Here is a 57,671-nt window from a genome sequence, read left to right as displayed (position 1 = left end):
TAAGGCGAGATGGAATCTCGCCCTACGGTTTTTAACAAACACCCTCTTTTACTTTTTCTCTTAAAAGCGTAGTCGCTTTCATCATATTTTTCAAAGCCAATTCTGTTTCTGCCCAACGGCGAGTTTTCAAGCCACAATCTGGATTTACCCATAAATTTCTGGCTGGAATATTTACCAAAGCTTTCTCTAATAAAGCCAACATTTCTTCGGTTTCGGGTACTCTTGGCGAGTGAATATCATATACGCCCGGCCCGATTTCATTTGGATATTTGAAATCAATGAAAGCATCCAATAATTCCATTTGCGAACGAGAAGTTTCAATCGTAATCACGTCGGCATCCATGTCGGCAATGTGTTTGATGATGTCATTAAATTCAGAATAACACATGTGCGTATGAATTTGCGTTTCGTCTTTCACGCCCGAAGCACTCAAGCGAAAGGCTTCAACGGCCCATTGCAAGTAATTTTCCCAATCAGCACGACGCAACGGCAAGCCTTCACGAATGGCAGGTTCATCAATTTGAATCACTTTAATGCCCGCTTTTTCTAAATCTACTACTTCATCACGAATAGCTATCGCAATTTGGAAAGCGGTGGTTTTGCGAGCTTGGTCGTCTCTTACAAATGACCATTGCAAAATCGTAATCGGGCCAGTAAGCATTCCTTTCATCAGTTTTTGCGTTTTCGATTGTGCAAATTCCGACCAACGAACCGTCATCGCCTTGGGGCGTTCAACATCGCCATAAATAATGGGAGGTTTCACACAGCGACTTCCATAACTCTGTACCCAACCATTCTGAGAAAATACATAACCTGATAATTGTTCACCAAAATACTCTACCATATCGTTGCGTTCAAATTCGCCATGTACCAACACATCCAAGCCAATTTCTTCTTGCCAATGGATAGATTTTTCAATTTCTATCGCAATTTGGGCATCGTACTCTTCCTGAGAAATTACTCCTTTTTTAAGGTTCGCTCTCAATACACGTACATCATCCGTTTGCGGAAACGAACCAATGGTTGTAGTTGGGAAAAGTGGTAGTTTTAAGGTTTCCAATTGTAAAGCCTGACGAACACTAAACGGACTTGGACGATGTGAATCCTTTTCCGTCAAAGCCGCTACTCTTGCTTTTACTTGTGGTTTATGAATCAGGTTTGAATCTTTTCTACTCTGAATCGCCTTCTGATTTTCAACAAATTGTTGAGCAAATAATGGAGCAGATGCTGATTCAGAAAGCTTTCTTAGCACATTTACTTCATTCAATTTTTGTTTGGCAAAAGCCATCCAATTTTTGATTTCTGGTGTAAGTACTTGCTCGTTTTGTTCTAAATCCAAATCGCAAGGAGAGTGTAATAATGAACACGAAGGCGCAATCATTACTCTTTCTTGTCCCAAAGTATCAATTGCTTTCTGAATGATTTTCAGGGATTTAGCATAATCGTTCTTCCAAATATTTCTACCATCGACAAGCCCAAGCGATAAGATTTTTTTGGTTTTGGCAAAATCTGTTTGCTCAAAAATATCATCTAATTGTGATGGGCAACGCACCAAATCAAGGTGTAGAGCATCAATGTCTAAAGTAGTGGCTACATAAATATTTTCGCCAGTACACTCAAAATAAGTAGCGACCAAAATATTGAGATTCGGCACTGCCTTTTTGATTTTTTGATAAGCTTGTTGGAACGCAATTTGCTCGTTTTCAGTCAAATCCAAGGTCAAGCAAGGTTCATCTAATTGAATCCATTCTGCACCACGAGCCGCTAATTCTTGTAAAATGTCAATATAAATCGGCAATAGTTTCTCCAATAAATCAATGCGATGAAAACCTGCTTCTTTTTCTTTTCCTAATAAAAGAAATGAAACTGGGCCAATCAAAACAGGTTTTGTAACAATTCCCATTTGTTTGGCATCTTCAAAATCAATGATAATTTTATCAGAATATCTTTTAAAGTATTGATTTTTAGTGAATTCAGGAACTATATAATGGTAATTTGTATCAAACCATTTGGTCATTTCCATCGCTTTAATGTCGAGTCCGTTACCTTGTACGCCTCTTGCCATGGCAAAGTAAATGTCTAATTCACGGTTAGTTTTTCCGTCCACCAAAGCATGATAACGCTCTGGAATTGCTCCGACCAATAGGGCAGTATCCAAAATATGGTCATAAAGTGAAAAATCATTCGAAGGAATCAAATCAATACCAGCCTCTTGTTGAAGTTGCCAGTTTTGTCTTTTGATTTGGCGACCAATCCAGAGTAATTCATCTTTGCTACTTTTTCCAGCCCAAAATTGCTCGCAAGCACGTTTTAATTCTCTTTTGCTACCGATACGTGGATAGCCCAAATTGTGTGTAAACATCATCATTGTTGTTTTAAGGTTCGTATTTTGCCGATTTTCGACAAAGTATTTTGGTACGTTTTATCAGCACCGATGAAACTTGAAAACACCACAACCGCCATGCGTAAAGCATAAGTACACGCTATTTCAGTGAAAGAAATAGACAATATTCGACAAGTATTTGTAAAAAATCAATGCGTGAACTAAGCCCTAATCGTGAGGGAATAGTCATTGAGAAGGTAGGCAAGTCTCCTGACTTATAACATTTTCTTCGCCCTTCTCATTCTTGAAAAAGAACAATGGGCAAAACTGAAGAAAAATCGTTTCTGAACGAAACCGTTACTTACAGTAGCACGTCTGTTCGTGATTTTCACACGATTCCTTTTTAATTTTTAGCAATAGAGAGACTCTATTTGCCTTTAAAACCAACCTTCTGATTGACGGGTGTTTGCTGTTACATAACAAAGGTATTAACGAATATTTTATGATAGATGTATTAACTTTAAAAATTGTAAAATATAGATATTTTATCTGTTATAAGTATTTTATATAGAATTATTATGATTAATAAGTATGTTTATTAAATAAAATATCTTTTTAAAAAAATAGAAATTTTATATTTAAAACCTTCTTTTCAAAGGATAATCTAATGCTTAATTAAGCCTATATTATGAAAAAATCATGTTTTGATAACACAGGCTTTACTTTCTCACAATTTTGCATAGATAACTTGCAGCCTCAATTAAAAACCTAATCCTTGCTTTCCTTATTTATGAGTCTCTCTTGGCAATAAATAAGAAAATTACTATTTCACAACACATAATAATGAACACAAAACCTTTTTTTAAGGCCCACTCGAAGCTTATCCTTGGGGTCTTAGTTGGGGCAACAGTTGGTGTTAATTCGCCAATTTTAGCCAGTAATGTTACTCTTCTCTCAACAACAAAATCTTATGCTTATGGACAAACAGTACTCAACAAAACTGTAAAAGATGTTACTGTAAAAGGAAGAGTGATTGATGCGAAGACCAAAGAGCCTTTGGCTGGTTGTAACATCCTTGTAAAAGACAGCAAACGTGGCGTAAATGCTGATGCCAACGGGAATTTTAGTATTACAGCAGATGAAAAAGCAACCTTAGTTTTTTCGTTTGTAGGTTATGAAAAGCAAGAAATTGCGATTGCAGGAAAAAGTACGATAGAAGTTGCTCTTGTTTCAAGTGCTTCAGATTTAGAGCAAGTAGTAGTAGTTGGTTACGGAAGTTCAACGAAAAAAGATATTACAGGTTCGGTAAAATCACTGAAATCTGCTGAATTTAACCAAGGGATTATCAACTCGCCAGAACAACTTTTACAAGGTAAAGTATCAGGGGTAAATGTTACTTCGGCAAGTGGTGAACCGGGTGGTGTTCAGAATATTAGCGTTCGTGGACCGGGCGGTGTAAGAACAGGCAGTACGCCACTCTTTGTGGTTGACGGTTTGGCTTTGGATAATTCAAGTAGCGGTGGAGCAACGAATCCACTCACCTTTTTGAACCCACAAGATATAGAGTCAATCGACGTTTTGAAAGACGCTTCTGCAACGGCCATTTATGGTTCAAGAGGTGCAAACGGGGTTATTTTAATCACGACTAAAAAAGGAAAAACTGGTTTTTCTACTTTCAATTACTCTACAAGCTACGGTTTTTCAAAAATGGCAAGAGCGTTGGACGTGTTCACGGCTGACGAGTATCGCCAACAAGTACCAGCAGTAGGAGGGGTTTTGGAAGATTTGAAAGCTTCAACCGATTGGCAGAAAGAAATTTCAAGAACAGCTCTTACTAAAAACCATAATATTTCATTGGGCGGTGGTGCTGAAAAATTGACTTATTATGCTTCTTTCGGTATTCAGAATCAAGAAGGTATTTTGAAAAATAACCAATTAGACCGTTATTCTGGACGTATCAATGTTACTCAAAAATTATTGGAAGACCGTTTGACAATTGATGCAAATATCAATGTTTCAAATACTTACAACTTACGTCCGCCGATTAGCTCAATTTTAGGAACGGCTATTTCTACCAATCCTACTTATCCTGCTTATGATGCCAACGGAAATCCGTACTCGTATGTAAATGGTGTGAATCCATTGACGACTTTGAAATTGGAAAAAGATGCTACTTCAATTACTCGTATTCTCGGAAACATTTCTCCTTCTTTCAAAATCATGGAAGGCCTGGTGTATAAATTGAATTTCGGGATTGATAATTCAAGCTCAAGTCGTGATTTACAATCTTTGGCAAGTGCAGTACCTTTGCAAGATGGTCGTTTAGAAACAATCAATATTACGAATACTAACCGATTGATTGAAAACTATTTAACTTATACAAAAACGATTCAAGACCATAGTTTCTCAGCATTGTTAGGGCATTCGTATCAGAAATTTATATTCCGTGGACGTTCGTACAGTATCAATAAATTCCCGATTTCTGATATTGAACCAATTTACAATCCCGGCTTAGGTCAAGACCTTACTTTGGCGAATAACAAACCAACAGGTTATGCTACCAACGATGAATTACAATCGTTTTTCTCAAGAGTAAATTATCAGTACAAAGACAAGTATTTATTGACAGTTACTTTAAGAGTTGACGGTTCGTCGAAATTTGGTACAAATAATAAGTATGGTGTTTTCCCTTCATTCTCAGCAGGTTGGAGAATCTCAGAAGAGGAATTTTTGAAAGGTTCAGCGTTGAGTAACTTGAAAGTAAGAGCAGGTTGGGGACGTACTGGTAACCAAGAAATTCCTTCAAAAATTACGCAAGCAAGATTTACTTCAGTAGTTTCTTCAACGACTTCTTATCCATTAAACGAAACCACTGACTATCCAGCAGGTACTTCTTATACAAGATTGGCAAACCCAAATATTCAATGGGAACAATCAACACAAACAGATTTAGGGATTGATTTTGGCTTATTGAATGGGGCTTTGTCAGGTACAATTGATGTGTTCAATAAAGTATCAGGCGATATTTTATTAGAAGTAATTCCAGCCGACCCAGTACAACCAGCAGGAACGTATTGGACAAACGTAAAAGACATGACGATTACGAACAAAGGTTTAGAAGTAGAACTAAACTACCGTCGTACATCCACCAGCGGTATCACTTATGAAGTAGGCGGAAACATTACTTTTATTGATAATGTGGTGAAAAATTCTCCTTATTCAGTGATTCCTTCAGGTTCTGCTTCGGGTTCTGGTTTGACATCGGCAACAATCAACGGTTATGTGAATGGTCAGCCAATAGGTACTTTCTTCTTGAAAGAATTTACAGGATTTGACGACAAAGGTATCAGTACTTATCGTGATGTTGACGGCGATGGTATCGTAACAGACAAAGACCGTATTGCAGCAGGAAGTGCTTTACCAACAAAGCAGTTTAACTTCTTTGGTCGTGCCAACTACAAAGGATTTGATTTATCTATCAACTTCAATGGCGTTTTGGGTAACAAAATTTATGACAACACAGCCAATGCCAATTTCTATAAGTTAAGATTATCAAAAGGTATCAACACTACGGCAGAAGCGATTGCTTCAAGTAGCGAATCGACGAATAATTCTGCTCCAGTTTCGACAAGATATTTGAAAGACGGTGCATTCTTACGTTTGAATAACTTGACTTTAGGCTATAATGTCAATACCAAAGCTTTAGGAATCAGCAAATGGGTTTCAGCTTTGAGACTTTCAGTAACAGGACAAAACTTAGCGGTATTCACAAAATACGACGGTTATGACCCAGAAGTAAATACCGACAGAACTATCAATGGTATTACTTCTTACGGAATCGACTACCTAAGTTATCCAAAAGCCAAGTCTGTCATTTTTGGTTTAAATATTTCATTTTAATTGACAGTACTGTTATCTGAAAGCAGTTAACCGTTATCTGTTCAATCTTTGGTTGATACGATGATTGAGAAAAAATCATTTTCAAATCTTCAAATCACCAAATTTTCAAATTACATAATTACAGAAATCATGAATAAGAAAATATATGCTTTTTTCGCCCTGCTGGGCATTTTAACGATTGAAAGTTGTACCAATCTCGACGAAGTAGTATTGGATGAATCTTTCACTTCAAACCTTTCAGCCAAACAAGCTGCCGACGGTATCATCTCGCCAGTGTATGCTGTTTTGCCAAGTATTTTTACACATACAAATTACTTCGCCATTCAAGAAATCTCTACGGATGAAGCCATTTTGCCTTACCGTGGTGGAACAGACTGGGGCGATAATGGTATTTATTTGGCTTTGCACGCTCATAATCAGACAAGTACAGACCCTAACTTGAAAAATACTTGGAATTTGATTTTGCAAGGAATGTCACGTTCCATTACAGCCATCAATACTTTGCCAAGTTCAAGTGAACCAGCCGCTAAAACCTATTTGGCAGAAGCAAAAGGAATGAGAGCCTATTATTCAATGCTTACTTTAGACCTTTTTGGTTTAGTTTTCGTGAAAAATGACATTGGCGAAACTTCTTCAATCTTGAGAGGCGATAAAGCGGTTGAGTATATCAAAAGTGAATTATTGGCGGTTGAACCAAATTTAGAAACAAATGTTGGTCCGGGCAGACTTTCAAAAGGAGCAGTTTGGGGATTATTGGCAAGATTATATTTGAACGCTGCCGTGTATCGTGACCCTTACGCCGCTTCGCCAACTTTTAAAAATGAAGATTTAGACAAAGTAATTGAGTACACAGATAAAATTATTGCTTCTGGACAGTATCAATTATCAAGAGATTATTTTGCGATTTTTAATTCTGATAATCATACCAACAAAGAATTGATTTTTGCGGTTGACCAGCGTGCTGAATTGAACGGACACAACCGTTTGGCGTACTTCTCGCTTTCGGGAGACCAGTTTCCCTTGCCAGCGTATCCAAATGCAAACGGAACAGATGGCCCAGCCATTACTTCTGATTTCTACCGTACTTGGGTAAGTGCTTATGGTTCACAAGACCCGAAAGTTGACCCAAGATTTTACAGAGAAAACCTTTCTATTTACTCAAATCCTGCGGATTCTTGTGTGGCTGCTGAAAACTTCAATATCAACCGTGGTATTTTAAGAGGACAACAATACGGTTTGATTCGTAAAAATGGTGTTTTCTTGAAATGTGCAGACGGAAAAATGAAAGTAGGTAAATTATTCAACGACACCAGAAATAAATCAACTTTACCAGTTGACTTTACTGAAAAAGTTGACTTTACCACAGAAGGAAGTAATTACAGTACTGGTTATAGAGTAGAAAAATATGAGTTCAGTAAAAAATCAGTAAGCGGTAGAAACTTTGGTGAAGCCGACATCGTAATTGTGCGTTTGGCTGATATTTACTTGATGAGAGCTGAGGCAAAATTGCGTAAAAGTAACGATGTTACCAGTGCTTTGGCAGACGTAAATACGGTAAGAGCCGCCAGAACGTACAGCACGCCAGCACCTGCTTTGACTTCTATTTCTTTAGATTTATTGTATCGTGAAAGAGGTTTTGAATTTTATTGGGAAATGCTTCGCCGTACAGATATGATTCGTTTTGGAAAATACGAAGATAAATGGACGGAAAAAACAAACACTGATAAAAACAAAAGAATCTTCCCAATTCCACAAACTGCGATTGATGGAGCTTCTAATATTCCGGGATATTTGACTCAGAATCAGGGATATTAGTACTATTTATGAATTATTAATTTTGAATTATTTTATTAGGACTTCACCCCAAAGAGGCTGTCCCAAAAGAAAGTAACAGCCAAATATTTTTTGGTGTTTAACCTCACCCCCAACCCCCTCTCCTGCAAAGAGGGGGCTTTTTTGCTCTCAAAGCTCCCCTCTCAACAGGAGAGGGGTCGGGGGTGAGGTTTTCTTCTTTTTCCATCAAAAACTAATCCCAACCGTAGCTTTTAAAAAGAATGGAAAGCCTGGGGTGAAATGAATTTCTGTTACAGAATTTGCTTCATTTTGTAATCTGGATTCGGTGGCGAATTGTGTTTCGTTCCATTCCACATTGAAAAGGTTTTCGGCAACTAAGCCAAAATTCACTTTCTTGAATTTATAATTTACGTTGGCATCGGTAACGGTATAACCTTTGGCAACGATAGAGTAATCTTCATTCGCTGCACGATTTCCTAAATGTCTCACACGTAAACCGCCCGAAAAACCTGATGGATGCGTTACGCTCAAACCGCCTGTTAAAGTAAAATCTGGAGCGAGCGGAATATAATTTGCTCCTTCGGGTTCGTCGATGCTTCTTGCCAAAGTATTGGTCATGTCGGCATTAAAAAATAACCAATTATTGATTTGATAACGAATGCCTAAATCCAAACCTTTTCTTACTGATTTTCCACTGGCTTCAATCACGGCTTCGTCGCCAACATAGACAAATTCTTGGTCGAGATGCAAGTACCACAATGCCATATTCAGAATCAAACGTGATTGTGGCTTCCAAATCATACCTAAATCTGCACCATAAGCGGCTGGCAATACTTCTTTGCTATTGCTGGCTAAACTACTGACACGAGTATCGTTTGAATGAAACCCTTTGCCTGCTTTAAAGAATAATTGAATGTCGTGGTCGGGATTATAAATGATATTCAATTTCGGACTGGCAATTACTTTCGCTACCGATTGTACCTGATTATTATTGAGTTTATCAAGATAATTAAAGTTGAAATAATCTAATCTCAAAGCTGGATTAAACAACCAATTGCCACGGTGGTACTCTATGCCCGTAAAGCCAAAAGCATTGGTTTCTTTCACGTTTCCAAATTTGAGTCTTTCCAAAATACTTGTACGGTTGAGTGTATGCGAAAGCTCAAGGTCATTTACGGCATCGTATCTAAAACCTACGCCCGACTGCCAAGAGAGATTTCCAGAAGGAAGGGTATAGTACTTATGAATTTCAGACTGCATTCCCAAAATGTCTCTGGATTCTTTTTGTTTGATTTGGTCGCCATTGATAGAATCTTTCAAGAAAAAAGTAAAGTTGGAGTACAGTTCAAAATTATAATGACTGTAATAAGCTGTGTTTTTTATCAAAAGCGATTCACCAACTTTTTTAGTATGCTGAAAATTCACATTCGTTCTACTGGTATTTCCGCCTTCTTTGTCGTCGATTGCCCCGAAACGAGTAATCAAACCTTCGTCAATAGCACGCTGCGGTACTTGTCCAGAAGCATTCCATTTACTACTAAAATGCGAAACAGAAAAGTTGATTTTGTGTTGATTGGGCAATTCCAAAGCGTATTTACCCATCACATTGACACGATTGAATTTTTGTGGAGAAATAAATGGCCCATCGGAATACAAGTATTCACTGGCGATATAGGCAGATTGTTTTTCTTGTTGTCCTAATAAATTCACCAAAGCCATAGTCCTAAAAGTATTAAACATCCCTGCATTGACCGAAACCTGACTTTCTTTGATTCGCTCTTTGGTCTGAAATTCAACATAACCAGCCGTGGTTAAATTGCCTTTATTGGCAAAGTACGGCCCTTTTCCGTAATCAATTTTTTCAATCGTTTCAGGAATCAAAAAATGTAAATCGGCATAGCCTTGTCCGTGTGCGTGCGAAACCATATTCACGGGCATTCCATCAACAGAAATGTTAATGTCCGTACCGTGGTCTAAATCGAATCCACGCAAAAATAACTGCTCTGCTTTACCACCGCCAGCGTGTTGACCAATGAATAAACCCGGTACTTTTCGTAAAATTTCTTGGGAAGAATTGACAGGAAAAGTCTTTAAATCAATTTTTGAAATGATACTTTGGGCATTTACTTCGGGGCTAATCGTTACTTCGTTCAACTGAAATACACTTTCTTCTAAAACGATTTTTAAGAATTTTTGCTCTGGTCGATAAACAATCTTTTGGGTTTTGAAACCCATGCAAGAGATTTCTAAAGTATCGCCTTTACTAACTTTTTCTACAATAAAATGCCCTAATTTGTTGGAATGTGAATGTTTATCAAGGCGTTTGTTCAAGACAAAACCGCCTTCGATTGGGTTTTTGTTACTGTCTGTAATTGTTCCTTCTATTTTCTGAGCAAAAGAATAAAATGATAAAAATAAAAGAAATGGAGTAATGAGGCTTTTCATAAAATTGTGATGAATGTATGAGGAAAGTTTAGATTAGTTTGTGTGATGTAATATTTATCAAATTTGAAATTTGACAAAACTATCACAAAGCTAACTGAAAAAGAATACATCAAACCTTTTAGATTTATTGTAAAAGTATTTAGGTTTTGACGTGAAAAGGCTAAAAGTTGTGGTGAACCGACCAAAAAGGGAGATTTAAGTCTTTGTTTTTCATTATATTCAAAGAAAAATCACAAACTATGATAGCCAATAAATTTTTCTCACTTCTCGCTCTTGTTTTGCTGTTTTCCTGCAAAAGTGAATCCGATTATGATGTTATTATCAAAAATGCCATGATTTACGATGGTAATGGAGGAAATCCCTTTCGTGCCGACCTTGCCATCAAAGCAGACACCATTGCCTTTATTGGCGATTTGTCCCAAAAAACTGCTCTCGAAATCATAGATGCTAAGGGCATGGCGGTTACGCCCGGTTTTGTGAATATGCTCAGTCAGTCGGATGAAAGCCTGATTGCCGACGGTCGTTCTGTCTCCGACATCAAACAAGGTGTTACTTTGGAAGTCATGGGCGAAGGAAGTTCAATGGGGCCACTCAGTGACTCCTTGAAAAGTTTAGCACAGAAAAGTCAAGGCGAAATTAAGTATGAAATTTCATGGAATACACTTGGAGGCTATCTGGATTTTCTGGAGAAAAAAGGCGTTTCTACCAATGTTGCTTCTTTTGTAGGGGCGGCTACGCTAAGGATAAATGAACTGGGTTTTGCCAATGTTCAGCCCAGTCCTAAGCAATTGCAAAACATGAAAAAACAAATGAAAGAAGCTATGGAAGAAGGAGCAATGGGCGTGAGTACAGGTTTGATTTACGCTCCGGGAGCTTATGCTAAAACAGCCGAAATTGTGGAATTGGCGAAAGTGGCATCAACCTATGGCGGTACTTATATTTCACATATTCGTAGTGAGGGAAATCGTTTTGAAGAAGCCGTTGATGAGTTTTTGGCGATTACCAAAGCTGCCAATATTCATGGGGAAATCTTTCATTTGAAAGCTGGAGGAAAGCAAAATTGGAAGAAATTAGATAAAATAATTGCCAAAATTGACAGTGCCAGAAAAGCAGGCATGAACGTAACAACCAATATGTATAATTATGTAGCAGGGGCTACGGGCTTGGATGCCGCCATGCCAACGTGGGTACAAGAAGGCGGACTAAGTGCTTGGCGAAACAGATTACAGAATGATACCATTCGTAAAAAAGTAATCAAAGAAATGAGTGTACAACAAAATGAATGGGAAAATCTGTGCCTTTCGGCAGGAGCAGAAGGAACGCTTTTCGTTGGTTTCAAACAAGATTCTCTTAGAAAATACTTAGGAAAAACTTTAGCAGAAGTAGCCAAAATCAGAAGAAAATCTTGGCAAGAAACTGCTTTGGATTTGGTAGTACAAGATGGCTCTCGTGTGGAAGTTGTCTATTTTTTAATGTCGGAAGAAAACGTAAAAAAACAAATGGCTTTGCCTTATATGAGCTTTGGTTCGGATGCTGCTTCGCAAGTACCCGAAGGTGTTTTCTTGAATTGGTCGGCACATCCAAGAACCTATGGCAATTTTGCTCGATTGTTAGGAAAGTACGTTCGTGATGAAAAAGTCATTTCTTTGCCCGAGGCAATTCGCAAACTTACGTCTTTGCCTTGTGATAATCTTAAAATTCAAAAGAGAGGACGCTTGAAAGTGGGAAATTTCGCTGACATTGCCATTTTTGACCCTACCAAAATTCAAGATAAAGCTACTTTTGAAAAACCACATCAGCTTTCAGAAGGCATGAGTTATGTATTTGTGAATGGCAAACAAGTACTTAAAAATGGCGAGCCAACGGGCGTATTCTCAGGAAGATTCGTTCACGGGCCGGGTTGGATATGGAAGGGTGAGGGAGAATAGAAACCTCACCCGCAACGGCGGCCGCCCCACCCCCTCTCCGTGAGAGAGGGGGCTTTTTTGCTCCAAAATCTCCCATCTCAACAGGAGAGGTTAACTCAAAGAACTAATAATCTGATAAATCTCTTCAAAACTTGGGCGGGCCAAAACTACTTCGTCCATACATTTTATTACTAAATCTTGCAGTATCTGTACTTTGTTTTGGTCGGTTTCGTCTGCTTGAAGGTATCTTAATAAATCATCCAACAAACAAGCAAAAGCCCTTACTTCCAAACGCTGAATAGCGGCGGCTTTACTTGAATGTACGTGATAAGTACTTCCTGCCCCGAAATCACTAAATAAAGTATTGGCTTCTTCGTCCACCAAAGTATTATGAGCATAGAGGTCGCCATGCGAAACACCCAAAGCGTGCAAATGTTTCCCCACACTGGCGATTGAGGCTGAAATTTTTATCACTTCTGCCAAAGTAAAAACCGTTTCGGGCGGATAAGTATCTCTGGTACAAGTTTCAAAACTTGGCGGACCACCCAAATTTCTGAAATTCGCAGGAATCAATTCCATCAATAAACCATGTTTATCGGCTGGATGCTCTTTGATTTTTCCCAGTACTGTTACCAAATTCGGATGATTTCCTGCCGAAATACAAGCATTCATTTCATCACTTGGTAGTCCGTCGCTGGTTACTTCTCCTTTATATATTTTTACGGCTATGGTTTTATGTTGCGTAGTCCATTCGGCTTTAGCAATATTTCCAGAAGCACCTTCGCCCAATTGTTCTTTTATCTCCAATTCATGCCAAGCAATTTCTGCTAAAGCGATTTGTTCTTCTGTACTTTCTGAAAATAGATTTCCTGCAAAAGCCAACCAAGAAAGTTGAGGGAAAGCAAGCAATTCTTCTGGAAATACTTCAATCTGATTGGCTGAAATACGAAGTAATTGTAAATTTTTGCAAGCTGATAATTCTTTGGGTAAAGCTTTTAGTCGATTACCTGCCAACATTAATTTTTGCATTCGGCTACATTTACCGATTGAAGCAGGAATACTTTCGATGGCATTGTTAGTCAGAATCAGCCAACGAGTAGTATGTGGAATAGCATTTTCGGGAATACTTTGAATTTGATTGGCTTTAAAACCAATCATTTCAAGGTTTTGACATTCGCCCAAAACTGCTGGAAATTCAGTGAATAGATTATCAGAAAAGAAGGCAATTTTTAGTTTTTTTAGTTGGGCAAAATCATCGGGTAAGGCTGAAAGTTCATTACCTGATAAATCTAAAATTTCTAAAGTATCTGCCAGTTGATAGATTTCTTTGGGAAAGCTTTTTAAGCCACAAGATAATTTTAAACGTGTTGTTCCTAATAGTTCTCCTGAGTACAATTGTTGGAGTGTCTGCATGAATGGCAAAGGTTTATTTTTTCAAAGATAGCTTGTGAGCTTTTAGCTTTGAGTCATGAGCTTTGTTTTTTCTTTTAAAATCAAAAGGGTTGAAATAAATCCTAACCCTTTTGATAGGAATATTTAGGTATATCAAGTTTTCCTATTATAATTGTGCTTATGAGCTATAAGTCATCGGATGAAAAAATATAATATTAAATGCTACGCTAAACAATTCAAATTACAATGATTAATAAAGAGATTAAAAGAGAATTATATTCACTGGGGAAAATAATTGGAGGTTTTATCATTGTAGTCATGTTGTTGATTTTATTCTCTGTACTATTTAAGTCTCCAGAAAAACCATTTGCTGAATTTTATATCACGGATTTTTCTAAGCCAATTACTTTCATTGATTCAAGTTCTGCCGAACATCGTGATGTGCATGCAGCTATACTTATTAAAATTACAGGCGTATTAGATTCAAATGCCAGTATTACTTACGGTTCTAATAGAAAAAAATACCTGAAGGTGAAGCCAACAGAAATGATGGATGATGGTGGAGCTTATGAATTAACCAAAGGGAAAATTAATATTGATGTTAGAAATGATTATTATCAAGGAGATACTATTCGGATATTATTCACTCCAAAAGGTTGTAAAAAAGGATGGTTGAGAATTAAAACGAAAATTTATTGATGATATGAAAAAATATAATATTAAATGCTACGCTAAACAATTCAAATTGCAATGATTAATAAAGAGATTAAAAGAGAATTATATTCATTGGGGAAAATAATTGGAGGTTTTATCATTGTAGTCATGTTGTTGATTCTATTCTCTGTACTATTTAAGTCTCCAGAAAAACCATTTGCTGAATTTTATATCACGGATTTTTCTAAGCCAATTACTTTCATTGATTCAAGTTCTGCGTCACATAGTGACGTTCATGATGTTATACTTATTAAAATTACAGGCGTATTAGATTCAAATGCCAGTATTACTTACGGTTCTAATAGAAAAAAATACCTGAAGGTGAAGCCAACAGAAATGATGGATGATGGTGGTGGTTATGAATTAACCAAAGGAAAAATTAATATTGATGATAGACATGATTATTATCAAGGAGATACTATTCGGATATTATTCACTCCAAAAGGTTGTAAAAAAGGATGGTTGAGAATTAAAACAAAAATTTATTGATGATTACATGAATGGCAAAGGTTTATTTTTTAAAGATAGCTTGTGAGCTTTTAGCTTTGAGTAATGAGCTTTGTTTTTTCTTTTAAAATTACTGATGAGACTGTCCAAAAAGGATGTAACAACCAATCTTTGGGAAAAGACCTCACCCCCAACCCCTCTCCTGCTGAGCTACGGTTTATACACATCTTTTAAGTGTGTTTGTTAAGAGTATAATATCGTTAATAATTGAGTGTCAATTGGGTAATTTCCCCCTTTTCAACCTCATCCCCCAGCCCCTTCTCCTGTTGAGAAGGGGAGCCGTTGGAGAGAACATATCATTAATTATCAAACACTTACAAACTTATGTATAAACCGTAGCTCAGCAGGAGAGGGGTCGGGGGTGAGGTCTTTCGCAGAATGATATTTGGTCTCAAAATTTTTTTGGACAGGCTCAGCAATATGATTTTTTCTAAAAGAATATCCTGAGACTCTTTTAGGTTCTCCTGACATTCTAAAAGGGTCTCGGGAGAACCTAAAAGTATATCCGAAGACCCTTTTAGGTTCTCTCGACATTCTAAAAGGGTCTCGGGAGAACCTAAAAGAATGTCCGAAGACCCTTTTAGGTTCTCCTGACATTCTAAAAGGGTCTCGGAAGAACCTAAAAGGATATCCGAAGACCCTTTTAGGTTCTTTTGATAGGTAAAAGAGTATCACAAACAGCAAAAAGCCTCATTGGATATACTAAAAGAATGGATTGATATTCTTTTAGTATATCCAATGAGGCTTAAAAGTATTTTTAATCATTAATAGTTTGTAGTGTATGAAGGTTTTAATACTATTTCGGATTTAGACGATTGGATGAATTACCTAAAAATCAAACATTTAATAAAGCCGAAATCCATCATTTTACCATCCTTCGTACACTAATATTTATTGTACTCAGTAGTTTTAGTTTACTTACATTCTTGCTTTTTCTAATAAAGCCTTTGTGGCTCTGATGCCAGCGTCTTCATCCAAATAGTTTTCTTTTGCTCCCATCATTTTCATAATGCCTCCTTCGTATTCAATGCCTACAAAACCTTTGAAATTTTTAGTCATTCCTTTGTTGACAATCGGCATCATTTTAGCAAAATCTGTATCTGTACAAGCTCCACTTTCATCAAAGAAATGGGTTTTAGCACTGACACCTTTGGCAAAAGGCATCAATTTTTTTACGCCATCATATTTATCATACTCATGAATAATTTTAGACTCTTTAAAAGCCTCTAAAGTCATGGCTTTAGGTTTTTCTCTTTCGGTAAAATTCCCAAAATCAGGCAAACAACCAGCGTAAGGATTATTCACTTGTTTTAATAAAGCCACCAACCAATCTGGATTCGTAGAAATGGTAATATGATTTTCGATGATTACGCCAATACCTGCTTTTTGTCCGTACTCTACCAATTTTCCGTAGCCCTCTACGCCTGCTTTCATGATTTCTTCGGGCGTGCCGTCGCCATCCATATTCACACGGATAGAATGACAACCCAAAAATTTAGCGGCATCTACCCATTTATAGTGATTTTCAACTGCTTTTTGGCGAGCCGCACCATCGCTTGCTCCTAAATCACCTTCGGCATCCACCATAATCAGAACATTCTGAACGCCTAAATCGGCGGTTCTTTGTTTGAGTTCATTCAGATAGGCTTGGTCTTTGGCTTTGTCGGCCCAAAACATCGAAACATATTCCACCGCATTAATGCCAAAATCATTTTTAGCTTTGGCAGGAAAATCCATGTTTTTCAGTTTCCCACTGAACAATGAACCCGCCAAAGAGAATTCAGCCAAAGAGATTTCAAAATGAGGTTTGGCTGTTCCTAAAATGGTTTCAGGAAGAAAACTCGCCGCTGTTAATAAGCCCAATTGCCCCATAAACTCACGACGACTTGAATGATTTTGTGCTACGTTTTCCATCAGATTTTTACTGTTTTATTTTTTAAATCATGAAGCATTTTTTACTAATTGTTATTTGATAAAAGCTAAAATCAGGTTTGTCAAGGCTTTAGTTTTCTTCAATAATTTTGAATCCCCAAGCCTCAATGCTTATCGACTCATCGGCTGTGACAGTTTTATTACTTAATAATTCTGTTCCGTTTTTATAATTGTACTTGAAAGTCTTTGGACTGCCTGAGTAATTAAAGAAGTATCGCAAGGTTTTACCTTGGTTGTTGATTCCTGATTTGGTGATTAATGGAAAAGCCAATTCTTGTTCTTTTCCCCATAAGTTTGACTTCACAAGTGCTTGTTTTAAAATTTGTTCCGTCAGTACAGGCGTTGTCACACAGCCGATATAAGTAGCGTAACCTTTTCCGAAATGATTTTGGGTAATTGCCGCATATTTTCCCCACTGAGGGTGGTCGTAATAAGCCAATACTTCTGCGGTTGTAGGCGTAATTAACTCCATCCAAGTATGTACTTTGTTTTCAGCAGAGCCTACTTTGTAAGGGTCGTTTTTAAGACTTACACCATTAGGGATAGTAAACTGACTGTACGAAATGCCACAAACTTCATTCGCCAAACCGGGCTGAATACTACTTCTTACTTTTACGTTTTCATCTGAAAAACCGCTTTTAAAAGTATAAACAACGTGTCCACCATCTTTTACAAACTGATTTAATTTATTCATCAAAGCATCAGAAGCGGCATAAAGAGCAGGTACAACAATCATTTTATATTTGCCAAATTCATTTTCGCCATAGCTAAAATTGGTACTTGGGTCAATCATGTCAACGCTAACATTCATTTTATAAAGAGCATCGTAGATTGGGCGTAAAATATCATTGTATCTTTCTCTTGCTCCCCAACCAAAACTAAAGGAATTAAAAGCCGTTTGGGCTTCGTTGCTAAATAAAATGGCTACTTCATTTTTCTTCTTTAAATCAATGAGTTTATCACTTAATCTTTTAAAATCTTTTCCAATAGTTTGGGCTTCTAAATAAGTAGGATTTGGCTCAAAGTCGTGACTTAAAAGTCCTTTCCAATAAGTTTCAATCGCATTATGGGTAGAATGCCAATGCCAATAACCAATCATATTTGCTCCAGAAGCTAAATGACTAAATGCCTGTAAACGCAATTGATTAGGGAAGGGAGTCCATTGTGGAAAGCCCTGAGCTTCTGTTTCAATAACAAAGTAATTTTTTCCAGCTTTCATCGAACGAGCAATATCCCCCCCCAATGAAATTTCGATACCTGTTAAACTCTCTTGTGTAGGGTGATAAATGTCTATACCTGCCACATCCAAAGATTTTGCTGCCGCAAAATGGTCAACATCCGTTTGAATACCATAAGAGTATCCTCTCCAATCTAAATCAAAGTTTTGCGTTACAAACTGCGTAGGTTTGGCATACTCCTTTACTATTTTACTTTGCCAAGCCAAATAGTCGGTTACTAAATCACGTTGGAATTTTTCAAATTCAGCTTTTAAACTTGCATTGATTGAACCATTTACCGAAGGGAAATCTTCCCAGTTATTGATACGATTACTCCAATAATCTAAACCAAAAGCTTTATTGATATGAGCCAAAGTTTTAAACTTCGTTTTCATGTATTGGACAAAAGCTTTTTGTACATTTTCGCCAGAAGTTTGGTAAGCCTTTGTTTCGTTATCTATTTGATAACCAATAATTGCAGGATGATTTTTTACGTGTTCCATCATTTTACGAATGACACGTTCGGCATGAAAACGGAAATGTACATTGGTAATATCCATGTTCTGTCGAGCCCCATATTGGCGTTGCCCTTGTGGCGTTGTTACCAAAATATCGGGGTATTTTCTTACCAACCAAGTAGGTACAGCATAAGTAGGCGTACCAATAATTACCTTGATACCTCCTTTGTGCATGGCATCAAGTACTCTGTCGATATGATGAAAATCAAAAACATTGTCTTGAGGCTCAACGGTACTCCAAGTAGATTCTGCAATTCTTACGTAATTAATGCCCGATTCTTTCATCATGGCTACGTCTTTTTCAAGGCGTTCGTAAGGCATATATTCATCATAATAAGCCACTCCAAAAAGTAACTTATCTTGCTTGTATTGAGCAAAAAGTATGGGCTGACATACAAATAATAGTAGAAGCGTAATTGTCGATTTCATCATTGATAGATTTTATAAAAAAAGCCTACCAAACCATCAGATGACGGCTTGGTAGGCTTTGGATTATTAATTGAATTTCATCTTTTCTGCACTATCCCAGTGTTCAGCAATCTTTCCATTTTCAATTCTGAACATATCAAACCAAGTAGTTGTATATGTTTTTGAAGGGTCGTTGGGGTCTGGCATTTCTCTTACGAAACTCAGTACCACAAGGTCGCCTTCTGCAACAATTGAAACGACTTTCGCTTTAATCGTATCGGCAATGGCTAAAGGTTTGGTGAATTTTGAAAAGAATTCTACAACCGCTTTTCTACCAGTAGCGGCATTTGGATTGTGCTGCATATAACTTTCTGCAAAGTATTTTTCTGCAACTTCCATGTGTCCACCTTCCAAAAACTCACGCCACATATCATACACCAGCTTTTTATTTTGAGCCAGCTTTTTATTACTACTTTTCAATAACTCAGCTTGTGAAGCAAGGGGTTTTACTGGGAGTTGCCCAAAAGCTTCGGATGTTGAAAAATATATAATACTTACAACAAGGGTTAAGACCAATGATTTCATAAATATATCTCCGTGTTTGTTTATTTTACCCTTACGGCTTTTGTTTTAAACATACCCATCATCGAACCTTTCAGCGTGTCGTTATCTTCAATTTCATAAGTAACATTGATATTGAATCCACTCATTTTGAAATGAATCACCAGTTTATCGGAAGTTTCTTCAACTTTATCAAGCGTAACAGGTTTGTTATCTTGTTTGGCTGAAATTGTACCTTCAAGTTTTCCATTCACTCGGTTAAGTTCCAATACCAATCCAATGTCTCCTTGTGGAGTACCCATGAATATTGTATCCCATTTACCTGCAAACATATCTGTTGCAGAGCTTGCCGCAGGAGCTACCGCTGCGGCTTCTCCTTCGTTGGTAAGTTTAAATTCAAGTCCCATTACCACCATTAAAGATTGTCCCTCAGCTTTTGGATTTACAAAAACAGCATACACATCTTGTAATTTATCCGTAGCAATACCATTTAAGTTAATCGGCACACTAACAATACTTGGATTGAAATCCATTTTATCAGAAGGTTCTAAGAATTGAGATTTACCAATCACTCTTCCAGAAGGACTTCCTAAACGTAATTCTACAATACCACCTACGGCATTCAATTGTGGTTTTGGAGCAGAAGCAAATACTTGTAGTTCTTTCAAACCTGATAAATCAATTTGTTTGATGCCCATGTATGCACCAGATTTTGCAGGAATCGCTAAGTTTCTACCACCAAATGCCATTTTGTTTACATCTTGATAATCATCAAAAGCATGTGGGTCAACTTTAGCGTTTCTCAATACAAAACTTTGCTCTGATTTCAATGAAGGCATTCCGTTTGCTCCTTGGTCTTCATAAGCTGCACGTACAATATATACACCTTTTCCTTTGTCAGCCGCAGGAACTTTTGCCGTGAATGTACCTTTTGTTGGTAAACCTTTTTCTTTTGGTTTTTCGTTAGCAATATTCAAAATGTATTTTACCATTTCCGAAGCATCAGCAGCCGAAAGTTGTGGGTGACCTGCCATTGCTGTTTCGCCCCAAACGCCACTTCCACCAGCAATTACTTTTTTCGTCAATGTTTCTAATGCTTTGCTATCGCCTTTATACTTGTTGGCAACATCACGGTAGCTTGGCCCGATTGATTTCTTTTCTTTTGCATGACAAGCCATACAGTCGCTACCTTCAATCAATTTTTTACCTGTTGCATAAGCCGCATTGGCATCAGCCGAACGGTGACCCATCGCAATCATATTTTTGTCGAATCCTTCTGCTAAGTAATCAATATTTACCGCTACGTTTTCGCCTGCAATCCCTTTTTCAAGTTCGCCGTCTTCTTTATCTTTTACTTTGATTTCGTAAGGGAAAGATTTGTTTGCTACATAGAAAGTTTTGTTGCTCTGAGGCATTTCTAAACTTAATACTGGCGGTTCGTTTCCTGCTGAAACTTCCATTGACTGCGAGTTGATACCACCTTTACCGTCATTTACCGTAAGCGTAACTTTATAAACACCTTGTTTTGAAAGTGTTACGTTGGCATCTGGGGTAGTAATTACTTTGTTAAAACCATTCTTTGAAGTGATTTTCCAAGAGTAGGTCAATACATCGCCATCAGCATCTACCGTTCCTTTTGAGCTTAATTTCAAATTGAAAGGAACAGATCCGCCCATTTGGTTTGCCGCCACTTGAATTTGTGGTTTACGGTTTCCGCCATTGTACTCAATACGAATCAAACGAGCGTCGTCGTTGGCAGTAAACCAGCCACTGCCGTACTCCAACATATACAAATCGCCATTGTCTGCAAATTCCATATCCATCGGATTACTGAATTTATAGCTTGGCATAAAACGCTCCATTGAAACATAATTGCCTTCTTTATCCATGGTTACGGCCATTATCCAACCACGCATCCATTCGTACTCCAAGAATTTTCCATCATAATATTTAGGGAAAGCTCTTTTCGCTGTTTTGAAATCTTCTGAATAAAATACTGGACCAGCCATTGCATTTCTACCGCCGCTTCCTACTAATGGGAATTCTTTAGAGTCGCCATAAGGATACCAAACAAAAGCTTTTTGGGCAGGAGGTAATACTTTCAATCCTGTATTGTTTGGCGAAGTATTGGTTGGTGCGTTGGCATCCCACAAGTCTAATGATTTATTATTGGCAAAATCAAATTTATGATACGCTTTGTTGTCGCCTACAAAATGTGGCCAACCAAAATTGCCTGCTTTGCGTGCTTGCCCTACTTCGTCGTGTCCTGCTGGGCCACGAGTAGAATCTGGTTTAGAAGCATCCGGACCAACTTCACCCCAATAAAGGAAGCCAGTCTTTTTATCAACCGAAATACGGAATGGGTTACGGTGTCCCATTGTATAAATTTCTGGACGAGTATTTGGCGTACCTTTAGGGAAAAGGTTTCCTTCTGGAATGGTATAAGTACCGTCTGCTTGTGGTTTTATTCTGATGATTTTACCACGTAAGTCATTGGTATTGGCAGATGATTTTTGTGCATCCCAAGCTGATCTTCCTGGTCTTTCGTCACTCGGACTATATCCATTTGAGCCATGTGGGTTGGTATTATCACCTGTTGAAAGGAATAAGTTTCCTACTTTATCCCAAGCGATTGAACCGCCCGTATGACAACACTCTTCACGCTGTGTTGGGATTGTTAAGAATTGCTTTTCCGAACTCAAATCAATTTCATCGCCTTTCATCGTAAATCTTGAAAGTACGTTATAAGAGCCTTTCGTAGATGAATAATATAAATAAATCCAGTGATTTTGTGCAAAGTTCGGGTCTTTGTTCAAGCCCAAAAGTCCATCTTCTGCTACTGATTCTTTACCTTCTGCACTTACATATTTTAAACTAACAGGTAATTTAGCAATAGTCTTCAACTCTTTCGTTAAATTATTATAAAGTCTAATTTCACCTTTGCGTTGAATGAAAAGTACACGGTCTTTGTCCAAAAGTGTCAATTCCATGGGTTCATCCAATTTTTCTTCTAAAACAACTTTTGTAAAGCGGTTTTCTTCTGGACGAGCCTTTGTATAATCTAAAGGTTTCGGAGCGTCACCACCCATTACATAATTCAAACCAGCCCAAAGATGTGCTAAGAAAAGTGGTTCAGAATACGTTTGGTCTGTATGTCCCATCGCTGTATAAAACGAGCGACCGCCATCAAATTCATGATACCAGCTAATTGGGTGATTGTCACCATTTTTACCACCTTGATAAGTTTTTTCATCAATTTTTACCACAACATTGATAGTCGGGTCAATTTTTTGGAAACTGTAAAATTCATCTTCACGCTCAAATTCATCAGGTAACATTTTAGTTGCCCAGTGGTTTTTCTGTGAAACATAGAATTTACCTTTTTGTACGTTGCTTGGCGTAATAGGGTGGTCTAAGAAGAAAGCACCCGCCAAACGTCCGTACCATGGCCATTCGTATTCAGTATCAGTAGCAGCGTGAATCCCCAAGTAACCACCGCCCGCTTGGATGTAGCGTTCAAATTCTAATTGTTGTTCAGGATTTAAAACATCGCCAGTTGTACTTAAAAAAACTACCGCACTGTAATTTTTCAAATTCGTTGTTTTAAAAACCGTTGCGTCTTCGGTAAAGTCAACGGCAAAACCCTTTTCTTTCGCCATTTTCTGGAAAGCTGCTTTTCCTGCCTCAATCGAAGCATGACGGAAAGCGGCAGTTTTACTGAAAACCAATACTTTCGGCGGTTTTGCTTGCCCAAACATTACATTCGAGACCAAAAGAAAAATGCCACACATAATCAATAAGGCATTTTTCAATTTAGTAGCACTAAATTGTGTTGTGTTCATTTGTTTAAAAATTGTGTTTTGAAAGAAGTAATAAGATACTTTGATAAGTTTTTGATTTGCAAATACTTACGATAAATTAAATAGATATTTTAAATAAAAAGTTAAAAATATCATTAATTAAGTGTTATCATTGTTTCATTATGGAACAATGATAATTCATTTTTTTGAATCCACCAAGTATTTGTATTATTTTTGTATTATGTAGTACTCAAAGGGAAGATTATGGAGTTTGAAAAAAAAACTATGGATATAGAAAATTATATTCCACATCTATCAATCGACTGTGTGATTTTTGGTTTTCATGGCGAGCAATTAAAGGTTTTACTTCCTAAAGTAAAAAGGCTTGATACTTGGACTTTGCCTGGCGGATATGTGCTGAAAAGCGAAGACCTTGAAGAAGCAGCTCAAAGAATTTTAGAGGAAAGAACGGGCTTAAAAGATATTTATCTTGAGCAGTTCTATACTTTTGGTAAAGCCAAACGCTCTACTGGCGAGATGATGAAGAAAATGCTATTGGTCAACGACTTTGAAATTGATGAAAGTAGTTGGATATTTCAGCGTTTTGTCTCTATCGGTTATTATGCTTTGGTAGATTTCTCGAAAGTTGTTACTAAAACAGGCGTTTATGACGAATTCTGTGAATGGTACGATATTCACCAATTGCCCAATTTGGCTTTCGACCATGCCGAAATCATACAAAAAGCCTTAGAAACACTTCGTTATATGTTGGATGATAAATTGGTCGGACTCAATTTATTACCCGAAACATTTACCATGAAGGAACTCCAAATTCTATATCAAACCATTTTGGATAAGCCTCTACGAAGGGATAATTTCCAAAGGAAAATACTCTCAATGGGTATTTTAGAACGTATCGAAAAGAAATTTACGGGGGCGGCTCATAAAGCTCCTTATTTGTATAAATTCATTAAATAAACCTGTTTTATGGAAAGTATTCATCAAATCATGCGTCAGTCTGCTGAGGCATTTCAAGTGTATCGTAAGGTTTCAGGAAAAGAAAAGGCTCGTTTTTTAAGGGCCATTGCCGAAGAAATTGAAGCTTTGGGCATGGCGTTGATTCAAACGACGATGGAAGAAACCAATCTGCCCGAAGCTCGTTTGCTTGGCGAACGTGGACGGACGATTTTTCAATGCAAAATGTTTGCTGACCTTTTGGAAGAAGGTTCTTGGGTAGAAGCTCGCATCGATACTGCTGACCTCGCTCGTACTCCTTTACCCAAAGTTGACATTCGTAAAATGTTAGTGCCAATTGGTACGGTGGTTGTTTTCGGGGCGAGTAATTTTCCTTATGCCTATTCAACCGCTGGTGGTGATACGGCATCGGCTTTGGCTGCTGGTTGTCCAGTCGTGGTAAAAGGGCATCCAGCTCATGCTCGTACTTCGACAATGGTGGCAGAGGCTATTTTGCGTGCCGCCGAAAGAACAGGAATGCCCAAAGGTGTTTTTGCTCATGTGGACGGAGGCAATGGTTTTGAAGTCGGCAAGTACTTGGTTATGCACCCACTGACAAAAGCAGTTGGTTTTACGGGTTCGTTTATAGGTGGTAAAGCTCTTTTTGATTTGGCCAATCAACGACCAGAACCTATTCCTGTTTTTTCAGAAATGGGAAGTATCAATCCAGTAGTGCTGATGCCCGAAAAAATGTCCGTGGCTTCTGAGGATGTGGCTTTGAAATATGCGGCTTCCATCACGCAAGGAGCAGGGCAGTTTTGTACCAATCCGGGCCTGATTTTGGGGGTTGATAATGCTGATCTAAGTAATTTCATTAAAGTACTTGCTAAAGAAATTGAGCAAATTGTTCCTGTAAAAATGTTGAATGCAGGCATTTATCAAAATTATGAAAGCAAAAGAGTAGTGGCTTTGTCGCAAGAAAATGTAATTGCCGAAGCAGAATCTTTGATAGAAAGAACTGAAACCATTCAAGCGGTATCGACCGTCGCTTCGGTAGATGCGGATACTTTTTTAGATAATCCTACGCTACATCAAGAGGTTTTTGGCCCTTTTTCTTTGCTTGTAAAATGTAAAGATGAAGCACAACTACTAACAGTCATTCAACATTTAGAAGGACAACTTACAACCACTTTGATGGCAACCGAAGCCGAACTGAGTACTCATCCCGAAATCGTGGACGCTCTTAGAAGTATTTGTGGAAGATTGATTTTTGATGGCGTGCCAACGGGCGTTGAAGTTTGTTTTGCCATGCAACATGGCGGGCCATTTCCAGCTTGTACCGATGCTCGTTTTTCTGCCGTTGGGCCTGATGCTATCAAGCGTTTTGTTCGTCCTGCCAGTTTTCAGAATTTCCCAAACAGCCTTTTACCTGCGGAATTGCAAAACGAAAACCCACTCAACATTTGGCGAATGGTTGATAATAATTGGCAGAAATAAATAGTTATAGGTAAAATATTTCCGATTTAAGTTTTATTGTAAATTTTACAATTATCCATTTCTGTTCTTAGGTTTGAGGAATTTTCGAATTTCCTCAAACCTAAGAACAAAAAATCATCAAACACTTCATCAAATTTATTCAATATTCTCCTTTATATTTTATAATTTGTCTTTCATCAAAAAGAAAAACAGCCCTAAAAAGGCGATTTTAGCCTTAAAACACATCTATTTCTAAAATTCACTACTTTATTGCCGATTTTTTTGACCTTCAAAAGGCTTATTTCAAAATTAAATATCAATAAAAATTTAAAATAAGAAATATATTGCCGATTAAAAATATTTTTAAATTTAAAATAAAAATATTTAATTCAGTTTGGTAGTATAATTCTTTAGCTTGAATTTTGCGTCGTAGTCCAAAAAATAAAGGACGATTTAATAAAATGACGATGAATATGAATGTACTTGTTGAACCCTTAGAATTAGAGAAAGAAGCCATTTCCTTTGAAAGAGTACCTACCAAAATTTACAAAGACGCCAACGAAGCCTCTAAAGTAGTTGCCCACGAAATTGCCCAAATTATCCGTAGAAAGAATGCTCAAGGAAAGCCCGCTGTATTAGGTTTAGCGACGGGTTCAACACCTAAAAAAGTATATGCAGAACTGATTCAATTATATAAAAATGGAGAATTGAGTTTTGAGAATGTCATCACTTTCAATTTGGATGAGTACTATCCGATGCAACCCGATGCCATTCAGAGTTATCATCGTTTTATGAAAGAGCAATTATTCGACCACGTAAATATTGCTCCAGAAAATTGTCATATTCCTACGGGGACTTTACCCTTAGAAAAACTTCCGATTTTCTGCAAAGAGTACGAAGCACAAATTGAAGAATTAGGCGGTTTAGATATTCAAATATTAGGTATCGGCAGAAACGGACACATTGGTTTCAACGAGCCGGGTTCATTAGTAAATTCAAGAACTCGCTTAATGACCTTGGATATTACCACCCGAATGGATGCCACTGGCGATTTTGGTTCTTTGGCAAAAGTACCACGCCGTGCCGTAACGATGGGCATAAAAGCTATCATGGAAGCGAAAAGAGTAGTCTTATTAGCTTTTGGTGAACACAAAGCTCAAGTAATTAAAGAAGCCATTGAAGGCCCAGTTTCTGAAAAAATTCCTGCTTCGTATTTACAAGGACACCACAATGTAAGATTTATCTTGGACGAAGCCAGTGCTTCTGAATTGAGTAGCCGTAAAAAACCTTGGTTATTAGAAGAAGTAGTTTGGGACAAAACAATGGTGAAAAAAGCCGTTACCAATTTGGCTTTAAGTTTGGATAAACCCATTTTGAAATTGACCAATCGTGATTATAACGAAAATGGTTTGAGCGATTTATTGGCAAATTACGGACAAGCTTACGATATTAATTTACAAGTATTCCAGAATTTACAGCATACAATTACAGGTTGGCCCGGCGGAAAATCTTTGGCGAGCGATGCCAACAGACCAGAAAGAGCTTTTCCTGCACAAAAAAGAGTATTAATTTTTAGTCCACACCCCGACGACGATATTATCTCAATGGGCGGTACTTTCCAACGTTTGGTTGACCAAGGACACGATGTACACGTGGCATATCAAACTTCAGGAAATATTGCTGTGGCAGACGACGAAGCTTTGAGATTCATTGATTTTATGGATGATTTCAATAGCACTTTCGAGATTGATAATAAAATCTATAAAACACTTTTCGATGAAGCTCGTACTTTTTTAAGTAAGAAAAAAGATAGTGAAATTGATATTCCTGCGGTGCGTTATGTAAAAGGTCTGATTCGTCAGGGCGAGGCAAAAGCTACTTGTCGTTTCGTAGGTATTCCTGCGACTAATGTACACTTTTTGAATATGCCTTTTTATGAAACAGGAGCTGTGCAGAAAAATCCAATTGGCGAGCCTGATATTCAGATAGTTTCGGATATTATTAGCGAAATAAAACCTCATCAAATATTTGCCGCTGGCGATTTGGCAGACCCACACGGAACACACAAAGTATGTTTGGATGCGATTTTTGAAGCCATCGAGCGTTTGAAAAAAGAATCATTTATGAATGATTGTTGGGTATGGTTGTACCGTGGAGCTTGGGCCGAATGGGATATTCATGAAATTGAAATGGCCGTGCCGATGAGTCCGACACAAGTATTACAAAAGCGTCATGGAATTTTTAAACATCAATCACAAAAAGATGGAGTGGTGTTTCAAGGAAGTGACTCAAGAGAATTTTGGCAAAGAGCCGAAGACCGCAACCAAGCCACAGCTGAACTATACAATAAATTAGGCTTTGCGGAATATGCAGCGATTGAAGCTTTCGTTCGCTACCATTTTTAGAAAAATAGGAAATTTAGAATAGATTAATAATGCTTGAACGTATTCCCTACGAACCCTGTTTGTAGGGAATTTATTATGATATAATCCTTACAATATATAATTTACCCAAACCAACCACCATTATGACTAATAAAAGTAAATCATTTTTTTCTCCCATTGTAATTATTGGGATACTCTTCTTCATTTTTGGTTTTATCACTTGGCTCAACGGAACACTGATTCCATTCCTCAAAATCGCCTGTGAACTCGAATACGCCCAAGCACTTTTAGTAACTTTTGCCTTTTATATTGCTTATGTTTTTTTAGCGATTCCTTCGTCTATGATTCTCAAGAAAGTAGGTTTTAAAAATGGCATGGCTTGGGGTTTAGTAATTATGGCGATTGGAGCAATCATTTTTGTTCCGGCAGCACAATCTCGTTCATTCGTGTTGTTTCTTACGGGTTTGTTTATTCAAGGAGCAGGAATTTCATTACTTCAAACAGCCTCAAACCCTTATATCAGCATTTTAGGGCCTATCGAAAGTGCGGCTCAGCGTATCAGTATTATGGGGGTTTGTAATAAAATTGCAGGAGCTTTAAGTCCGCTAATTTTAGGAGCTATTATTTTGGAAGGAGCAAGCGACATTGAAACTCAATTGAAAACAAGCTTGGCAGCCGAGAAAGAAACGCTTTTGAATGAATTGGCTGGGAGAGTAATTGTCCCTTATATCATCATGGCAATTGCTTTGCTTGGATTGGCTTTTTTAATTTATAAATCAAGTTTGCCAGAAATTGACACAAGTAAAGAAGAGAACGATAGCAAACAAGAAAATAGCGAAAAAAGTGTATTACAACACGCTAATTTAGTATTTGGCATTTTGGCAATCTTTTGTTGTGTCGGAGTGGAAGTAATTGCAGGCGATACAATAGGGCAGTACGGAAGTTCTTTGGGCATTAGTTTAGATGTTTCAAAAAACTTTACTTCACTTACGCTTGTCGCTATGTTAGTTGGTTACTTCATTGGTATCGTAGCTATTCCGAAGTATATTTCACAAAACAAAGCTTTAATGGGCTGTGGTATCGTTGGTGCGATATTTACTTTAGGAATTATTTTTACTTCTGGTTTTACTTCGGTAGCTTTTGTAGCCATGTTGGGCTTGGCAAACGCTTTGATGTGGCCAGCGATTTTCCCCTTGGCAATCAAAGGTTTAGGAAAGAAAACAGAATTTGGTTCTGCTTTGCTCATCATGGGTATTGGAGGTGGAGCAATTTTACCTTATTTCTACGGAAAAATGGCGGAATCTTTAGGAGTACAAGAAGCTTACTTAATCCTGATTCCTTGTTATTTATACATTTTATTCTTTGCTACGATAGGTCATAAAAAACAATCGTGGTAAAAAGATTTAGTGATTTTTTAATTGTGATTTAGTGAGTTGTGAATTAGTGATTTTTTTAAAATTGTGATTGAGTGAGTTTATGAAAATAAAATTAATTTTTGGGAACTCAATTTAGATGAATCTGCTTTCCAATCACTAAATCACTAAATCACTAAATCACTAAATCACTAAATCACTAAATCACTAAATCACAATTATATCACCTGCAATTTACTATTTTGATAAGCCGAAAGTTCTGAAGAATTGGCTGGTAATTCTGTGATAAGGTAATCAATATCATGTAAATCAGCGACTTTCATTTTCATTACTGAATTGAGTTTTTCAGAAATCGCCAAAACCGCTACTTTATCTGCCGCCTTCATCATTGCCTTTTTTACTTGCACCGTTTCCCAATCTGAATCTGTTAGTCCGCCGTGGGCATCCAAAGCATTTGTTCCTAAAATACATAAATCCGCTTTCATTTCTGAAAGTCGGTGATGCACTTCTCCGCCAATCGACATTTGGCTGTATCTTGATACTTGTCCGCCAATCAGAATAATTTCAATATTGGGTTTATCCAATAATTCAACGGCAGTAAGCGGATTGACCGTCATGAAGGTAGCCGAAAAATCTTCTGGAATCAGTTTTACAAATTCTCGAATAGTAGTACCGCCACCAATCAAAACCAGCATTCCTTCTTTGAGCAAAGTAAGAGCTTTTTGTCCGATTTCAACTTTATGGCTATGGGCATAAGTTTCTTTTAGGTTAGAAGCATGGTGGTAAGCTTTAGACATAGCCCCGCCACGAATTTTGATAATTTCGCCTTCTTCGGCTAATTCATTAATATCTCTTCTGATTGTATCCTCAGACACATTCAAAGTTTCTACTAATTCCCCTAAAGATATTCTTGTATGAACATTGATTTCTTTCAAAATCAAATCTTTACGTTCTTTCTTTAATAAGCTAATCGACATTACAGTGATTGAATTTTTTCAAATTGTTTAGAACAAAGGTATAAAAAAACTGCAAATTATTCCTGAAAGAGGCAGTATTTTGCGTTGCAAAGTTTGCAATATTTAAGTTCAAATACTCAATTTTATGATGAAATGATAATATTTTTTTAACAAAAGCCTTTTTTTCTGCAAAAAGTTTATATGTTTGTGCAATAAATGCAATATTTATTTGCATTTATTGCAATATCCAGTTTACCATAAAAACTTTCAAGCATGAAAAAAATTAGACTATTAAAAGGCTCTCAACGCTTATTATGGCTTTCGCTTATCGGAAGTTTGGCAATAAGTGGTAATTCGCATGCTAATGTGAACAAGAATATCCCTACTCAACTGTCAAAATCTACTCAAAAAGGTATTGTTAGAGAAATTGGAGGAAAAGTAATTTCTGCAAAAGATGCAAGCCCCGTGATTGGTGCTGCGGTTTTTGTAAAAGAAAATCCAAGAATAGGTACAAGTACAGATGCTGAGGGAAATTTCAAATTGAGTTTGCCTGAAAGCCTTTCCACTAAAAACATCACTTTAGTAGTAAGTAGCGTTGGTTATGAAAAATTTGAAACGCTAATAACTACAAGCCAAACCTCTATTGCAGTTACGTTAAAAGAAAATGTACAACAGTTGAGCGAAGTCGTTGTAACGGCTTTGGGCGTAAAAAAAGATAAAAAAGCCTTGGCATATTCTGTATCAGAAATTAATGGTTCAGACTTTACACAAGCTCGTGAAAACAACGTTGCGAATGCTTTAACGGGTAAAATCGCAGGGGTAAATGCCACAGGTTTATCAACGGGGCCGGGTGGTTCGAGCCGTGTAGTTATTCGTGGAAATGGTTCATTAACAGGCAATAGCCAACCTTTGTACGTTATCAATGGTATGCCGATTGACAACAGTGTGCCAGGCGGAAGTTCATTACCTAATGGTTTTGGAACAAAAGGAGGAACTGACCGTGGTGATGGTATTGCGGCAATCAACCCCGATGATATTGAGTCGATGACAGTGCTAAAAGGTGGTGCGGCTGCCGCTTTGTATGGTTCTCGTGGAGCAAATGGCGTTATTTTAATCACGACTAAAAAAGGAAAAGCACAAAAAGGCATTGGCGTTGAGTACAATGGTACTTTTGCGGTAGAAAATGTGGCGGTATTCCCTGATTTTCAGTACGAGTACGGGCAAGGAGATGGTGGTGTAATGCCTACAACTTTGGCACAAGCACAGGCTACGGGTCGCCGTTCGTTTGGGGCAAAAATCGACGGTTCTCCCAATTATATGGCTGCCGATGGTAAAAATCACCCTTATGTAGCACAGAAAGATAATTTGAAAAATTTCTACCAAACAGGTACAAATATCACCAACTCTCTTGCTTTTTCTGGTGGAAATGAAGCCATTAGTTATCGTTTGTCTTTGGCGGATTTAAGTGCTAAAAGTGTATTGCCTTCAAATACTTACAACCGTAAAACGGCAAATTTGAATATTTCGGCAAAATTGAGCGAACGCCTCAGAGCCGAAGCACTGGTACAGTACAACCTCGAACAAGGCAATAATCGCCCGATTGCAGGGGATGCTTTGGGGAATCCCAACTGGATGGCTTATGAAGTAGCAAATACCGTTGATGTAAGATGGTTGGACCCCGGACATGATGCCAATGGCAATGAAATTTTCTGGAACGATGCAGGTATCGTAACGAATGGTTATTTCTTTATCAATAAATTTAAAGAAACCGATACCAAAGACCGCTTTATCGGACAAGCCTCTGTTTCTTATGATATATTGAAAAATTTAACGTTGAAGGCTACCACTACACGAGATGTGTATAATTACAACTTCACGAGTATTATGCCAACAGGCGGACAGTACATTCCGCAAGGACAGTACGACGGTATCAAATCGGATGTATCTGAAACCAATAGTATGATTACGGCGGCTTATAATACCAAATTTGGTGATGTACTTGGCTTATCGGCTATGGCTGGGGCAAATACTCGTCAGTTTAAAAACAACCAATTTGATTTTTACGGACAAGGTTATACCATTCCTTATTTTTACAGCTTCTCCAACTTAGCTACTTCTTCGGTAACGCCTGTTACGAGTAATGTAAAAACAAATTCTGTTTTCGGTTCGGCTGATTTAGACTATAAAGGAATATGGTTCTTAACACTGACAGGTCGCCAAGATCGGTTTTCTACTTTAAGTCCGAAAAACAATAACATCTTCTATCCAAGTGTGGGAACAAGCTTAATTCTTTCGGACATTATTAGTATGCCAAAAGTAATTAACCACTTAAAACTACGTGGTTCGTGGGCACAAGTAGGTGGCGGTGGTCCTGACCCTTATGCTATCAACCTGACTTACAGCAGTGTACCAAGTGCAAGCTCTGTGCCTTTACAAAATGTAAGTTCAACGGCGATTACCAATGCGGAGTTGAAACCGTTTACTTCTACCACTACCGAATTGGGCTTAACGACTCGTATGTTGGGCGGACGTTTTAATATCGACGTAGCAGTATATGACAAAAAATCTACGAACGACATCGTAAGCGTACCTATTTCTGGAGCATCTGGTTATACAAGTGCTATCTTGAACTCAGGTGAATTGAGCAACAGAGGGATTGAATTATTGATTGATGGCACGCCTATCAAAACCGCCAATTTCTCATGGAATGCAAGCTTCAATTTTGCCTATAACAAAAGTGAAGTATTAAAATTAGCAGACGGTATTAATACATTTTCAATCGGTAACTCAGCCAACGGTAACGCCTTCATCAACAACCAAGTAGGTATGCCTTTTGGTGGAATTTATGGCTATCGTATGAAAAGAGATGCTTCGGGCAATATCATTTATGATACCAACTCGAACCTTCCTTTACAAACCGACAACAACCAATATTTGGGCAATGGCGTTTCGCCTTATACAATGGGCTTGAGCAATACTTTCAAGTACAAAAACTTCTCTTTAGATGTATTGGTTGATGGCAAATTTGGCGGTAGTATTTTCTCTGTAATGGAAGTATATGCTACTCGTTTGGGTTTATTGAAATCAACTTTGCCGGGCCGTGAAAATGGTTTAGCGTTGAAAGGCGTAACAGCGAGTGGCGATGCCTATTCTTATACTGTCCCTGTGGCAAATTTGCGTAGTGCTTACTACAACAACCTCAACCGTTATACAGAATTATTTGTACACGATGCAAGTTTTGTAAAACTCCGTCAGATTATCCTTTCGTATCGTTTGCCTTCTGGTTTCTTAAAATCGTTAGGAGTACAATCGGCAAGTGTTTCGTTGGTTGGTCGCAATTTGTTGATTTTGTATAAAGAAACAGAAAACTTCGACCCCGAACAAGGCTTAACCAACGGTGCGGCACAAGGTATTGAATCTATCGGTTTGCCACGTACACGTTCATTTGGTGTGAACCTGAACCTCAAATTCTAAAAAAGCAAGACAATGAAAAAGTTATTTTCTAAATATACATTTCCCATATTGGCAGCGTGTAGCATGAGCCTTTTTACGGCTTGCGACAAAGATTTTGCCGAAATTAATACCAATCCCAATGCCGTTTCTGTGCCAACGACTGCTTACATTTTTAGTAAAGCCTTGTACGACGGAGCAGCCAACAGTGGCAATAAAGGAAGTCTTTTGTTTGGTTTGATGCAATATACCACCAGCTACAACGACGTAGAAGGCTTTGGTTCAAAATATACGGCATCGCAAGTGAATGCTACGGGAGGCGTTTTTACCAACTCGTATCCTACGCAAATCAACGAAATTGGCGAAGTAATTAAAGCTGTAAAAGACGACCCGACCAAGGTAAATCAGTACGCTATGGCTCGTATTTGGCGAGTGTATTGTTTCAGTCGTTTGACAGATTTATACGGAGATATTCCCTATTCGGAAGCAGGGCAAGGCTATAATCTTTCTATTTTTCAGCCAAAGTACGATGCACAAAGTGCGATTTACGCCGATATGTTGAAAGAATTAGAAGCCTCAGCAACAGCTTTAACTACTTCAAATACAAGTACTTTTGGCAATTCTGATTTGATTTATCAAGGAAATGTAACGAAATGGAAAAAGTTTGCTTACTCACTAATGCTTCGCTTGGGAATGCGTCTGACAAAAGTAGATGCTGCTTCGGCACAAAGCTGGGTAACGAAGGCTATCGCTGGCGGTGTTATCAGAGATTACGCTGATATTGCTAAAATGAGCTATACTTCTGGCGGACAAAACATCAACAAAAACCCCATCGCTTGGCAATTGTTGAACGACAATTATCTTCGTGCCGATGGTATCAACAATACCGAAGGCGGTAAGTACCAAGATGTTTTTATCAATTCATTAAAAGCGAATAATGACCCACGTCTGGGCGTACTTTCGGTAGTGTATGTAAATGGTACTGCAAGTTCAGATGAAAGTATTCAGAAAGGAATGCCTGCTACTATCAACGGAACTAAACCTGCTGATTTTGTAACGTTTTCAGAACCAAAACAAACAACCGTTTTGAAAGTAGATGCTCCGTTATTATTGTTTACAGTAGCAGAATCTAATTTCTTATTGGCAGAAGCAGCTTTAAGAGGTTGGTACAGTGCTGAAACAGCAAGCAGTTTATACGAAACGGGTATCCGTGCAGCCATGCAACAATGGGATTTGATTAGCGGAACAACGGGAACAATTGCTCAAGCTCGTATCGACAGCTATGTGGCGGCTCATGCCCTCAAAACCAGTAGCTCGGTAGCTGTTCAGACAGAACAAATTTATAATCAAGTTTGGGTTGGTCTTTTTCCTGATGCTCAGGAAGTTTACAACAATTACCGTCGTACAGGTTATCCAGCTTTAACGCCAAACGTGTATCCGGGCAATGCCACAGGAGGTAAAATTTTCCGCCGTTTCTTATATCCAGTATTAGAACAAACCCTCAACAGAGCATCTTACAACGAAGCCGTACAAAGACAAGGAACGGACGATTTATTGACCAAAGTTTGGTGGGATAAGTAAGCATGAGTGCTGAATTGTGAATGATGAGTACCCACGCTACGGTTAAACTTTTTCATTCAGAAGCAATCACTTATTAAGAATTATTATCCAATTTTAAATTATAAGCGAACCTCATCCGTAGCGACGGTCGCCCCTCCCCCTCTCCTGTTGAGAAGGGGAGTTTATTCCACTCTTTTAGCTTCCCTTCTCAACAGGAGAAGGGGCGGGGGGGATGAGGTTTATTTCCTCCAACAAAATTTGTAACTTCATAGATTGCTCAATAACAATCGTTTAACACAATCTCATGTTTTCAAAAAAGTTCTTAATACTCTTGATTTGTACTTATTTTACGATACAAATTCAAGCACAAAAAGTACAGGTAAACAACAAACCCGAACGAGTAAATTGGTTTCAAGATTTAGCTTTCGGGATGTTTATTCACTGGAATGTGGACGTATCGCTTGGGGCGGTTATCAGTCATTCCTTGGCTGGTGCATCCAACGAATACGTTGAAAAGTACATTCAAGAATTACCCCAATACTTCAATCCGCATAAATTTACGCCAAGTCATTGGGCTAAATTAGCCAAGTTGGCTGGTATGAAATACGTAGTTTTTACGGCAAAACACCATTCGGGCTTTTGTATGTTCAATACACAAACTACGCCTTTCAACGTAATGAATACGCCTTATGGAAAAGACCTTACCAAAGAATTAATTGAGGCTTTCAGAAAAGAAGGTATTGCTATTGGCTTGTATTTTTCACCTGAAGATTTTTACTTTTTTCATCAAAACAATATCCAAATTGGTCGCTTACAATTGCCCGAACATTTCCCGATGAATAATCCTAAATTGATGGATTACGACAAAAGACAATTGAGGGAATTATTAACCAATTATGGAAAAATAGACATTCTTTTCATCGACGGCCCCGGCGATGGCTTGCGAGAGTACGCTTGGAGTTTGAATCCAGATTTAGTCATCACTCGTGATATTATGACTACTCCAGAACAAAATACACCCGACGAACCCTTGCCCCGCCCGTGGGAAGCCTGCTACACAATGGGAACGGATTGGCAGTACAAACCCACCAACGACCCACACAAAACAGGTACGGAAATCATCAATATGCTAACAGAAATTAGGGCAAAAGGTGGTAATTTTTTATTAAATATCGGGCCAAAACAGGATGGTGAAATTCAAATCGAGCAAGAAGCTCTTTTACAAGAAGTAGCCCTTTGGAATTTTGCTAACGCCGAAGCTATCGGCAAAGTAAAGCCTTTGTCTGTAGTTCGGGAAGAAAATGTATGGTTTACACAGTCAAACGATGAAAAGTATATTTACGCTATCGTACAAAGAAGTGGCTACGAAGATTGGAAGTACGGTACACGCAAAAATCTGGTACTTACACACATAGAAGGAAATGCCAATACCAAAGTAAGTGTTTTGGGCTACAAAAGTGAATTGGTAGAATACAAAAAAGGCTTTGATGCCAGTACATACATTGCAGCAACGCCCATTGGCTTGGTCGTAAGTGCCGTAAACGGACAACGTTTTTACACCAATAATCAATGGAAAAATGCGGTGGTTTTGAAAATCGAAAATGCAAAATTCAGAAAAATCAATACGCCCAAAGCGAGCCAAAGTAATATTGATGGAGCGAAGTAAATAGGGGTCTGAATTATGAGTTATGAATTATAAGTTTGACTCCATAATAAATATAAGTAATTGACTTACAATCAATCTTATAAAAAATTATTCACAACTCACAATTCAGCACTCACAACTCAAAACTCATCACTAAAAAGGTTAGCTCTTTTTATTAAATTTTAAACCTTGCAGATAAGCAGATAGTCACAGTGATTCTCTGTATCATCAAAAACAATTTGAAACAAAAAATAAGAACAATTATGAACACAATTGAAGTACTTTCACCTGAAGTTTCTTTTGAAAGTCTTGGACTTTCTTTACCGCCAGCTCCACTTCCACTGGGCGTTTACAAGCCCTATTTGATTGATGGCAAATATTTATACTTATCGGGTCATGGCCCTGTAAGAGATGACAAAAGCTTGATTATTGGTAGAATTGGCAAAGATTTAGACATCGAAGAAGGAAAATTAGCGGCTCGTCAGGTAGGTTTAACCATGCTTTCGACCATCAAAACGCATTTGGGAAGTTTAGACCGAGTAAAGCGTGTGATTAAAATTTTGGGTATGGTCAACTGCGTTTCAGAGTTTGAGCGTCATCCTTATGTCATCAATGGTTGTAGCGAACTTTTTGCTCAAGTGTGGGGAACAGAAAACGGTATCGGTGTAAGAAGTGCAGTAGGTATGGGAACACTTCCAGACAATATTCCAGTGGAAATTGAAGCAATGTTTGAACTCCACGAAGACTAATTGATAAGTGGTTTTGGTAAAACAAACGATGTCTTATTTGAATTAACACATTGAATTTCAATATTTTAATTCACAATTCATCATTCATAATTCATCACTCCTACTTAAGCCATGATTAACAAAACGATTGAGTACAACATAAAAAATATTGAAACACTCGATACGCCTGCTTTGGTGGTTTTTCCGAGTATCGTAAAACAGAATATTCAAAAACTTTTGGCTTCGATTGATGATGTAAATCGCTTGCGACCGCACACCAAAACCCATAAAACCAAAGAAGTAACCAAGCTTTTACAAGAAGTAGGGATTCAGAAATTCAAATGTGCGACGATTGCCGAAACTGAATTATTGGCAACTTGCGAAGCAGAAGATGTACTCTTGGCGTATCAGCCAGTGGGGGCAAAGCTTTTGCGTTTGATTGAAGTCATTAAACATTTCCCAAAAACACATTTTGCTTGTTTGGTTGATTCTGTGGCGGTTGGCGAAGCAATGTCAAAAATTGCCTTAGAAAATCAGCTTACTTTATCGCTTTATATCGACTTAAATGTGGGCATGAACCGAACGGGAATTGTACCAGAAAAGGCTTTTGATTTGGCGATTGCCTTACAAAAATTACCAGCTATAAAGCTTGAAGGTTTACATATTTACGACGGACATATTCGAGATTTTGACCTTACAATTCGTACACAAAACTGTAACACGGCTTTCCAAACCGTAGAAAATTTAGTAGAAAAGCTAAACCAAGAAGGCATTCAAAAGCTCAATATCGTAGCAGGTGGAACGCCTACTTTTCCAATTCATGCTCAAAGAATGGCAGTAGAATGCAGTCCGGGTACTTTTGTGTATTGGGATAAAGGCTATCAGGATGCTTATCCAGAACAAGATTTTGAAACGGCAGCTTTGGTAGTTAGTAGAGTAATTTCTTTGCCCGAAAAAGATAAAATTTGTCTGGATTTAGGACATAAATCTGTGGCTGCTGAAAACCCTTTAGACAAAAGAGTATTTTTCTTGAATGCTCCCAACGTCACTTTTATCGGACAAAGTGAAGAACATTTGATACTGGGTGTTCCAGAAAATCATACTTATCAGATTGGAGATGTTTTTTATGGTTTGCCCATTCATATTTGCCCAACTTGTGCTTTGTACGAAAGGGCGAATATTGTTGAAAATGAAGTATTAACAGGCGAACAATGGAAAACAATTGCAAGAGACAGATTCATTTCCATATAGCCGTAAAACGGGTTTCCAACCCGTAAATTTATCTTTTCTGACGGGTTGGAAACCCGTTTTACAAAATATGTTTACAATAGACGCACATCTTGACCTGAGCATGAATGCGATGGAATGGAATCGTGATTTAAGATTATCGGTCGCTGAAATTCGTGAAAGAGAAAAAGGCATGACCGACAAGCCAGACCGTGCTAAAGGAACGGTTACTTTTCCTGCATTAAGAGCAGGGAATATTGGCTTGGTTGTTGCGACTCAAATTGCCAGATTTGTAAAACCCGACAGCACTTTGCCGGGTTGGGCTTCACCCGAACAGGCGTGGGCTCAAACACAAGGACAAGTAGCGTGGTACAAAAGCATGGAAGAATGTGGCGAAATGGTTCAAATCAATAACCTTGAATCTTTAGAAAAACATTTACTGCTTTGGAACAACGGCACTCCCAACGACAACAAACCCATTGGCTATATTTTAAGCTTAGAAGGTGCAGATTCACTCGTGACGATTAACCATGTCGAGAAAGCCTATCAGTATGGTTTGCGTGCTATTGGCCCAGCTCATTATGGGCCGGGGCGTTATGCACAAGGAACAGATGCTACGGGTTTTATGGGAAAAGCTGGGCAAGATTTATTGAAAGAAATGGAAAGGCTGAACATCATTTTAGATGCGACGCACCTTTGTGACGATAGTTTCTGGGAAGCCATGAATCATTTCAATGGAGCAGTTTGGGCAAGCCATAACCTTTGTAGAAGTTTGGTAAACCATAATCGCCAATTTAGCGACGAGCAAATTAGTGAATTGATTAGCCGTGATGCTGTTATTGGCGGAGCGTTAGACGCTTGGATGATGGTACCAAACTGGGTAAGAGGTAAATCAAACCCAAAAGAAATGAACTGTAATTTGGCGGTGATGGTTGACCACCTCGACCATATTTGTCAATTGGCTGGCAATGCCTTGCACGTGGGCATTGGTTCAGATTTAGATGGAGCTTTTGGCACAGAACAAGGGCCTTACGATTTAGATACCATTGCTGATTTACAAACAATTCCGTCTATTCTCGAAAAAAGAGGTTATACCCAAACCGACATCGAAAACATCATGCACGGCAACTGGCTGAGATTTTTGAGAAAAAATTGGGCGAAGTAAGTGGAGTGGTGAATTGTGAGTGCTGAATTATGAATGTAAAATTGTCGTTAAAAATATCTTAACTTTCTTCTGGAGGAACTAGGGCTTATTCTTAACTTTCTTATAAGTATTTGATAGTCAATAATAATTTCTCTCCACCGGCTCCCCTTCTCAACAGGAGAAGGGGCTGGGGGATGAGGTTTCTTTCCCAACCCATGCCAAAAACAACATCATTTCTTATCATCTTCCTGATGTATTTTTTTACATCAAATAATCCTTTTGCCCAAAGTATTGACATTATTCCTAAGCCTGTTTCGGTGGTGATGAGTCAAGAAAAATTTACCTTAAATTCCGCTACTTCAATCATACTACCTTCGGCAACTTTAAGGAAAAATGCCCAATTTCTACAAGAAGCCTTACATTCTTTAACGCCTTTTTCGTTTCCAATTCTTGAAAATACTTCCGCAAATTTTATACTAATAAGCATTGATACCGCTAAAGTTGCCCAAAAAGAAGGTTATCAATTAAGTATTACAAAAAATGAAATTAAGATAATTGGGCATGATGAAGCTGGTGTTTTTTATGGGATTCAAAGTTTGATACAAGTAGCGTATCAGGCTCAAAATAAAGGCTTTAACTTAGCTGCTTGTCGTATCGAAGATTATCCAAGATTTCCTTATCGTGGCTTGCATCTTGATGTTGGTAGGCATTTTTTCCCAATTTCTTTTCTGAAAAAATACATTGATTTACTCGCTTTTTATAAAATCAATACTTTTCATTGGCATCTCACCGACGACCAAGGTTGGCGAATTGAAATCAAAAAATATCCACATTTGCAAAGCGTAGCCGCTTTTCGTAACGAAACCATTATTGGACATAAAAAAGATTTTCCTCATCGTTTTGATGGCAAAAAGTATGGCGGATTTTACAGTCAAGACGAAGTAAAATCTTTGGTAAAATATGCCTCAGAAAAGTACGTAAACGTTATTCCAGAAATAGAAATGCCCGGCCATGCTTCGGCGGCTTTGGCGGCGTATCCGCATTTGGGTTGTGTGGGTGCTTCATATAAAACCGCTACTTTTTGGGGTGTTTTCGACGACGTTTTTTGTGCAGGAAACGACAGTACTTTTACTTTTTTGCAAGATGTTTTATCCGAAATATTGCCTTTATTTCCTTCTAAATACATTCATATTGGTGGCGACGAATGCCCAAAAGCTCGTTGGAAAGTGTGTCCAAAATGCCAAAAACGCATGAAAGATGAGCATTTAGCCGACGAACATGAGTTGCAAAGCTATTTTATCCGTAAAATCGAAAAGTTTTTGAATGCCCAAGGACGAGAAATTATTGGTTGGGATGAAATTTTGGAAGGCGGACTCAGTCCAAACGCAAGTGTGATGAGTTGGCGAGGCGAAGCTGGTGGCATTGCTGCTGCCAAGCAAAAACATAACGTAATTATGACCCCCGAAAGTCATCTGTATTTAGATTATTACCAATCGCTTCACGCTGACGAACCGACGGCGGCGGCAAGCTTTACACCACTTTCAAAAGTATATAGTTATGAGCCTTTTTCGACGGAATTAAATCACGAAGACGAGCAGTATATCAAAGGCGTACAGGCAAATATTTGGACAGAATACACGCCTCAGCCTGAACAAGTAGAATATATGGTTTTTCCAAGAGCCTTAGCTTTATCGGAAATCGCTTGGTCGCCAAAAACGCATAAAAATTATGCTGATTTTCTTAGTCGTTTGCGTCAGCATAGGAGTATTTTACAGCAGAAAAAAGTAAATTTTTTCGACCGATTTGAGGAAATTACGTACCATTTCTCAATGGAAAAATCAGGGAAAAGTATCATTCATTTTTCGACCACTTTGCCCAATGCCAAAATTCATTATACTGTCGATGGAAAAACTCCGACACCGAGTGATAAAGTATTTAAAAATCAATTAATTATCGACAAAAGTACTACGCTAAAAGCCCAAATATTTGTCGGCAAAAATGCTTATGGAAAAGTATTTGAACAAGCTTTTGAATACCACAAAGCCGTTGCTAAAAACGTCATTTTGAAGCATCAGCCAAAAACAAATTATAATCCTGATAAGCCTTTTGCTTTGACCAACGGCTTGACTGGCAACGCTCGTTATAACAATTCACAATGGGTAGGTTTTAGTGGAGAAGATTTAGAAGCAACGATTGATTTAGAAAGTATGCAAAGTATTTCAAAGGTAGGATTAAACTTGTTGAAATACCATTGGCAACGAATGTGGGAACCGAATGTATTGATTTTTTTAGTTTCGGAAGATGGCATTGCTTATAAAGAAGTGTATCGTACCAGTAATTTTCCAGCGAATGGCATCAATCAAATTAGGGCGAAAATTACACCGACAAAAGCCCGTTTTATAAAAGTACAAGCCGAAAACAAAGGCATCATTCCAGCAGGCGAATATGGTGCAGGAGTGAAGGCTTGGTTGTTGATTGATGAGATTTATGTGGAATAGCGGTGAGCTGTGAGAGATGAGCTTTGAGCTTTTTATAGATAATAGTTAAAAGTATGAGTGTAGCGACAAACCCTTGCGGTTGCCGTTGGCAGTGTATTCACTGCCAACTTATTCTAAAAATTCAATTTTAAACCCAAAAATTATGAAAAAGCACATACTCATTTTATCAATCCTAATATTCTCATTTTCAACAACAAATGCCCAAACCCTCAAGCGTTTTACTTCTTTTGATGCCCAAAATATTGCTTACGAAGATACAGGCAGGGGCAAGGCTGTACTCTTGCTACACGGTTTTATCAATACAGGAGCGAATTGGCGAAAAACGGCTTTGTATAAAGATTTAATCGAAAAAGGTTTTAGAGTAATCGTACCCGATATGCGTGGAAATGGAGCTTCCGACAAGCCACATGAAGATAAATTTTACCAAAACGAAGCCGAAGTAAAAGACTTGATGGGCTTGATTTCCTCCCTAAAAATCAAAGATTATACTTTGGTAGGTTATTCCAGAGGAGCGATTGTTGCCGCCAAATTATTGACTAAAGATAAGAGAATCACTAAAGCTATTTTGGGCGGCGTTGGTCAGCATTTTACCAATCCAGATTGGGATAGAAGAAAAATGTTTGCCGATGCTTTTAGCGGAAAAGCTCATTTACATCCAGAAACGGCAGGAGCTGTGACTTATGCCAAGTCTATCGGAGCTGATACCATCGCTTTGGGTTTCCTGCAAAAGTACCAGCCCGTTACTTTACCGACTGAATTAATGAAAATCAAAAAGCCTGTTTTAATCATCTGTGGCGATGAAGACCTCGACAATGGCGACCCAAAAGTATTACAAACCTACTTCAAAAATGCCCAATTGAAATTAGTCAAGGGCAATCATAATGGCACTTATCGCACGCAGGCTTTTGCGGATGAGATTGTGAAATTTATTGAATAAAAAAATTGGGGAATACTCATCTCTAAGTAATCGTGCAATATTAAATTAGACTTTAAAACTGTAATAACCTAAAATTCAGCATTTTAAACTCACAACTCAACACTCGCAATTCAGCACTCATCTTGAAGTACTCCCCAATTTTCTATAAACTTTTTACCTTCAATTTACGCCATTTTACCTTAATACCACCACCACTATGAATTTGCAAAGCAATGATTCCTGCACGTCCGCCGATTTTTTCATCGTTAAGCGTAATCATTTCTTGCCCGTTTACCCAAGTAGTTACTTGATTGCCTACCACTTTTATTTTCATGGTATTCCATTCGCCCATTTTTAGAGCCTTGTCTTTGTCGTCTGTAGGTTTTATTAACCAACCTCTTCCGTAAGATTCATAAATCCCACCCGTCCAGTGGCCCGGAGGAGCTACTTCTGCTTGCCAACCTGTGATTTTTGTTCCTTCGATACTTGAATGAAAAAATACGCCACTGTTGCCATCGGCTTCTTGTTTAAACTGAAGGGTTAATTCAAAATCTTGAAAACTTTGCTCTGTTCCTAAGTAACCATATTCTTTATCGGGTCCACTTTCGCAAATCAATTCACCGTTTTCTACATACCATTTTTCAGTACCGTAAATATTCCAGCCAGTTAAATCTTTTTGGTTGAAAAGCGAAATCCATTTTCCTTTTTTGGGCGTTTGAGCTTGTATGCCAATACTCAAGAATAAGAGTAAGACCAACAGCGACGAAGTCAATTTTTTAATCATAGTCATGCTATTTTAAACGGTTTTTATTAGCACAAAGCTATGTTTTTAAATCTGTACCATTTATAGTGATTTGACCTGTACGGAAATATGTTACCGACTATGAGTCAATACTTTAAGATATTTTTTTTGAAAAAGTAAAAATGGATTCAAATCACGGATTTATCTCAAAAACAGGATAAAAGTATTCACTGAACTGCTTAGATTTGAAATGTGTTTTCAATCGTATCATCATCATTTAAAAATCATGACATTTCAAAAACAATCCATAAAAGTACTGGTGGTTGGTTGTGGTAATATGGGAGCTTCTCATGCTATTGCTTACCAAAATACCGAAGGCTTTGAAATCTGCGGAATCGTTTCTACGGGCAAAAGTAAAGAAATCCTCAACGAACGTCTGGGTGGTGACTATCCTCTTTTTAGCGATTATGCCGAAGCTTTGGCAAGTACTCAACCCGATGCCGTTTGTATTTCTACTTATCCTGATACGCACGAAGCTTTTGCCGTAATGGCTTTAGAAGCCAATTGTCATGTTTTTATCGAAAAACCTTTGGCTGATACTGTGGCTGGTGCAAAAAGAGTAGCTGATTTGGCAGCCGAAAAAGGTAAAAAAGTAGTGGTGGGTTATATTCTGAGACATCATCCTTCTTGGGAAAAATTTGTAGAAATTGCCCAAGAAATGGGAAAACCTCTGGTGATGCGTATGAATTTGAACCAACAAAGTCATGGCGTGATGTGGAATGTTCACCGTAATTTGATGAAAAGTTTAAGCCCGATTGTGGACTGTGGCGTGCATTATATCGACGTGATGTGCCAAATGACACGCTCGAAACCGATACAAGTAAATGCGATTGGAGCAAGATTGACAGAGGATATTCCCGCAGGAAACTATAATTATGGTCAATTACAAATTCGTTTTGAAGATGGCTCAGTGGGTTGGTACGAAGCGGGTTGGGGGCCAATGATGAGCGAAACAGCATTTTTTATCAAAGACGTAATCGGGCCAAAAGGTTGTGTTTCAATCGTGGCGAAAGAAGCTGGAGGAACTGGAAAATCTGACAACGTAGATTCGCATACCAAAACAGAATCTTTAAGAGTACATTATTCAGACATTAATTCAGAAAATGCTTTTACAAAAGCCGATGAATGGATAAACCTCACCGACGAGCCAGACCACCAAGAACTTTGTAACCGTGAACAAAGATTTTTCTTAAAGGCAGTTCAAGAGGATTTAGACTTAACCGACCATCTGGAAGATGCCGTAAACAGTTTAAGAATCGCCTTTGCTTGTGATGAATCTGTAAAAACTGGTTTGCCAGTAATGCTATAAAATAACAGAGCTTCGGTTAGTGTTAACCGAAGCTCTACTTTATTTCTTCTTATTTTTCGTTGTTCCTTTCTCTATTGTTGTCGCTTTTACGACTGTATTTTTTACCGTTTCGGCTTTTTCTACAATGCCAAGCAGTAGTCTATTCGCCAAATCCCATTGCTGTATCATCCAAATGCCACTCAGCACTATCACTAAAGTAGCCGTGCCAACGCCAAAACCTTCAAAATTATTTGACCGCAATTTATGTGGGTCTCCCAACCAATGATAAATCGAGAAAATAATCATCGGATGGTACAAGTAAATGCCTAACGATTGTTTATTGATAAGTAAAATCAATGGATGCTGAAATAATGCTAAAGGAGCAAAATACAATAATAAAAACAAGACAAGCGAAAGATTAAAAAACATATAAGGCACAGAAATAGTATAATCGCTGGCATTACTATATACCAAAATTACACTGGCAACAAAAGCCACCGTAGCCACAATAACGAGCAACAAAGCTGGTAGTTTTATCTGAATAAGTCCATTCCGTAAAGCAAAACCTAAAAAGAAAAATACTTGGTATGAGTAAAATCTTTTCTCTCCCAAAATATACAAAGGCTGCTGTTCTACGGCAAGATAAGTACTTCGGTAAATATCGTACCAGACAATCGTAAACGCACCCGTAAGAATCAAAATAATAATAGCTGGTATCCTTAGCTTGATTACCGTAAAACAAATCAATACACCAATGACATAAGCAGGCACATACCACAAATGATAGAAAGGATATATAATATCTGTAAGCGTAAAGTCTGCTAAATGTCTGAGTCTAAAACTGAAGGGAAAGTAACACACCGTAGCTATCAACCACGGAATAATTAGTCGATGAAATAATCGTTGTAAATAGTGAAATATACCAAATTTAAAAGCAGACCTTTTCAATAGATACCCACTTACCGCCAAAAAGACAGGCATGTGAAAGAAGTAATTAAAGTACAACAACATTCCATTAGGAAGAGAATGTGTATAAATTACCAACATTATTAATATACCTTTCACAGCATTTAGCCCAGGAAACACTTTAGCGGTATAAGCTTCCTCAACTATTTTTAAGCGACTGAGATATTTAATCATTATAAAAGAGGGGGTTCCAAGTACACCATATTTTAAGGTGACTGTACATTAAATAAAAATGTCATACTTTTTAAGAGGTTAGTTAGGGGGGATTATTCTAAAAATATTCAAACAAAAATGCTTTTTTTTTCTGACTTTACAATATTAAGTGCAAAAAAATCAAAGCATAAGGTCAATTGCATTCAAAATTTCTGTATCTACTTGTTGATTAAACTTTCTGGCAAACAGTTTATCTGAATTACGAATTTCAGGTAAATCTTTGATTGTAAATGTTTTAGGGCTTGGTTTGCCTTCCGACCAATCAATATACATCAGGTTATCGCTGATGATGTCTTTTTTATACTTGGAATTGTATAAAATTGTTTGAAAAACAATTTCATCACTTCCCCAAGTAAATTTAAAAAAGTTGACAACATTTTGATTGGCATCAAGATACTCAACGATATATTTGACGTGTTCTAAGGTAATCGTAAACCATTGAGAGCGTCCTACAGGAATCAAATCATTGGGAATTTTTCGCTGCGGAGCTACTGCATTCAGTAGGGCTTCAAAAGTATTTACTCCTACAAATCTATAATCTGTGAAGTGATATTTGGTTAGTCTTGGAATAGCTTCTTTCCATTCACGCTCAACCGAAAGGGTTTCCATGAATGCTTTTCCGGGATTTTGGCTATAAAACTGATGTATTTTTTCAGCACTTCGTAGCGGATAATCTTGTCCACTTAATAGGTTTACATAGTCGTATTTTTTTCCCGATTGAAGTATTTCTCTAAAACTACTAATGGTTGCTTCAACCATAGAGTAAGCTCCCCAAACGATACTTATTCTATTTTTTATAAAAAAAACGTGGTCTGTGTTTTTATCAACTAAAAACGGCTTTATGTCTATTTTTGAATCAACATGAACATAAATATCCGCTTCTGGATGAGCCAAGCGTTCTATCAATCTTTTAAATTGTGTAGGATTAGTGTGGACTAAAATTAAATGAGCAATTTTCATTTATGGTTTTGGGGATGATATATTAAAACCTAATTTTTCTTTAAGGAAAACCTGTATTTCTCTGACTCCCACTGTGAAGAAGCCCATAAACGTAAAATCTAAATATTTTCTTAACCAATAATATCCGAATATAGCACCCGATAAGAAAGTAAACAACGAGCCTAAAGCCACCCCATTGATATTATGGAAAAAGTAAATACCGATGAAATCAAAGGTTACGTTGGTTACCAGCATTACTAATACTTTATAGAAGTTGAATTTCGGCTGGTGAATAATATCTAAGGTTACGCCAAGGAATCTATCTAAGGGATAAAACATGGCAAATGACATAAAAATACGATATACTGAAACCGCATGCGAACCAGAGTACTGGCTTCCTCCCAAAATAACAATCGCAAAATCTGCCAAAATAATGGCTACAAATGAAACTGGAACAAGTGCTAAAGTAAGCGTACCAGCATATTTCTGCATGATACTTACTACTTCTTGTTTATTCCCACGGTTGAAAGCAGCCGACATTGAAGGCATTGCCGTTGATAAAAAGCTCCTGAGCGGTATTTCGATAACTTCCATCAAACGCATAGGCATCGAGTACATCGTTACGGCAGCAGGGCCGGCAGCCCCCAACACAAACATAATCACGAAAGTATCTGAACTTCTAAGCAAATTTGTACTGATTGAAGTTCCTACACTGTATTTACCAAAATGAAACAATTCTAAAATCCATGCTTTTGTCCGTTTTGTAAAGGTTTTTACACGAGCCCAGCCCTGATAAATACAAAACAAACTTACGGTTGCTGAACTTACGGCATTAATTAAGAGTACTAAATTGAGGTCTAAAGTTGTAAAGAAAATCGCAACAAGTACCATCAAAATAAATGCTCCTTGGCTCACAACACGAATTAGCAAAAGACTATCAAAGCGTTGGTCAGACTGTAAAATCCAAGCTGAAACAGCAGAAGGTAAAGTAAACAAAAAGGTGATTCCAAACCATTTTATTACTGTTTCCATTCCGAAATTATCAATGAATGGTATGGCAAAAGCCGCTAAAATATTTAGACCAATCAAGATTCCTGTAATGAGCAAACTCAAAAACCATACCGAACCTAAAATAGCATCAGCTTTTTCGCCTTCAGTACCAGAATAAAACTTAATCATGGCGGTTTGCAAAAAACCTACCCTAAAAGTATCAATTAATGAAAAAGATGTTTGAAAAAAGAACCAATAACCAATATCTACTGAAGTCATATTTCGAAGTAAAATACCGATTGTCACCATTGCCAGCACAGACATTGACGCATTCCCTACGAGCGACAAAAAGTGTTTATTTTTTAGCTGCGAAATTATACCTTGTATATTCATATCATCAGATTTGTATGCTTTTGAAAATCCATGAAGGTTTTCAAAATGTGGTTCTTATATTTTTTCACTATTCAATAATTGGTCTTGAACAGCGTAAATTTGTTTTACACAGGCTTCCCAAGTGTGTCCTTTTGCACAGTCGATGGCTGCCTTGCGGGCTTCTTGGCTCTGTGGTAATAATGCCTTTTTAATCGCTTGTTTGTAGCCTTCTGTACCTATGGCAAGTTCAACATGAGGCAAAAACATTTTCATTGCTGGCGTATCGGTGGCTACTGTTGGTTTTCCCATAGCCAAATACTCGTCAATCTTTCTTGGATAATTCCCAATCGTAAGCGGATTCACCAACTGAGGATTCATACATACATCCAAGTACTGCATATAAGCAGGCAATTGATTAGGTTTTTTAGACCCTAAAAAATGTACGTTTTTAATATGATGTAAACGACTCTGTTCAAAAACTATTTCTTCCGGCCCAATTAAAACCATTTGCCAGTCTGGATTAGTTTCTGCTACTTCTTCAAGCAATTTAATATCTAATCTTTCAGCCGTAAGAAAACCCACATAACCAATCCGAGGGTGTGGAATTTTTGCTAAATCTTCTGGTTCAGTATAAGTAAAATCTGCTTGATAAATATCTGTTTCGCAGCCCTGTCCAATGTCTAAACTAATGGCATTATGATTTCGAGCATAGTCAGCCAAGTAAGCAGAATTAGCAAAAACGGCATCTGCAAGCTCAATTGTTTCGGGTTCTACCCTTGTGCCATGAAATTTAAAATAAGGGTGTTCGATAAGGTTGTCTCTGATATAGTAAAAGCTAAGAAGCGGAGCAAAATATTTTTTAGTGAATAAACCCGTAAACATTTGGCTGTCGTTCAACACAACGGTTTTTTGGGCTTGCCAGCCTAATTCTTTGATGGCTTTTTTTAAGCTATCAAAAAAACCTTTACCGTTTCTTTCGTTGAAAGTGTCATAAAGACTAATATTTTTTAGCCAACTGATAGAATAGCTAATCGTTGAAGGCGTATGAACCCACAAATTATCAGCCACCTTTACCGTGTTTTCGCCAAAGCCCAAAGCTAAAGCCAAACGCTTTTTACCATGACTTGTTTTGGTTTGCGTCAATATTGATTTTAGGTCAATCGCAGGATTGACGTACAACACGGGTTTTGTTTTACTAAATTCTACTGCCAAATTGCGTGCATTACTTCCTAAATTCAATGCCCATTCTTGTTGTGCAATGACAATATATGCTTCAATCTTTTCTGACATATTTACGTTTTTTAGATTTCAGACCCTTTGTAAATCCCAAAATAAAACAAAAAATAACAGGTCCAGCTATAATTTCCCAAGGCATAATTCAGAAAGGTTTAATGTTCTGTGTCGCCATGTGGCGTATGGATAAATTGTTTTCTGGCTTTCCCAATTTTTAGCATTGCTTTTAACATCGAGATAATTGCTCCCGGAATTTGTAAGAATGCCATCAATAATTGCTTATTGTACCATCTTGAAGGAATACTTATCAATAAAGAAAAAGCTAAAGCTGCAAATAGTAAAAGGCTATAATTCAGGTATTCACTTGATAAAACAAACATCAATGCAAGCCATAATACCATTGCTGCTACCAGCATTACTCTTGGAAACAAATACGTTTGGAATACTTTATTAAAAAAGGCAATGTTTCCTTTTAATAACTGAATCCAACCTTCAACAAAGTACTTTTCCAAAAACTCAACTTGCATTGCCAGCCATCTACTCCTTTGTTGGCTGAAAACATCGGTTTTCGCTACTTTTTCATCTAAAACAAACTGACCATCTAAGAATGCTACGTCTCTTTTTTCTCTCACAATTCTAAACTCCAATTCTTTATCTTCGCCAGAAGTGTCACCAATGTCTTTTAAATAACCTGTAAACAGATTCCAGTCAAAAGCCATGCCGCTTCCAATCAAGGCAGAAGGTAAACCCACGGCAACGTGTCCTCTTCTGAAAATATTATTATTAATTTCTTCGGTACAAGCATCCAACAAAGCAAAAGGTGTTTGTAAATTCTTGGCAGTTCTGTGTCCTTGAATTACTTGATAACCCTTTTCATAAGCATTATTTACGGCGTGTAAAAACCCTTTTGACATGTGATTATCGGCATCTAAGATGACTACAATGTCAACAGGAACAGCCGCTGTGGCTTCGATGGCTTTTTGCAAGGCTTTGCCTTTTGTACTTTTCTCGAAACTTACTTCAACAATTTTAATGGGTAAAGTTTTTAAGGTATTAAGCGTAGCTTCGCTAAACGAATCGGCAATAATTACAACTTCAAATAATTCTTTTGGATAATCTTGTGTAATAGCATCTTTGGCAGTAGCAATAATCACGGCATCTTCTTTATAGCCCGGAATAAAAATGCGGATTTTTCTTAATTTTTGTGCCACAGGGAAATTTGTCTTTCTGCCAAGCCTTCCTGCCAAGGCAAAAAACAACAAGTAAAATACTTGTATAGATAAATAAACAAGTATTATTGATTGAAGCACTACACTTATTTGATGTATCATAACCTATTTGTTTAATAAAGTACTACTTATTGCTAAGCAGAATAGTCATATTCATTCAAGCGTTTCGGGTTTTTAGGAACAACTGGTTCTGTCTTTGGTGCTGGGATATCCCAGCGTGGACTTAGCCAAATCAATACCCAACTCATATAAACAATTGCCGATGTGGGCATGGTGTTCAATACTTCGTTACCATAACTACATAGCAAAATACCCGTTGACCCACCACAGAGAGCGATGAGTTGATTTTTCAGTATGGGGTCTCGGGTAAGCCAAATAATCCCTGCGGATTTTCCCGTGATGTACAGCATTATGCCAAACCACATAATAAACCCAATAATCCCGTACATTCCCCAGATTTTCACATACAAACTATCGGGCGGAATTTGTGAAATATATTTATCAGCATTGAATTTTGTTCCCCACTGTCCCATCGTACCTACGCCTGTTCCAAAAGGTTTGGTACTTAGGTAATTTCGAAGTAATTCTTGGTTCATCAAACGTACTTGCAAAGAAGCATCTTTGGGGTCTAATGAACTCCTCAGTCGGACTATTTCGGCATTTCCATTTCCAATGGTTGTATATTTAAGTATTCCGATAAAGCCAAAACCCACAATTGCCCCCACAATCAAGATTTCTGTTTGCTTAATTAATATCAGGAACATCAAGCCCCCGCCCACTACGGCAAACAAAGCCCCACGTGTACCAGAAATTAACATTCCGTAGAAAATTAATAAGCCTGCAATACCATACCAAGCCTTCTTCAATAAACTATATGGGCCAGTGGCTAAAATGATACAAACAATTGCCAAATGTCCTTGTGATGCCCCAAACTGTGCGGCATCAAAGTAATATGAGAAAATCCTTAGTTTACCAAAGAGAATATGTGTCTTTTTCCCTCCTTCCTCTAACCATTGATGTTCCGCCGCATCAACTCCTAAATAGAGTTGTTTCATCCCATAAAGAGCCCCAATTAGTGAAAGAATAATGATAATATTTAGGAATAGATTGATGTCCGTTCGCTTATTGAGTAATTGAAAACTCAATACTACCGTCAAGACCCAATAAAGTGTAGAAGAACGCATTTCATAGACCCACCCTAAAATACTGGGTCTTTCTGGATTCCCAATTTGCAAGAATGTAAGAATCATCCAAGCAATAGACATCCATACCAAATCATTGTTTAAGTGTCTTTTTCTAAATCGGTTGGTCTGGTAAAATATTACCGCAAATAAAGTAGTAAACAGCAGTGCCTCGATACCCAAACCTACTTGCAACCCCGACACGTGTTTCCCAATATAGGGCATTACAAAGCAATAAATCAAAAAACCGATGATTCCAATTCGTGGTCTGAAAAAAATCATCACAAAATATCCAACTGCAAAAGGTAATATTAAAAAGATAAAACCTGTTGCAATACCTTTTTCGGCGATAGATTTACCAATGAAAATAGTTACTATAATCGCTGGAATCAACCAAATATCTTGTAATTTACTTCTATGGTTAGAGTAAAATGATTTCTTTTCCATGCTTGTACTTCAACGAGTTTTTGCTTTGGCTACCCAGCTTATTTGTAGGTATATACCCAGCTTTTCTTATCGAATTTCCTATTGATTTCTTGCGACTCTTTGATGGCCTTTAGCTCCGTATCAAAAACAGAATAAGCAACTTTTACAGAAGTACCTGCTTTTTTTACAGGTATAATTAAGGCATTTTGAAAACCTTCCTTCTTGAGTTCCTCTATATAAATTTTAGCATTATCTTCTGTACTGAATGTGCCTGCCACTACAAAAAAACGACCATTTACCGCCTGTGTTCCATTATAAACATTCTTCTTTGCAGTATCCATCGAAGTACTATCTTGAGGCATTTCGTTCAATATTGGCTTTTGAATGTTTGGTTCTGGCGGTATATTATCTGCTTTTTTACTTGAGAAATACATATAAAGTGCAAGCACCGTTAGGAATACTCCTGTAATAATGCCCGACAAAACAACTGCATTAGGCTTTGTTTTTTTAGGAGGACTCACAAAGTGTTCGGTCATCCTATTTTTTTTTTGAGCGGCCTCTCTATTGATAGCACCTCTATTACCAAATTCAAATTTAACAACTCTCTTAATGAATGCTCTGATAACGTTTCGTTTCTTAGGTACTTCTCCGATATACTCTTCTGCAAAGTTTATATCTACTCCATTCAAAATAAAATAAGGCTTGTTGCCAGTAGTTTTGATAAAGACATCTATCATATCTTTATCAATTTTCGTCCAGATTCTATTGGCACGACAAAGCAAAATAGTACTGTTCAAACGAGGGAAAGACTCTGGCTTTATTACCATGTTTTCCAAAGGCGGAAACTCAATAATAGAAAAATCAGAATTTAAACTTTCTCTCAAATCATAACTATTATTCCAAGTGTGAGTTTCTACGCTGTAATCCAAATCTGAAAGTTCTTTTGCCATCAAATAAGCAATGGTCGATTTTCCTTCACTTTTCTGTGTACTTATTAGCCCAATGGTTACGGGCTTCACACTCAGGTCTGTGACAGCCAAAAACTGCTGCATCAACCTCAAGTTGGCTTTTTCTAAGAAAGTGGAATTTTCGTTGAGTAAAGGATAAACCCCCAACAATGGTAAATCTACAATGCCCTTTGCTCTTTGAGGAGCCATCAACGTTTTATTGATTAAGGCTTGTGTCAAAACAAAAGCTAACACCAATACAAAACCAACAAGAAAACCAACGGCTATCAAAACAGGGCGTTTTGAAGCATTAGCTTTTAAAGGTAAATACGGAGGGTCAACGACTTTAAGTTTGGCTGTAAGTTCTGTATTTTGTTGATTGAGTTTTGCCGTATTGAGGTTACGAAGAAGTTCAAGATACTCTTGTTCTGAAATTGCGATGAATCTTTCAATTTTTTTCAACATCGCACCCAAAGGAGCAAACTTGCGGTATTCTTGCTGGAATTCTTCTTTTCTTCTATCCATCACCGCCAAGCGAGCCTTACTTTGCTCAAAAGCGAGTGTTGTTTTTAGCCATTCGTCTAATACTGTTTTGGTAGGTATTCCGTTCGGAGTATTCGATTCAATGTACAGATTATCCAAAGATGTTTTTAATTTCTTTTCTAATCTATTGGCTATAATCCTTAAACTATCTGTTTGAGCTTTGTTTTCAGCTTTTTTGTTAAGTACCTCATTCATAGCAATTTTGCCATAAATGTCTGATAACTTTTCTCTTTCTTTCAGTACATCGCTCCCGTACAAAGCTTGGTAGGCTTGTCCTTTTATATTTTCATTTACTTTTGCCAAAGATGAGCTTGAAGCCATTTTATCCATCTGTAAATTATGCTCCATGGCATACAAATCTTCTTTCTCACCAGCTACGGCTTTAGTTTGCTCGTAATAGTTGATGATGTCATTGTCTTTGTTGAATGCTAAGAAGAGACGTTCGGCAGAATCAAGTCTGGCAAATGCTTTTTTTGTTTCTGTTTCAAAATATTCAACCGCACTTTGTGTTTGTACTTGCTTTAATTCCCGGTGCTTCTGCATAAAGGTTTCTTCCAGCAACTCAATGGTTCTTTTACAAATAAAAGGGTCATTGGCTTCATAAGAAATTTTTATCAAGTCACTATTACTAATACGAGAAGGTTTGGCTTTACTATTAAGGACATCCACCGAATAATAGTGATTGTCGGAGTTGATGAGTTTATAAATCACATTATCTTCACTCTTAGACATATAGTCAACAACAGCCTTACGGGTTTCTTCGAGTGTAGGTTTTACAACATCCTTTCTAACAGATTCGGGAATTAATTTTTGAAGTTCATCATAAGCACCCCAAGTAATCAGGTTGGGGTCATGTTTTTTCATGAATAGGTGTTCAGAAAGTAAGCTGATAGCTACTTCCTCTTTCGTTTCTCTGGATTCAATCACAGAAATTAAGTTATCAAAGGCGTTACTTGTACCGAAATAATCGGCTTTTATCGCACCACTCAAACTATATCCTGACGCAATACCAGTATATACAATCGATTCTGAAGAATAGACCTTTTTTTCTTTTCGAGTGAAGTAAAAAATAGTTACGGCCAATACCAAAGGGATTATAACTAACCACTTTAAGTTTTTGATAATTAACCTTATGAAATATAAAAAGCTCATTTAAATTGCTGTAATAAAGTAGTAAGATTCACGCCTGCATAAGTTTCAAGTTGCATATATACTGTTTGAAATTTATTCAAAGCGGTTTCGTATGCTGCTTTAGCTCCATTATAATTTGTAAGTACGCCTGATACTTGCTCTATCGTGATTTGTCCTTGCAAAAACTGCTTTTCGGCAATCATGTGATTGGACTGTGAAGCCTGTAAACTATTGGCACTTAATGTTAAAAGTTTTTTGGCTAATTTGAATTCTTGGTACTGTCTGATTACCTCTTGTTTAATCACAAGATTAAGGTTTTCTTGTTGGGCTTGTGCAATATTGATTTGTGCTTGCCCTGCTTTGATGATGTGCTTTCTGTTAATAACGTTTACCAATGAAAGCTGCAAACCTGCCCCTAAGCTATAAAAACCAGATTGAGCTGTGGTAAAAGTATTAGTATTATTCAAACCGCCATTGGGGTTATTTACTGCCGAATAATTTGTTCCGTAGCTATATGATGATAGAATTGACGCTCCACTATAAATAGCATTTTTATTTACTTTAAGATTGGCAACGGCAACATCAACGGCATTTGCACCCATTTTTACTTGAGGAGAATTCTTAATGGCTGCGTCAATCAGTAATGGTAAAAGTTGGTCAGTTTCTAATACTTTAGTCAATACGGCATCTGCATCTAAGGCTTGTGCTTTTGCGTTAATTCGACCAAAACCCAATAAAATGCAAAAAGACAAACAATAAAAAATTTGTTTAGAAGGATAAACCATAAAGCGTTTTGTTAAAATCTTTAATGTTTTTGAGTTCAGTTTAGTAATTTCTTACAGTATAATTATTGTGTTAGAAAAACAAATATACTCGTAATTTACCATTTAGCAATTTTAAGTAATTGTGCTTGTTTACGTATTTTTTTTACTTTCCCAAAACTCAATAGCCTTCTGCTTCCATTTTACTTATTTCCTCAATTAATATATTTTTTACCCGATTAACTTCAACATCTAATGCTGCTGCTCCTTTTAATAAATCAGGAATCGAAGGCTTTGTTTTTACAAATGCTTCGTACTCTCGTACTTGCTCTGTTACTTCTGGAAAACCTATCATACTAAAACTGGGTTTTAGCGTGTGAATAGGTTTGGCAATTTCATCGTACTTCTGAGCCTTTAGCTTGGTTTGAACTTCATCCCAATATGGTAAATTACTTTCCAAAAAAGTCTCAAACATAATTTTTATAAAAGACACATCATCTCCACAATATTCGTTTACACGTGAGATATCTATTTGAGAATTGAAGCTGTACATATTCAGTGATTGTCTTAAAATATGAGATTAAATATTTCCATCTGAAAAGAAATATGCTAAAAAAAGGTGATACTTGAAGAATTACGCTTCATTCATCTCTTCCTTTTTTATCAAATTAACATTTCTAAGTTTTAAAAGTAGCGAAAACTCTACAAATTTAAAACTTATCCAACAATCTTTTAGCGATTTCTTAGACTCGACTGCCTAAACCAAGCTTATCAGAGTTTTAGTTTATCGCTTAAAAAAATCAACATGAGTCATCCCGAATTTTGGGCAAAGCTTATCCATAGGATATTGTAAATGGCTATTCTTAATCTGTAAATCGGTATCGAAGTACTTCGGTACCGATTTCCTGTTCTATGACACCA

Annotated in this window: 37 protein-coding genes and 1 riboswitch; of the genes, 18 read left to right on the top strand and 19 right to left on the bottom strand. The window is 37.5% G+C overall.

Translation table 11 applies throughout. The features are described 5' to 3' along the window. Positions 1–31: 31 nt before the first annotated feature. Entirely contained in the window at positions 32–2,362 is a 2,331-nt protein-coding gene (gene metE / locus VB248_RS18980) for a 5-methyltetrahydropteroyltriglutamate--homocysteine S-methyltransferase (RefSeq protein ID WP_323298400.1), read from the bottom strand. Positions 2,363–2,364: 2 nt separating this feature from the next. Next, positions 2,365–2,508: a hypothetical protein gene (locus VB248_RS18975; RefSeq protein ID WP_323298399.1), complete on the bottom strand. Its 144-nt coding sequence runs from the start codon at positions 2,506–2,508 to the stop codon at positions 2,365–2,367. A gap of 58 nt (positions 2,509–2,566) precedes the next feature. Next, a riboswitch (cobalamin riboswitch) is annotated at positions 2,567–2,783 on the bottom strand. A gap of 383 nt (positions 2,784–3,166) precedes the next feature. Here VB248_RS18975 and VB248_RS18970 point away from each other — a divergent pair. Together VB248_RS18970 and VB248_RS18965 are read left to right on the top strand one after the other, a co-directional pair. Then, positions 3,167–6,223, top strand: a complete 3,057-nt coding sequence (locus VB248_RS18970; protein WP_323298398.1) for a SusC/RagA family TonB-linked outer membrane protein — start codon at positions 3,167–3,169, stop codon at positions 6,221–6,223. Positions 6,224–6,352: 129 nt separating this feature from the next. Beyond that, positions 6,353–8,038, top strand: a complete 1,686-nt coding sequence (locus VB248_RS18965; RefSeq protein WP_323298397.1) for a RagB/SusD family nutrient uptake outer membrane protein — start codon at positions 6,353–6,355, stop codon at positions 8,036–8,038. Positions 8,039–8,242: 204 nt separating this feature from the next. On the opposite strand, the gene VB248_RS18960 is transcribed toward VB248_RS18965, so the two are convergent. After that, a complete protein-coding gene (locus VB248_RS18960; protein WP_323298396.1) occupies positions 8,243–10,462 on the bottom strand; it encodes a TonB-dependent receptor in 2,220 nt (739 codons plus the stop codon). 239 nt (positions 10,463–10,701) lie between these two features. Here VB248_RS18960 and VB248_RS18955 point away from each other — a divergent pair, with 239 nt between their 5' ends. Continuing rightward, complete coding sequence (locus tag VB248_RS18955; protein ID WP_323298395.1) at positions 10,702–12,390, top strand: N-acyl-D-amino-acid deacylase family protein; 1,689 nt, start codon at positions 10,702–10,704, stop codon at positions 12,388–12,390. Between the two features lie 90 nt (positions 12,391–12,480). Here the strand turns inward: VB248_RS18955 and VB248_RS18950 are convergent, their stop codons facing one another. Next, positions 12,481–13,782, bottom strand: coding sequence for a leucine-rich repeat-containing protein kinase family protein (locus VB248_RS18950; RefSeq protein WP_323298394.1), 1,302 nt, complete (start codon positions 13,780–13,782; stop codon positions 12,481–12,483). A 225-nt stretch (positions 13,783–14,007) separates the two neighbouring features. Here VB248_RS18950 and VB248_RS18945 point away from each other — a divergent pair, with 225 nt between their 5' ends. Both VB248_RS18945 and VB248_RS18940 read left to right on the top strand, forming a co-directional pair. After that, entirely contained in the window at positions 14,008–14,460 is a 453-nt protein-coding gene (locus VB248_RS18945; protein WP_323298393.1) for a hypothetical protein, read from the top strand. A gap of 51 nt (positions 14,461–14,511) precedes the next feature. Then, positions 14,512–14,964, top strand: coding sequence for a hypothetical protein (locus VB248_RS18940; protein WP_323298392.1), 453 nt, complete (start codon positions 14,512–14,514; stop codon positions 14,962–14,964). A 936-nt stretch (positions 14,965–15,900) separates the two neighbouring features. On the opposite strand, the gene VB248_RS18935 is transcribed toward VB248_RS18940, so the two are convergent. The 4 genes from VB248_RS18935 to VB248_RS18920 all read right to left on the bottom strand — a co-directional run bounded on the left by VB248_RS18935 (position 15,901) and on the right by VB248_RS18920 (position 23,409). Next, positions 15,901–16,896: a sugar phosphate isomerase/epimerase family protein gene (locus VB248_RS18935; RefSeq protein WP_323298391.1), complete on the bottom strand. Its 996-nt coding sequence runs from the start codon at positions 16,894–16,896 to the stop codon at positions 15,901–15,903. An 88-nt stretch (positions 16,897–16,984) separates the two neighbouring features. Continuing rightward, positions 16,985–19,081, bottom strand: coding sequence for a beta-galactosidase (locus tag VB248_RS18930; protein ID WP_323298390.1), 2,097 nt, complete (start codon positions 19,079–19,081; stop codon positions 16,985–16,987). 63 nt (positions 19,082–19,144) lie between these two features. Beyond that, a complete protein-coding gene (locus VB248_RS18925) occupies positions 19,145–19,642 on the bottom strand; it encodes a nuclear transport factor 2 family protein (protein WP_323298389.1) in 498 nt (165 codons plus the stop codon). Positions 19,643–19,662: 20 nt separating this feature from the next. Continuing rightward, positions 19,663–23,409, bottom strand: a complete 3,747-nt coding sequence (locus VB248_RS18920; RefSeq protein WP_323298435.1) for a ThuA domain-containing protein — start codon at positions 23,407–23,409, stop codon at positions 19,663–19,665. A 294-nt stretch (positions 23,410–23,703) separates the two neighbouring features. Here VB248_RS18920 and VB248_RS18915 point away from each other — a divergent pair, with 294 nt between their 5' ends. The 4 genes from VB248_RS18915 (at position 23,704) to VB248_RS18900 (ending at position 29,629) form a co-directional block, all read left to right on the top strand. Beyond that, positions 23,704–24,396 (top strand): NUDIX hydrolase, encoded by a 693-nt coding sequence (locus VB248_RS18915; protein WP_323298388.1) that lies wholly within the window; start codon positions 23,704–23,706, stop codon positions 24,394–24,396. Positions 24,397–24,405: 9 nt separating this feature from the next. After that, positions 24,406–25,869, top strand: coding sequence for an aldehyde dehydrogenase (NADP(+)) (locus VB248_RS18910; protein WP_323298387.1), 1,464 nt, complete (start codon positions 24,406–24,408; stop codon positions 25,867–25,869). Between the two features lie 452 nt (positions 25,870–26,321). Beyond that, positions 26,322–28,253, top strand: coding sequence for a glucosamine-6-phosphate deaminase (gene nagB, locus VB248_RS18905; RefSeq protein WP_323298386.1), 1,932 nt, complete (start codon positions 26,322–26,324; stop codon positions 28,251–28,253). A 122-nt stretch (positions 28,254–28,375) separates the two neighbouring features. Beyond that, positions 28,376–29,629: a sugar MFS transporter gene (locus VB248_RS18900; protein WP_323298385.1), complete on the top strand. Its 1,254-nt coding sequence runs from the start codon at positions 28,376–28,378 to the stop codon at positions 29,627–29,629. A 194-nt stretch (positions 29,630–29,823) separates the two neighbouring features. Here the strand turns inward: VB248_RS18900 and VB248_RS18895 are convergent, their stop codons facing one another. Beyond that, entirely contained in the window at positions 29,824–30,582 is a 759-nt protein-coding gene (locus tag VB248_RS18895; protein ID WP_323298384.1) for a DeoR/GlpR family DNA-binding transcription regulator, read from the bottom strand. Positions 30,583–30,834: 252 nt separating this feature from the next. On the opposite strand from VB248_RS18895, the gene VB248_RS18890 reads away from it, so the two are divergent. From VB248_RS18890 to VB248_RS18855, 8 genes are all read left to right on the top strand, one after another. Continuing rightward, positions 30,835–34,035 (top strand): SusC/RagA family TonB-linked outer membrane protein, encoded by a 3,201-nt coding sequence (locus VB248_RS18890; protein WP_323298383.1) that lies wholly within the window; start codon positions 30,835–30,837, stop codon positions 34,033–34,035. Positions 34,036–34,047: 12 nt separating this feature from the next. Then, complete coding sequence (locus tag VB248_RS18885; RefSeq protein WP_323298382.1) at positions 34,048–35,592, top strand: SusD/RagB family nutrient-binding outer membrane lipoprotein; 1,545 nt, start codon at positions 34,048–34,050, stop codon at positions 35,590–35,592. Positions 35,593–35,875: 283 nt separating this feature from the next. Continuing rightward, positions 35,876–37,237, top strand: a complete 1,362-nt coding sequence (locus tag VB248_RS18880; protein WP_323298381.1) for an alpha-L-fucosidase — start codon at positions 35,876–35,878, stop codon at positions 37,235–37,237. Positions 37,238–37,479: 242 nt separating this feature from the next. Then, a complete protein-coding gene (locus VB248_RS18875) occupies positions 37,480–37,965 on the top strand; it encodes a RidA family protein (protein ID WP_323298380.1) in 486 nt (161 codons plus the stop codon). 111 nt (positions 37,966–38,076) lie between these two features. Beyond that, positions 38,077–39,195, top strand: coding sequence for a D-TA family PLP-dependent enzyme (locus VB248_RS18870; RefSeq protein WP_323298379.1), 1,119 nt, complete (start codon positions 38,077–38,079; stop codon positions 39,193–39,195). A 67-nt stretch (positions 39,196–39,262) separates the two neighbouring features. Beyond that, on the top strand, positions 39,263–40,336 hold the full coding sequence (locus tag VB248_RS18865) for a dipeptidase (protein ID WP_323298434.1): 1,074 nt from the start codon (positions 39,263–39,265) through the stop codon (positions 40,334–40,336). Positions 40,337–40,530: 194 nt separating this feature from the next. Beyond that, positions 40,531–42,813, top strand: coding sequence for a beta-N-acetylhexosaminidase (locus VB248_RS18860; protein ID WP_323298378.1), 2,283 nt, complete (start codon positions 40,531–40,533; stop codon positions 42,811–42,813). Between the two features lie 142 nt (positions 42,814–42,955). Then, on the top strand, positions 42,956–43,750 hold the full coding sequence (locus tag VB248_RS18855; RefSeq protein ID WP_323298377.1) for an alpha/beta fold hydrolase: 795 nt from the start codon (positions 42,956–42,958) through the stop codon (positions 43,748–43,750). Between the two features lie 142 nt (positions 43,751–43,892). Here the strand turns inward: VB248_RS18855 and VB248_RS18850 are convergent, their stop codons facing one another. Then, positions 43,893–44,513, bottom strand: a complete 621-nt coding sequence (locus VB248_RS18850) for a 3-keto-disaccharide hydrolase (RefSeq protein ID WP_323298376.1) — start codon at positions 44,511–44,513, stop codon at positions 43,893–43,895. Between the two features lie 244 nt (positions 44,514–44,757). Between VB248_RS18850 and VB248_RS18845 the strand changes: the two genes are divergently transcribed. Next, complete coding sequence (locus VB248_RS18845) at positions 44,758–45,840, top strand: Gfo/Idh/MocA family protein (RefSeq protein WP_323298375.1); 1,083 nt, start codon at positions 44,758–44,760, stop codon at positions 45,838–45,840. 39 nt (positions 45,841–45,879) lie between these two features. Here VB248_RS18845 and VB248_RS18840 read toward each other — a convergent pair whose 3' ends face one another. From VB248_RS18840 to VB248_RS18800, 9 genes are all read right to left on the bottom strand, one after another. Next, on the bottom strand, positions 45,880–46,959 hold the full coding sequence (locus VB248_RS18840; RefSeq protein WP_323298374.1) for an acyltransferase: 1,080 nt from the start codon (positions 46,957–46,959) through the stop codon (positions 45,880–45,882). 159 nt (positions 46,960–47,118) lie between these two features. Further along, entirely contained in the window at positions 47,119–47,958 is an 840-nt protein-coding gene (locus VB248_RS18835; RefSeq protein ID WP_323298373.1) for a beta-1,6-N-acetylglucosaminyltransferase, read from the bottom strand. After that, positions 47,959–49,320 carry an oligosaccharide flippase family protein gene (locus VB248_RS18830; RefSeq protein WP_323298372.1) on the bottom strand — a complete coding sequence of 454 codons (1,362 nt, stop codon included), beginning with the start codon at positions 49,318–49,320 and terminating at the stop codon, positions 47,959–47,961. Positions 49,321–49,374: 54 nt separating this feature from the next. Continuing rightward, positions 49,375–50,589 carry a glycosyltransferase gene (locus VB248_RS18825; RefSeq protein ID WP_323298371.1) on the bottom strand — a complete coding sequence of 405 codons (1,215 nt, stop codon included), beginning with the start codon at positions 50,587–50,589 and terminating at the stop codon, positions 49,375–49,377. 98 nt (positions 50,590–50,687) lie between these two features. Continuing rightward, a complete protein-coding gene (locus tag VB248_RS18820; protein ID WP_323298370.1) occupies positions 50,688–51,863 on the bottom strand; it encodes a glycosyltransferase in 1,176 nt (391 codons plus the stop codon). Between the two features lie 32 nt (positions 51,864–51,895). Then, complete coding sequence (locus tag VB248_RS18815) at positions 51,896–53,389, bottom strand: O-antigen ligase family protein (protein WP_323298369.1); 1,494 nt, start codon at positions 53,387–53,389, stop codon at positions 51,896–51,898. Positions 53,390–53,427: 38 nt separating this feature from the next. Next, a complete protein-coding gene (locus VB248_RS18810) occupies positions 53,428–55,941 on the bottom strand; it encodes an SPOR domain-containing protein (protein ID WP_323298368.1) in 2,514 nt (837 codons plus the stop codon). Positions 55,942–56,006: 65 nt separating this feature from the next. Further along, a complete protein-coding gene (locus VB248_RS18805; protein WP_323298367.1) occupies positions 56,007–56,741 on the bottom strand; it encodes a TolC family protein in 735 nt (244 codons plus the stop codon). Between the two features lie 190 nt (positions 56,742–56,931). Continuing rightward, complete coding sequence (locus tag VB248_RS18800; protein ID WP_323298366.1) at positions 56,932–57,225, bottom strand: Hpt domain-containing protein; 294 nt, start codon at positions 57,223–57,225, stop codon at positions 56,932–56,934. Positions 57,226–57,671: the final 446 nt, after the last annotated feature.

The organism is Arcicella rigui (genome assembly GCF_034929435.1).
GTDB classification, from domain to species: Bacteria; Bacteroidota; Bacteroidia; order Cytophagales; family Spirosomataceae; genus Arcicella; species Arcicella rigui.
Note: the sequence above shows the minus strand (reverse complement) of the source record. Positions and strands in the feature narration are given on the sequence as shown.

What these genes read in the sequence shown, in the direction of transcription:
- VB248_RS18895 (WP_323298384.1), bottom strand. Translation starts at nt 30,582, where the DNA reads ATGTCGATTAGCTTATTAAAGAAAGAACGTAAAGATTTGATTTTGAAA.
- VB248_RS18800 (WP_323298366.1), bottom strand. Translation starts at nt 57,225, where the DNA reads ATGTTTGAGACTTTTTTGGAAAGTAATTTACCATATTGGGATGAAGTT.
- VB248_RS18845 (WP_323298375.1), top strand. Translation starts at nt 44,758, where the DNA reads ATGACATTTCAAAAACAATCCATAAAAGTACTGGTGGTTGGTTGTGGT.
- metE (WP_323298400.1), bottom strand. Translation starts at nt 2,362, where the DNA reads ATGTTTACACACAATTTGGGCTATCCACGTATCGGTAGCAAAAGAGAA.
- VB248_RS18850 (WP_323298376.1), bottom strand. Translation starts at nt 44,513, where the DNA reads ATGATTAAAAAATTGACTTCGTCGCTGTTGGTCTTACTCTTATTCTTG.
- VB248_RS18890 (WP_323298383.1), top strand. Translation starts at nt 30,835, where the DNA reads ATGAAAAAAATTAGACTATTAAAAGGCTCTCAACGCTTATTATGGCTT.
- VB248_RS18910 (WP_323298387.1), top strand. Translation starts at nt 24,406, where the DNA reads ATGGAAAGTATTCATCAAATCATGCGTCAGTCTGCTGAGGCATTTCAA.
- VB248_RS18880 (WP_323298381.1), top strand. Translation starts at nt 35,876, where the DNA reads ATGTTTTCAAAAAAGTTCTTAATACTCTTGATTTGTACTTATTTTACG.
- VB248_RS18820 (WP_323298370.1), bottom strand. Translation starts at nt 51,863, where the DNA reads ATGATACATCAAATAAGTGTAGTGCTTCAATCAATAATACTTGTTTAT.
- VB248_RS18875 (WP_323298380.1), top strand. Translation starts at nt 37,480, where the DNA reads ATGAACACAATTGAAGTACTTTCACCTGAAGTTTCTTTTGAAAGTCTT.
- VB248_RS18825 (WP_323298371.1), bottom strand. Translation starts at nt 50,589, where the DNA reads ATGTCAGAAAAGATTGAAGCATATATTGTCATTGCACAACAAGAATGG.
- VB248_RS18920 (WP_323298435.1), bottom strand. Translation starts at nt 23,409, where the DNA reads ATGTGTGGCATTTTTCTTTTGGTCTCGAATGTAATGTTTGGGCAAGCA.
- VB248_RS18885 (WP_323298382.1), top strand. Translation starts at nt 34,048, where the DNA reads ATGAAAAAGTTATTTTCTAAATATACATTTCCCATATTGGCAGCGTGT.
- nagB (WP_323298386.1), top strand. Translation starts at nt 26,322, where the DNA reads ATGAATGTACTTGTTGAACCCTTAGAATTAGAGAAAGAAGCCATTTCC.
- VB248_RS18955 (WP_323298395.1), top strand. Translation starts at nt 10,702, where the DNA reads ATGATAGCCAATAAATTTTTCTCACTTCTCGCTCTTGTTTTGCTGTTT.
- VB248_RS18855 (WP_323298377.1), top strand. Translation starts at nt 42,956, where the DNA reads ATGAAAAAGCACATACTCATTTTATCAATCCTAATATTCTCATTTTCA.
- VB248_RS18965 (WP_323298397.1), top strand. Translation starts at nt 6,353, where the DNA reads ATGAATAAGAAAATATATGCTTTTTTCGCCCTGCTGGGCATTTTAACG.
- VB248_RS18945 (WP_323298393.1), top strand. Translation starts at nt 14,008, where the DNA reads ATGATTAATAAAGAGATTAAAAGAGAATTATATTCACTGGGGAAAATA.
- VB248_RS18870 (WP_323298379.1), top strand. Translation starts at nt 38,077, where the DNA reads ATGATTAACAAAACGATTGAGTACAACATAAAAAATATTGAAACACTC.
- VB248_RS18865 (WP_323298434.1), top strand. Translation starts at nt 39,263, where the DNA reads ATGTTTACAATAGACGCACATCTTGACCTGAGCATGAATGCGATGGAA.
- VB248_RS18960 (WP_323298396.1), bottom strand. Translation starts at nt 10,462, where the DNA reads ATGAAAAGCCTCATTACTCCATTTCTTTTATTTTTATCATTTTATTCT.
- VB248_RS18840 (WP_323298374.1), bottom strand. Translation starts at nt 46,959, where the DNA reads ATGATTAAATATCTCAGTCGCTTAAAAATAGTTGAGGAAGCTTATACC.
- VB248_RS18935 (WP_323298391.1), bottom strand. Translation starts at nt 16,896, where the DNA reads ATGGAAAACGTAGCACAAAATCATTCAAGTCGTCGTGAGTTTATGGGG.
- VB248_RS18830 (WP_323298372.1), bottom strand. Translation starts at nt 49,320, where the DNA reads ATGAATATACAAGGTATAATTTCGCAGCTAAAAAATAAACACTTTTTG.
- VB248_RS18925 (WP_323298389.1), bottom strand. Translation starts at nt 19,642, where the DNA reads ATGAAATCATTGGTCTTAACCCTTGTTGTAAGTATTATATATTTTTCA.
- VB248_RS18900 (WP_323298385.1), top strand. Translation starts at nt 28,376, where the DNA reads ATGACTAATAAAAGTAAATCATTTTTTTCTCCCATTGTAATTATTGGG.
- VB248_RS18970 (WP_323298398.1), top strand. Translation starts at nt 3,167, where the DNA reads ATGAACACAAAACCTTTTTTTAAGGCCCACTCGAAGCTTATCCTTGGG.
- VB248_RS18860 (WP_323298378.1), top strand. Translation starts at nt 40,531, where the DNA reads ATGCCAAAAACAACATCATTTCTTATCATCTTCCTGATGTATTTTTTT.
- VB248_RS18950 (WP_323298394.1), bottom strand. Translation starts at nt 13,782, where the DNA reads ATGCAGACACTCCAACAATTGTACTCAGGAGAACTATTAGGAACAACA.
- VB248_RS18940 (WP_323298392.1), top strand. Translation starts at nt 14,512, where the DNA reads ATGATTAATAAAGAGATTAAAAGAGAATTATATTCATTGGGGAAAATA.
- VB248_RS18930 (WP_323298390.1), bottom strand. Translation starts at nt 19,081, where the DNA reads ATGATGAAATCGACAATTACGCTTCTACTATTATTTGTATGTCAGCCC.
- VB248_RS18835 (WP_323298373.1), bottom strand. Translation starts at nt 47,958, where the DNA reads ATGAAAATTGCTCATTTAATTTTAGTCCACACTAATCCTACACAATTT.
- VB248_RS18815 (WP_323298369.1), bottom strand. Translation starts at nt 53,389, where the DNA reads ATGGAAAAGAAATCATTTTACTCTAACCATAGAAGTAAATTACAAGAT.
- VB248_RS18915 (WP_323298388.1), top strand. Translation starts at nt 23,704, where the DNA reads ATGGATATAGAAAATTATATTCCACATCTATCAATCGACTGTGTGATT.